This is a genomic window from Nocardia camponoti, from assembly GCF_014646135.1.
GTDB classification, from domain to species: Bacteria; Actinomycetota; Actinomycetes; order Mycobacteriales; family Mycobacteriaceae; genus Nocardia; species Nocardia camponoti.
Map to the genome: position 1 here is coordinate 171444 of NZ_BMMW01000003.1, position 57671 is coordinate 229114.

Genomic DNA, 57671 nt, shown 5'->3' on the forward strand with positions numbered 1-57671 from the left:
CCCGCCGAGCACGAGGACAGGAAGTTCGGCGAGCACGGGCAGCGCGGCGGACTCGTCATGCAGCCGGATCGCTTCAAGGAAGGCTTCGATGGTCTCGACGGGTGTGCGGTCGATCATCATCGTCGTGAAGCGCGAAAGGGTCGGGCTCACCGGGCCGTGGAACGAGCTCACGTGCAGGATCGGCGTCACGACGTGCTTGCTCGCGCGTCGCCCGAACCGAACGAGCGCGGGCGCGCTACGGACGGCGAGCCGGAACCCGTCAATCACCGGATGACTGAGTACCTGGGCGATCCCAGTCCCCGCTACCTCAGCGGCAGCAGTGCAGATCAATGCGACGCCGGCCACGCGCGAAGCGAAAAACTCCGGCGACTGCGCCGCTGCCGCGAGCAGTCCCATCCCGCCGAGCGAGTGCGCGACGAGGACAACCGGCCCGGTCGGCGCGGTCGCTTCGATCACCGAAACGAGGTCGCGTCCGAGCTGACCAACCGTGCACGATTCCGGCGTCGGCGCGCCCGAGCGACCGTGCCCACGCTGGTCGAAGAACACCATGCGCACACTGTCGCCCCAGCGATCGGCGAGGTCTCGGCGCTGAAAGTGGAAGGCCTCCATGGCATTACAGAAGCCGTGTACGAAGACGACTGTTACCTCGGCGTCGTCGGGACCGACCGTGCGCGTCGCCAGGGTGACCCCGTCGCTCGCGATCACGATGCCCGCAGGGTCATCGTCGAGCAGCGCGAAGTCCTCGTCGCGGTACTCGTCGCGTTCGGCGGGCCACAGCACCCGCGCGCCGATCCTGCGCAGCGCGTGAGCGGCGGCGAGCGCGCCGAGCACCCCGACCGTCGCGAGTCCGCCACGCATCGCGACCGAACGTCCGTTCATCGGTTTCCTCCGACGTGTCTGCGCTGGGTGCGGCCGCGTGGCGCGCACACGACCTCGTAGTCGATGGTGTCGAGCGTGCGTGCCCAGTCGAGCGCGTGTGGGTGACCCGCACCGCCGAAGAGCACCGCGGTGTCGCCAGCGCGCACGCCAGCCGGATTGTCACCAAGATCAACCATGAACTGGTCCATGCACACCCGCCCGACATTACGGTGCAGCGCGCCGCCGAGCGACACATCGAAACGCCCACTGAGCGAACGAAATACGCCATCGGCATAGCCAGCGGGCACGAGCGCGAGGGTGGTGTCGCGGTCGGCGATCCAGCGGTGACCGTAGGAAACCCCCTCGCCCGCGGCGACCTTCTTCACGAGCGCGACCTCGGCTTGGAATGTCATCGCCGGGCGTAGGCCGAAGTCGCCGAGGTCGGGAATCGGCGAAAGCCCGTAGACCGCGATACCGGGGCGGACCAGGTCGAAGTGCAGGTCAGGACGGGTAAGCGCGGCGGCCGAGTTGGCGAGGTGAACGAGTTCAGGTTCGAGGCCGTGTTCCTTCGCCTCGGCGATGGCGTCGACGAATCGAGCGCGCTGACGGTCGTTGAGCGGGTCGTCGGGCAGGTCCGACTGGGCCAGGTGGGAGAAGATCGCGCGAAGTCGGAGCGTGCCGTTGTCGACGCCTTCGCGTAGGGCGGCGAGCAACAATGGGTATTCGGTTGGGCTCGCGCCGTTGCGGTTAAGGCCGGTATCGACTTTGACCGAAACCGTCGCGCGTTTGCCCGCGTTTTCGGCGGCAGCACGGATCGCGTTGAGTTGCGCGACGGACGAAACGCCAAGCTCGACGTCAGCGTCAACGGCAGCGCGATAGTCGGCGTCGAGGGTGTTGAGCCACGCGAGGACGGGCGCGGTGATGCCCGCTCGCCGCAGAGTGAGCGCTTCGGCGATCGTGGTGACGCCAAGTTCACGTGCGCCCGCGTCGAGCGCGGCCCGAGCGACCTCGACCGCGCCGTGGTTGTAGCCGTCGGCTTTGACGACGGCCATGATCGCCGCACCCGGTGCGTGCGCCGCGAGCACACCGATGTTGTGGGCGATGGCGTCGAGGTCGATCACGGTCTCCACTTGCGAGCTCACGTGCTCATCTTCCCGTGTTGACCGTTTGGGCCCCTGGTTGGGGGCGTTATCGCCCAGCGATTCACTCACCGGCCAGTTCGCGCAGCACGCGGATCGCGGCGCGGAGGTGGTCGAGGAGGGCCATTGCCGAGATCGGCGCGGCTGCCGGTTGACCGTCGTACGCGGCAAGGTTCGCCGCTAGAGAATGGGCCCGCGCACCCGATGCGCATGCCCATGATGGGCTTTGACCTGCGGCGAGCAGCGCGCCGATGATGCCCGATAGGACGTCGCCGGAACCGGGCGTCGCGGCCCAGTCGCCGCCCGCTTCGTTCACCAATGTTGCTTCGCCAGGGGTCGCGATGATCGTCGCGCGGCCTTTCAACAACACCGTGACGCCCCATTCGTCGGCGAGCGCGCGAGTTGACGCGACACGATCCGTGCCAGGGGCGTGACCGGTCAGTCGCTCAAATTCGCCCGCGTGCGGGGTGAGCACGGTGGGTGCCTTGCGGTTGCGGACGAGCCCAGGTTCTGCCGCGACGACCGTGAGTCCGTCCGCGTCGACGAGCACCGGGAGGTCGGTGTCGAGCAGCTCGGCAAGGCGGTTGCGCGCGGCCTGTCCAGTGCCAGCGCCCGGCCCGAACACCCACGCCTGCACCCGACCGGTCCGCGCGATGGTCGCGCTCGCGACCGCTTCCGGGAACCGCGCGAGCACCTGGTCGTCGCTGCCCACGTACCTGACCATGCCCGACGTCGCGGTGACGGCGGCGCCCGTGCACAGCACGCCAGCGCCCGGATATTGCGCGCTGCCCGCACACACACCGACGACGCCTTGCGTGTACTTGTCATCGTGCGGTCCCGGCACGGGCCACTGCGCACCGATTGCCCACGGATCTAGTTGGGCGAGACCAGCTTCCGGTAGATCAAGACCGATGGGCACCAAAATCGTTCTGCCGCAATAGGGTGCGGCGAGCACGTGACACGGCTTGTATGCGCCGAAGGCCACGGTGACGTCGGCGCGAACGGCGGGCCCGTCAACCGCGCCGGTGTTGGGATCGACCCCGCTTGGCAAGTCCGCCGAGATAATCGGAACATCAATGGCCGCAACGATTTCCGCAGCAGCTGGCCTTAGTGGTCCACGCCCCGAAATGCCAACGATCCCGTCAACCACCAGATCAACATCATCGAACGCGTCAACAACCCGGCCGCCAGCGCGCCGAAACGCCGCGAGCGCAGCCGAATGCGCGCGCTCGGGATCAAGCAGAATCGCCTGCACCCCGACTCCACGCTTGCGCAGAAAAACCCCAGCCCAGAGTGCGTCGCCCCCGTTGTCGCCTGACCCGACGAGCAACCCAACGCGCGAACCCGTCACCGACCCGGTCACCGCGAGCAATTCGTCAATCACCACCGCGGCGAGCCCGTACGCGGCCCGTCGCATCGGCATACCGTCGGGCACCCGCGTGAACAGGTCCGCCTCGGCCGCACGTACTTCGTCGGCCGTGTAGTACTCACGCCGATCAGCCATCGTCGCCTCCAGCCGCGTCTTGATTCGGTGGCCTGGCAGGGCGAACCGCTGTCCCCGCGCGCCGTTCGCAGACTACGCTTCGGACCCATGTCGATGGTTCGTCACCGCGCCGCGTCCGTTCGAGTTGTCACCGCTGGACTCGTCGTTGTCGCCACCCTGTTCGCCGCTGGATGCTCTGGGGATTCCGGCAAACCTGCCGCCGAAACCACCCGCAAGCCGCGCCCGTTAGCAACAACCACATCGCAAACGCCGCATCCTGCCGCCGCGCTCACCGTCGACGTCACCGACAACAAGTTCTCCCCCGCCGACGCGACGATCAAAGTCGGCGAAACGGTGACCTGGAAGTTCAACGACAAGGTGCCCCACAACGTCCAGGGCATCGGCGACAAGGCGATGGGCATCAACAGCCCGATCATCGACAAGGGCGAGTGGTCCCACACCTTCACCCAGGCGGGGACCTACCGCTACCTCTGCACCTTGCACCCGAGCATGCGCGGCTCAATCACCGTGCAGTAGTGCACTATTCGACCGTGACCGACTTCGCCAGGTTGCGCGGCTTGTCAACGTCGTAGCCAAGTGTCTGCGCGATCTCGGCGGCGAAAATCTGCAACGGGACCGTGGAAAGCAACGGCTGGTACAGCGTCGGCACTGCCGGAATTTCGATCAGGTCGTCGGCGAACGGGCGAACGGTGTCGTCGCCTTCTTCGGCGATCACGATCGTGCGCGCGCCACGCGCCTGAATCTCGCGAATGTTGCTGAGCAGCTTGGAATGCAGCACCGCGCGACCCTTCGGCGACGGCATCACCACAATCACCGGCAGGCCATCTTCGATGAGCGCGATCGGGCCGTGCTTGAGCTCGCCCGCCGCGAAACCTTCCGCGTGCAGGTAGGCGAGTTCCTTGAGTTTGAGTGCGCCTTCGAGAGCGACCGGGTAGCCAACGTGGCGACCGAGGAAAAGGACCGTCGGCACGTGCGCGAGTTCGCGTGCGATGGCCCGAACCTTGGGCGCGGATTCGAGAACACGGCTGATCAGCGCGGGCATCGACTCAAGTTCGGCGAACTCGCGCGCGACCTCGTCGGGGTACTTCGTGCCGCGCGCCTGCGCAAGGGCGAGGCCAACCAGGTAATTCGCCGCGATTTGGGCGAGGAATGCCTTGGTTGACGCGACACCGATCTCAGGACCGGTACGCGTGTAGATCACCGCGTCGGCTTCGCGGGGAATCTGCGCGCCGTTGGTGTTGCAGATCGCGAGAACGCGCGCCTTCTGCTCCTTGGCGTGACGAACCGCTTCGAGCGTGTCGGCGGTTTCGCCCGACTGCGAGATCGCGACGACGAGGGTCGAGCGGTCAAGCACCGGGTCGCGGTAGCGGAATTCCGAAGCGAGTTCCACCTCGACCGGCACGCGCGTCCAATGCTCAATCGCGTACTTCGCAAGCAGCCCAGCGTGATACGAGCTGCCACACGCGACGACGAACACCTTGTCGAACTCGCGCAGTTCCTGATCGGTGAGGCGCTGCTCGTCGAGGACGATGCGGCCGCCCTGCTCATCGACAACGAAATGCCCAATCAGGGTGTCGGCGATGGCCGTTGGCTGCTCTTCGATTTCCTTGAGCATGAAGTAGTCGTGCCCGCCCTTTTCGGCGGCGGCCAAATCCCAGTCGATGGTGAACGGCCTGCTCACGACACCGGCGGTGTTGCCGAAGAAGTCGGTGACGGTGTAGCCATCGGCGGTGATCACGACGGCCTGATTCTGGCCAAGCTCAACGGCTTCGCGGGTGTATTCGATGAACGCGGTCACGTCCGAGGCGACGAACATCTCGCCGTCACCAACACCGACGACGAGCGGCGTCGACTGTCGTGCGGCGACGATCGTGCCCGGATGATCGGCATGGGTGAAGACCAGCGTGAACGCGCCTTCAAGCCGCTGCAGCACCGAGAGGACGCTGCCGGTGAAGTCGCCAGCGGTCGGGCCTTCGGCGTACGCGCGGGCGACGAGATGCACCGCGACCTCGGTATCGGTGTCGCTGAGCAGTTCAATGCCCGCGTCCTCAAGCTCGCGACGCAGCGGCGCGAAGTTCTCGATGATGCCGTTGTGGACAACGGCGAACTTGCCCGACGGGTCGCGGTGCGGGTGCGCGTTGCGGTCGGTCGGGGCACCGTGGGTCGCCCACCGGGTGTGACCCGTGCCAGCAGCGCCAGCGAAATGGCCTGTTTCGGCGAGTTCCGCTTCCAAATTGGCAAGGCGACCAGCCTTGCGCTCAACCGCGATCGACCCATTTCCGTCGAGGATCGCCACCCCAGCGGAGTCGTACCCGCGGTACTCCATCCGGCGCAACGCGTCGACAACAACGTCGAGCGCGTCGCGGTAACCGACGTATCCCACGATTCCGCACATGGTTCTTCACCCTACTAATCGGATAGTCTTCTCGCCGTGTCGGCGTCTGTGAAATCGCTCTTGAGCACCCTGTCCGTGCGCGGCCCGCATCGCGTACTTCGCGGCAATCTAGCCATCGCGGGGCTGCCTGGCGTGATCTTCACGCCCGAAACCGGACGTGACCTGCCCGCTGTCGCCTTCGCGCACAGCTGGTTGACCAGCGCCGACAACTACAAAGGGCTACTCGAACACCTCGCTTCCTGGGGTTTCGTCGTTGCCGCGCCCGACACCGAGCGCGGGCCGATTCCGTCACATCTTGAGCTGGCGACCGACTTGCTCACCACGCTCGACATCGTCACCAAGGTCCGCCTGGGCGACGGCACGATCAGCGTGCATCCCGATCGACTCGTGCTCGCAGGCCACGGCATGGGCGCTGGTTGCGCCGTTATCGCCGCAGCTCAGCGGTCGGTCGCCGCTGTGACCGCGCTGTTTCCCGCGCCGACGTCACCGAGTTCGGTGAAGCTCGCCGCCCAAATCGACACGCCCGGCCTCGTACTTGTTGGTGACGATCTCGACTCGGCGAATTCTGACGCGCGCGCTCTCGCCGCCGACTGGGCTGGCCCGGTGATCCTGCGTCAACTCGACGGCGCAGGTCACAACGGCATCATCGAAGGCCGCCGCCTTTTCGCCGCGCTTGGCGCTGGTCACTACGAGTACAAGGTCGACAAACTCACGCGCGGCCTGACCACCGGTTATCTGTTGAACACCGTGCTTGGCGACAAGCGCTACGCCGCTTTCGCCGACCCTGAGGCTGAAATCCCGAACACCAAGGTGATTGACGCGCACGATGAGCCGGAAACCGAAACCCCGAAGCTGACGATCGGCACCGTCGCAAAACTGTTGCGTAAGTAGCGCTTTCGACGCCGCGTGCCCTATTCCAGCCAAGCTGAGCGGCGGTAGTACTCGGTTTCGGCGTCGTAGTCGCCGTCGCTGGGAGTGGCGACGGAACGCGCTTCGCGTGCCGCTCTCGCTCGGGCGATCGCGGTGCGGATCTCAGCCTGCTGTTGCTGTTCTGGGGTGAGCGTCGGGTCGACTACGGGTGCTGGTTCGACCGCCGTCGCCGGGGCTGGCTGCCATCGGAACGGTTCGGCCGGGGTCACGAATTCTGCTGGAACATCTTGCTGGACAGGTGCTTCCGGAATCTCCGGCTCGGCATCGGCCTCGCGCAGTTCACGCAAGCGGTCGATGGCCCGTTGCGCGACGTCCTCTGCGGCCTGGGCGCTGCGTCGGTTGATCTGCTCGATGTCTTCGGAAAGCTGAGCAGACCGCCGCCGCGCTTCAGCCGCGATCTGCTCGATGTCGGCCGCGTAATCCACGATGGGTCATTCTTCCGGGCGCGGGATGATCGTGCGCGCGGTGGGGGTAAGTCGTGCGCTCACAGCGGTCCCGCCTCCGCTAGTTCCGCGCCGGTGTCGGGTACGGCGGCGACCGGGTGGTCCTGGACCGTTGGGCGATGTTCGCCGTCCTGGCCCTGGTTCGGTATCGCCGCGCCCGGCATTCCGGCACTCGGAGCGGGGCTTGGGCCGGTGGTCGCCCCACCCGCGCCCGTTTCAGGCTTGCCGGTACCCGTATCGCTCGTGACCGGCGTGTTCGACAGGTCAGGGGTCTTGGGATCGGTGGGTGTCGCGACGGACGCGTCGCGTGACCCGCCATCGCCGAGCCCAGCTTCACCCTTACCTGAGCCCAATGTTGGTGTGCCCGTACCATTTCCACCATTGGCATCGGCGCCTTCACTCTTTGACGCGTCGGTGTCAGTGACGATCACCGGCACGCCGTGCTCATCGAGAGTCAAGCGGTACTGCGCCGACTGCCCGTCGGTTCCGGTCGCGGTAAGCGAAAGCCCGTCTGGCCCTGGATCAATCGTGACGGTGGTGCTCCCCAGTTGGAACGAGGCTTCGCCACCGGCGAGTAGGTTCCCCGCTTGTTCGGAAATCTCGGCAATCGCGGAAGAGATTGCGGTACTTGCCGATTCGAGCGCGGAGGTGAGCGTGCTGCTGAGTTCACTGGTCAGCGTGTCGGAAATCGTGTCGCCCAGGGAGCTGAGGGTGGAAGTGAGCGTGTCCAAGACGCTGGTCGACGTGTCGTCGGTGGTCGTCGTCTTGTCGCCAGTTGTCGTTTTCGGAGTGCCGGTGGTGGTAGCTGGGGTTGTGGTGTCGCTGGGCGACGTGGTTGTCCCCTTGTTCCCGGTCGAAGTGTCTTTGCTGCCAGTGTCTTTGCCGCCGGTGTCGGTGTTGGCCGGAGCAGTGGGGTTCCCACCCCCGTTCCCGTTGCCGTTGAGCGTCGACTTGTCCGAGTCCGGTTTTCCGGCGGGAGCATCCGACCCGCTCACCGACGGGTAATGCCGCGAACCCTGCGGAATCGCGTCTGCTGCGGTGTTGATCCCAGCAAATGATCGCTCGATGGCATCTTTCGTCGTTGTGCACTGCTCGCGGAACGTGCGCTCTTTGGCTTCGAAGTCCTTTTTGAAGACCGTCGTAAGCCAGTCGTCACAGATTCCTTTGACCGCATCGAGGAATCCTTGTGTTCCATTCGCATTCTTAGTGAGGTCCTCGACGTCCAGCTGTCCAGTATCCGAGCGATGACCGGTGAGTTTGCTCTGCAGCATGATCGACGGCAGCGTCCCGCTTGACTTACCGGCGATCACTTGCTCAACTTCTGCAGCCGACAGCCCAGCTACGGTCGGGAACGGTCCGCTAACCAATCCTTTGACCGTGGTTGCTTTCGCGGCAATAAGTCCCGGGAACTCCGTCGCGGCCTTGTTCACGGACGTGGCCAGGGCATTGACCAAATCCCGATCGCCCGAGGCCAGAGACGCGATCTTGGTCAAGGTGCCCGCCGCCGCCTCAGCCGCGTTGCCCTTCCACCCATTCGAAAAACCCTTAGCGACGGTTTCCTGCGTCCCGATGTTGCTGGTGGCGGTGGAAACGACTTGTCCAAGTGCCGTCGACATCGCACTCAGCGACGCGAGATTCATCTCACGCTCCGTGTCATACAGCTGGCAGAGTGCGAGATAGTCGAATGCGCCGCCAAATGCCCGAGCGTAAAGCGGCCCGAACAATTCGAAATATCGCAGCCCGCTTGTGCCCTCGTTCAACAACTCATCAGCGGTCTTAGTCACGAGCCCACCTACTTCCCACCAGGTGCGATGCGGTCAAGGCTCGCAGCGGAAGCTGAATCGACATCGGTGTATTCGACCGTTGCCTTGCCGATCGCCGCCGAGAGGCCCTCGCTCGCGCTAGCCCACACCTTGACCCAATCAACTACGCGGTCCAGCGCTCGATCGAGCTTCTCACCGCTCGCGGCATAAGCCCGCCCGGCATCTTTGGCGGCCCAGGTGAGCACGGCTACCTGTTTGCCCGCCGTTCGTATACCGGTGACCGTGCCATCAAGGTCGCGCCTAGACGCATCGGCCGCAGCCTTGTTGAACGCGACCTCACCGGAAAACTTCTCGCCCATCCCGCCCCTCCACTCCAGCCCCGATATTGCCTTCTACTTACCTTCGACGCACCAACCCGGCATCCGGTTCCCAACTTAGGTAAATCACTTTCACGAACCCAATTTCCCCTGGTCAGTTCGATGCCACTCCGACGTCCCGTCGGGGTTGCGGCGGAATTCCCATGCCGCGTAGTCCCCGTCTTTCTCGACAACGGTCACGTGGTCGGCGAAGCCGTCGTGGTCGTAGTCCGACCACACTTCGGTGCCGTTCGGCGTCGAGTGGCTGTAGCTGTCGGCGATCCCGTCACCGCTGATGTCGACGGTGGGGTGCGCTAGTTCGACTGGTCCAAGATCATGCAGGTTCGATCCGGCCTCGATGTGGGGAAGCCCAATGCCGGAGAATTCGCCTGAGGTGACCATGACTCCTCCTTCGCGTTGGGGGCCCATCCTGTCATCCCGACACCGGGCGCGGGAACCCCAAGCCCGAACTTGTCACCCATGCCCGGCAGAATGTCGCAGGTGAGCACCACATTGCACGCAAGCGGCCTTTCTGCTGGCCACGCCGAACGCACCCTCTTCGCCGACCTCGATCTCACCCTCGCGCCGGGCGATGTGATCGGGCTGGTCGGGGTGAACGGCGCGGGCAAGTCCACTTTGCTGCGCATGCTCGCCGATGGCACGCCTGAGGAGGGCACCATCAGTTTGAGTCCGCCGGACGCCACCGTCGGGTATCTCGCGCAGGAACCTGAGCGTGTCGAAGGCGAGACGGTACTCGATTTCCTTTCGCGCAGAACAGGAGTCGCGCAGGCGCAACGCGAAATGGACGCGGCCGCCGAGCGGCTTGGCACCAGCGAAGTCGACGATTACACCCCTGCCCTTGAGCATTGGCTCGCCCTTGGTGGTGCCGACCTCGACCAACGCGCCGAGGAAGTCGCCGCCGAACTCGGCCTCACCGAAACGCTGGCTTCGGGCCTCGAAACCCCGATGACCGGCCTGTCCGGTGGTCAAGCCGCGCGCGCTGGTCTCGCGTCAGTGCTGTTGTCGCGCTTCGACATTCTGCTGCTCGACGAACCAACAAACGACCTCGACCTTGCCGGCCTTGAACGTCTGGAACGTTTCGTGAGCGGCGTCCGCGTTCCGCTCATGGTGATCAGTCACGATCGAGAGTTCTTGGCGCGCACCGTAAATGGTGTGCTTGAGCTCGACCTCGCCCAACAGCAGACCGCCTTTTACGACGGCGACTACGACGCCTATCTCGCTGAGCGCGATATCGCCCGTCGCCACGCCCGCGAGGCGTACGACGAATTCGCTGACACCAAAGCAGGTTTGGAAGCGCGCGCCCAAATGCAGCGCAACTGGCTTGAGCACGGCGTCCGCAACGCGCGCCGCAAAGGCAAGAACGATTCCGACAAGATGGGCCGCAAAACCCGCGCAGAGTCGACCGAGAAGCAGGCGGCGAAAGCGCGCCAAACGCAACGTCGCATCGAGCGCCTTGATGTGGTTGAAGAGCCGCGCAAGGAATGGGAACTGCGCATGGAAATCGCGTCGGCCCCGCGCAGCGGCAACGTGGTCGCCACGGCAACCAATGCCACGGTCACGCGCGGCGAGTTCACCCTTGGCCCCATCAGCACCCAGATCGATTGGGCCGACCGCATCGTCCTGACCGGCGGAAATGGGTCGGGGAAGTCCACGTTGCTCAGCTTGCTGCTCGGCAAACTCACCCCCGACACCGGCGCGGCCGCGCTCGGTTCGGGCGTCGAAATCGGCGAGGTCGACCAGGCACGCGGCCTGTTTCGAGGCGACGAAACCCTCGTCGACACCTTCAGCAAGGCCATGCCCGAGTGGCCCGATGCCGACGTGCGCACCCTGCTAGCCAAGTTCGGTCTACGCGGCCCGCACGTCACGCGCGCCTGCGACACGCTCTCGCCCGGTGAACGCACCCGCGCCGCCCTCGCGCTCTTGCAAGCGCGTGGCGTGAACCTGCTCGTGCTCGACGAACCGACCAACCACCTCGACCTCGCCGCGATCGAACAACTCGAAAGCGCGGTCGAATCCTTCACGGGGACACTCGTTTTGGTGACGCATGACCGTCGGATGCTGGATTCTGTGCGAGCGACCCGTCGCTGGCACATGTCCGACGGCCAGCTCACCGAAAGGAACGCCACCGCATGACGCTCGGCCTAGACACTCGCATCACCCTGCTCATCACGGGCGTCATCTTCCTTGCCGCACTGGCGCTCGGCGTGTGGAAATACTCCGGCATGCGCACCTCACTCAAAGGCGCGCCGCACCCGTACGTCGACATCGCCCATCGCGCCGCGCTGATGTACGCCTTCGCGGGCGTGCTGCTTGCGGTCTTCACCGAGCTGAGCGCTTGGCCGACGGCAGTGAACCTGGCCGCCGACGTGGTTGTGCTCGCGTTCTTCATCGGTGCCATCGCCAGCTACGCGTGGCACGGCTGGCGACGCGACACAACGAACCAGTTTTCCGGCATGATCAGCACCGAGTTGAAGCTGGCGATGTACGCGCTAATCGTTGGCGAAATCGGCGGCTTCGCCGTGCTTTTCAGCGGGTTTATCGTCGGCCAGTTCTAGAAAAGCGTGATCGAATTACCCAGCGCGAAGCCAAAAGACCCAGCGCAGAACGTGATGAGCAGAATCGCGACGACCGCGATGAACCCGCGCGAGCGCGGCATTCGCGGCAGCACGGGCAGATGGAAGCCGCGCTCTGGTTCGGGCTCTGCCGCCGAAAGTCGGTGGCCGTAGCCCTCGTCGTAAATGGGCGTTGTTGGCGAATACCCTTGCGGCACTTGGTCGCAACCCGGGCGACCACACGCGCCGCCACAGCGGTGCGGGGCTTGATCGGTGTATTCCCCATACTCCGAGTACTCGGAGTAGTCGTCCGGCTCGGGATAGCGGGCAGGCAACGACACAGCGATCGTCCCCCTTCAATCATGCTGCGCACCAAAGCGATTAAGCGGCGGTCACAGAGCAGGCTGTGGTCTCCCCGATACTAGCCCTCAGCAACACCGCGTGCCAGGGCTCAAACAGCGGCAACGCGCTTGGCGAGGTCTTCAGCCAACTGTCGCGCCTGCGTCAAATCGGTGCCTTCCACCATCACGCGCACGAGCTGCTCAGTTCCACTTGGCCGCAACAACACTCGCCCCGTTTCGCCAAGCACCCGCTCGGCTTCGCCAACCGCTTCGCGCACCTCGGGCGATGCGGCGACGGCCTTCTTGTCGCTGACCGGAACGTTGATCAGCACCTGCGGAACGGTCGTTACGACACTCGCGAGGTCAGCGAGCGCACGCCCCGTCGACGCCATTCGCGCCATCAACCGCAACCCGGTGAGCACCCCGTCGCCGGTTGTGCCGTGACGCGGGAAGACCACGTGCCCGGACTGTTCGCCGCCCAGGCTGTAGCCGCCGGCGCGCAGTTCCTCAAGCACATACCGGTCGCCAACAGCGGCGGTGATGACGGTGATGTCGGCCGCGCGCATCGCGATATGCAGGCCAAGGTTGCTCATGACAGTCGCGACGAGCGTGTTCGCGACAAGCTCGCCCGCGTCGCGCATCGCTAACGCGAGCACGGCCATAATCGCGTCACCGTCGACGATCGCGCCGGTGCCGTCGACGGCAAGGCAGCGGTCGGCGTCGCCGTCGAGGGCAATGCCAAGGTCAGCGCCATGCTCAAGCACCGCCGCGCGCACAGGCTCCAAATGCGTTGAGCCACAACCATCGTTGATGTTGAGGCCGTTTGGCTCGGCGTTGATCGCGATCACGTTCGCGCCAGCTTCGCGATATACCTGCGGCGCAACACCGGAAGCGGCACCGTGCGCGCAGTCGACAACGACGGTCAGCCCGGAAAGATCCTGGCCGGTCGATTCGAGCAGGTGCTCAACGTAGCGTTCGTGCGTGCCTTCGACGGTGTAGTCGGCGCGCACGCGTCCGATGCCAGCACCGGTGGGTCGCACCGAAATGCCCTCGGCGATCACCGCTTCGATGCGCGCTTCGATCGCGTCATCGAGCTTGTGGCCGCCTGCGGCGAAAATCTTGATCCCGTTGTCGGGCATGGGGTTGTGCGATGCGGAGATCATCACGCCAAAGCACGCGTCGTACAGACCGGTCAGGTACGCGACGGCGGGCGTCGGCAACACCCCAACCGACAACACGTCGACGCCGACCGAAGTCAGGCCAGCGGTAACGGCAGCTTCCAGCATCTCGCCGCTCGCGCGCGGATCACGCCCGACGACGGCGACCGAACGCACCTTGCCGCGAGAAAGTACCTGCGCTGCCGCGCCAGCGACGCGCATCGCCAATTCCGGGCTCAACGACTCGTTCGCGAGTCCTCGTACGCCGTCGGTGCCGAAAAGCTGTCCCATACCTGCCCCTTGTAGGTGGTCGACATAGCACGAGAGCAGGCACCCAGCACGAGCTGGACGCCTGCTCTCGCACACGTGCTCCGCCGACACCGTACCGCTTTGTCCCAAAAAAGGGCCAAAACCAGTTGTCGGCGAAACCTATATCAGCGCTTCGAGTACTGAGGCGCCTTACGGGCCTTCTTGAGGCCGTACTTCTTACGCTCGGTGGCACGCGGGTCACGCGTCAGGAAGCCGGCACGCTTGAGCGCGGGACGGTCGTCCGGGGTGACCTCGATGAGCGCGCGGGCGATGGCGAGACGCAGCGCGCCAGCCTGACCCGACGGGCCGCCACCGACGAGGCGGGCGAAGATGTCGAAGTTCTCGACACGCTCGACCAGAACCAGCGGCGACTTCACGAGCTGCTGGTGCACCTTGTTCGGGAAGTAATCCTCGATGGTGCGGCCGTTGAGCTCGAAGTTGCCCGAGCCGGGAACCAGACGCACGCGGACGACGGCTTCCTTACGACGACCAACGGTCTGCACCGGACGATCGATCACGATCGGGGCGTAGGCGGTCTCTTCGACGTATTCAGCTTCGTAACCTTCGCCGTCTTCAACGATCTCGACGACAACGTCGGTCTCGTAGGCGTCGACCTCGACGCCTTCAGCTGCGAATTCTTCAGGAGCGGTCACTGGGCCACCTGCTTGATCTCGAACGGAACCGGCTGCTGCGCGGCGTGGGGGTGGTTCGGGCCCGCGTAGACCTTCAGCTTGCCCGCGATCGCGTTGCCCAACTTGTTCTTGGGGATCATGCCCTTAACGGCCTTCTCCACGAGACGGTCAGGACGGGTCGCCAACACCTCGCCGACAGTGCGCGACTTGAGGCCGCCCGGGTGTCCGCTGTGGTGGTGGATGAGCTTGTCCTGCTTCTTGTTGCCCGAGATGGCAACCTTGTCCGCGTTGATGATGATGACGAAGTCGCCACCATCGACGTGCGGTGCGTAGGTCGGCTTGCCCTTGCCGCGCAGCAGGCCAGCGGCCTGCACGGCGAGACGGCCGAGGACTACGTCAGTGGCGTCGATGACGTACCACTTGCGGGTGACGTCACCTGCCTTGGGGCTGTACGTAGGCACAGTCGTTCCCTGTCTGTCGTCGGTGTTGCCGGCCAGAGGTCCTGCAGTGTGTGGCGCTCAATCTTCCCGGCGGCCGGTGGAGACCCGGTAAGCGATCTGGTCGCGAACGACCTGGCGTGCCACACGCCAGCTAGCAACGATACCAGCCGGGCATCACCGGACCACAATCGGCGTTAGATCACGACCGGCGGGCCAGGGTCGGTGCGACCGGGAATCAGGTAGCGCAGGGTGTCGACGCCGGGGTGCACGCAAACCGGGTCGTCGATGTTGACCGGCCCATGCGCGGACGCGATGCCCTCTGGCGGGACGGTGTGCGCGTACGGCGTGAACGAGCAGACGCCGTCGGCGGCGTTGGCCTCAGCGTCGGTTCCGCCGAAGCCGACCAAACCGAGGGTCAGCAGGCCAATGACCGCCGGAGTGCCGAAGAGTTTCTTGCGCAACTTGCTCGGTCGGGCGAGTTCGGGATCGCTGCCGTGGGCGGGCCCGCTGACGAATCCCGCTGGTCCGGGCGGCGGCGTTGCCTGCTGCTGCGGGGGCCCTGCCGGATTGGTTGGGTTACCCCATCCGACCTGGGCCGCGTAGGTCGGATTCGGTCGCGCGACCTCTTCCTCTTCCTCAAAACCCGGGTCGTTGACAAGCAGGTGCGATGCGCCGAGCACGAGCGCGTGCATCGGATGCTCAGCCACATGGAGGCGCTGACCAAGGTGATTTTGGAACGCGAGCCGCAGCGCGTCGTTGAAGCAGACGTTGCCCGCGAGCAGCACCGTTGACGTGTCAGCACCGATTTGTCGGGCGGCGGCCATCGCTTCGATGACCACGTTGTCGGCCGAGCGCGCGTCACGCAACGCATCGGGCGCGACGACAACCTCAACCGATTCGGTCGGCTGTTCGTCGTCGCCGTCGACGGAGACAACGAGCAGCGTGCGGCCATCAGAGTAGATGCCGGTTGCCCCGATGCCTTGGCGATGACGCTCGCTGGGCGGCTCAACAAGCCCTAGCGCGCGCACGTACCCCGAAAGCGCGACGCTTTCTGGCAGCGGTTCGACGGTGACGTCGAGTTGCTCGACGAGCGCCGCGTACACCTCGATCTTGTCTTCAGGCCACGAATCCGGATACGGCAACGCGACCAGCTGCGGTTTTCCACGCAGAAACTTGCCGATCGCGGCGAGCGGGTTGTAGAGCCGCGCCCGGAAAACGAGCCCGGCCGGCCACGTGGCCCCGGCGATCACGATCTGCGGATGGCCAAGAATGTCGCGCACATCGGCGATAGCCATGCCGAGGTCCGCACGCTGACGCTCAACGCCCGCGGTGTGCAGGCGACCCGCGGCGTCGGCAAGCAGGTACGCGGGCGGGGTGTAAGTGCCCTCGACCTCGACCGGACGGATCGGCGTACCGCCACCACCGGCGGCCACCGTCACCACATCCCAACCCAGATGTAGGGCACCAACTCGAACGGTCACGAGATCAAGTGTGCCCGGTCGCGCCGCGACACGCGCAGCTTGCCCACCGATAGACCGCTGACCTGGTCGATCATGCTTGCGACTTCTTCAGTCGCAGGCGACTCCACGTAATCACGGCCAAAATCGCGGTGATCACGACAAGCATCGCGATGTCGAGCGTCCAAATGCCAGGTTTGTGTTCCCACAGCCCGTCGGGTTGCGCGCTGAAGAACAGCTCGCGCAAGTTCACCGTCGATGCGGCGGCCGCATATCCCCACCGCGACGGGAACAGGTACGAAACCTGTTCAAGCCCAACGCGATCGGTGACCGGAATCAGGCCGCCCGCCATCACGAGCTGGACCATGATCATCACGACGAGCATCGGCATGACCTGCTCGTTCGACTTCGCGAGCGCCGACATCAGCAAGCCGAAAACCACACAGCACACGGCAGTGAGCGCGATGGTGAGATACAGCTCAACGCTGCCGTTCGAAATCACCGCACCCGCGCCCGGCGCTTTCTTGCCAAGCAGCGTGATGCCGACGAGGATCGCCGCCTGCGCGAACGCGACCACGCTGAACACCGCGATTTTCGCCAGCACATACGCCGATGGCAACAGTCCGACCGCACGTTCGCGATGGAAAATCGACCGCTCGCCGACCAGGTCACGCACCGAAAGTGTCGCGCCCATGAAGCACGCGCCGAGGATCAAAACAACGAGCAACTGTTGGGTTTCGCTGCCGCCCGATCGCGCGAACGACCCGTCGGCGAGCGCTTCGAGCGGCCCTTCGGCGAAGCCGTTTTTACCTGGCACGACCAGGGAAAGTCCGCCGAGGATGAACGGCAGCACAACGAGGAAGATCAGGTAGCCGCGATCGGCCAAGATCAACCGAACCTGCCTGCGCGCGAGCGTCGTGAACTGGCGGAACCCACTGGTCTGCGGTGGTGCGCCCGCGTTTCCAGTGCGCGGGGGCGCGGGTGGTGGCGGTGGAATATGGGCTTGTCGCGACCGATAGGCGGCGAACGCCTGGTCGGGGTTGGCGGCGACCTTGGCGAAAATCTCGGCCCAGTCGGTGGTCCCGAGCGCGGCACCAACGCCGCCCGGGTGCCCGGCGAAGGCGGTTTTGCCGCCCGGCGCGAGCAGCACGACCTGGTCGCACATGTCCAGGCACGCCACCGAGTGCGTCACCACGATCACCACGCGACCGGCGTCGGCGAGTTCGCGCAGCATCTGCATGACCTGCCGGTCGAGCGCGGGGTCGAGGCCCGACGTCGGCTCGTCGAGAATCAGCAGCGACGGGCCGGTCAGCAGTTCCATCGCGACCGAAGCACGCTTGCGCTGACCGCCCGAAAGTCGGTCGACGCGGGTGTCGGCGTGCTGGGTAAGCGAAAGTTCTTCTAGGACACCATCAATGACCTGTTTGCGGTCAGCCTTGGTGGTATCGGGCGGCAGTCGCAGTTCGGCGGCGAAGCCGAGCGCCTGGCGAACCGTCAGTTGACGGTGCAGCACGTCGTCCTGCGGAACCATGCCGATACGCGAACGCAGCGCCTCGTATTCGGCGTGCAGGTTGCGTCCTTCGAACGTGACAACGCCACCCGACGGTTGCGTGTTGCCAGCGATCAACTTCGACAACGTCGACTTACCGGCACCCGACGGGCCGATCAGCGCGGTGAGCGTGCCGCGTCCTGCCTGCATGTTCACGTCGACGAGCAGTTGCTTATTGCCTTCGACGGTGAAGCCAACGCCGTGGACCGTAAGACCAAGTTCAGCGACTGGCCGCTGACGGTGCGCGAGCGTGCCCTGGTCGACGACGAAGTCGATGTTGCCGATCGTGACGATGTCGCGTTCGCGCAGCACAACGCGCTGCTGTCGATGCCCGTTGACGAACGTGCCATTGGCCGAGCCAAGGTCCTCGATGACGAGGCCCTCGCTCGACGCGATCAGTCGCGCGTGCCGTCGCGAGGCGAGCGGGTCGTTGACGACGATCTGATTGTCTGACGTACGACCAAGATTCAGGCCGCCAGGCGGAATTCGATCGGCTCGCGCGAGCGCTTCGGTCGACGAAGCCTTGCGCACCGGCGGCAGCATCGACGAGTCAGCGCGACGCGTCATGTTGACGTTGTCGACCGGAGCTTGCGCCTGCGCCTGCTGGGGCATCTGCGAGGTCGGCACGTACTGCGGCTGTTGCGGCGGCCGCTGCTGGAAAGGCTGCGGCGGGCGCTGCTGCTGCGGTCGCGAAGGCGGCGCGAGCATCGTCGACGCGTGCCGCGCCGCGGTCGCCGACGGAACGAGATGCAGCAATGGCCCGCTGATCGCGTCGCCGAGGCGCACCTGCGTAGGTCGGTCGATCGAAACCGCCTGGCTGAGCCTGCGCGCGTCGACGAAAACCCCGTTGGTGCTGCCGTTGTCCGACAGCACCCAAACCCCGTTTTGAAACCGCAGTACAGCGTGCACGCGCGAAACCAACGGGCTGTCAACAAACAGGGTGACCTCGGGTGCGCGACCCATGGTGATCTGCTGACCAGCTTCGAAGACTCGTTCGGATCCATCATGGCGCACGGTGATGGTCTGCGCCCCCGGTGAAGACATGGAGCGGATACTATGCCATGTCGATGACGGCGGGGACGACGACGACCTGCTCCACAATCAGCCGATCAGGGGGGATGGCAGCGCTATGACATCCAAACACCAAGCGCTCGTTGCGATTATCACGGTGTTGTGCGCGCTGTTTGTGCCCGCGTGCACCCGCTTTGTCGACGGTCATCCGGTATCGATTTACGACGACCCGTTCCAGGTCGGCGGGCTCCCGACCACCGGCGGACCCAATGGTCCGAGGGCGGGCGCACCCAATGCCACGCTCGCGGCGACCAATGGCGACAACGGTGACGTCGATCAGCTTGCCCTGAACGCGATCGATGACATCCAAAGCTATTGGCGCGCCCAATTCGGCACCGAATTCGCAGGCGAAACCTTCACTCCCGTCGACAAACTCATCTCGTGGAACGCGCGCGCGAGCCGTTCGCAGGCGGTGGAATTCTGCAAGGAAACCACCTATCACCTGGTCAATGCCGCCTACTGCCGTCTCGACAATTCCATCGGCTGGGACCGCGCGATGCTGTTGCCGACGATGAGCGAGACGTTCGGCAAAATGTCGGTTGTCATGGTGCTGGCGCACGAATACGGCCATGCCGTGCAGACGATGGCGAAGTTGGTAACGAAGAAAACGCCGGTGCTTGTGAAGGAGCAGCAGGCCGACTGTTTCGCTGGCGCGTTCATGCGTCATGTCGCCGAAGGCAAGTCGCCGCATTTCACGATCAACACTTCCGACGGGCTCAATTCGGTTCTCGCCGCGACAGTTTCGATTCGCGACACCGACCCCGACGATCCCGAAAGCGTGCATGGCTCGGCCTTCGAACGTGTCACCGCGGTGCAAATCGGGTTCACCGATGGACCGCGCGGATGCAAGGGTATCGACGCGAAAGAGATTGAGTCACGGCGTGGTTCGCTTCCGCAAAGCTTTTCCGGCGACCAAAGTCGTGGCGAATACCCGATTTCCAAGGGCAATCTCGTTGAACTGAGTAAAGCGCTGGCGTCGATTCTGCCCGTCCCGAGCGCCCCGATTTACGACTACACCACCGCGAATATCACCTGCAAGGACGGCAAATCGACCGCGCCGGTTACGTATTGCCCGTCGGCGAACGCGATCGCGACCGATGTTGCCGGGCTGGCCGATCGCGGTGCGGTCGACGCCGCCAACGACGGCCCGCTCCCGGTGAAGGTCAGCGGCGATTACAACGGGTACGTCCTTTTCATCTCCCGCTACACGCTGGCCGTGCAGCGCGCGAAGAATCAGGCGTTGACCGGCGCGAAGACCGGTTTGCGCGCGGCGTGCCTGTCGGGCGTTGTCACCGGCAAACTCGCCGACCCCGACCGCCCGACGAGCCAGGGCGATATCCGGCTGTCCGCGGGCGATTTGGACGAGGCCGTTTCGGGGTTACTCACCGACGGACTTGCCGCGAGCGATACCGAGGGCAACACGGTGCCGAGCGGTTTCGCCCGGGTTGACGCGTTTCGCGCGGGGGTGCTCAACGGCGAGAAGACGTGTGGGTCGCGTTATAGCTAGTTGGGCTCGGCTGCGAGGTCAGGCGGGCTGAGCGGCGATCGAGTTGGGCGCGGTTTCCGGGCAGGCATGCTGAGCGAGGGGGCGCTGGGCCCAAGTTGGTGGTCAGCCGAAGGGTGGCGGGGCTGCCGGTTCGTAGCGCATCACCCGGTTGCCGATCATCGCCTCGGTGCCCGGGATCAAGATCATCGGCTGGTGCGGGGTGAGGCGCACCCAGTCGCGGTAGCCGGGCAGACGGGTGCGTGTCCCGTTGGTCGAGCCGCGATCGATCAGCTGCACATCCCAATTCACCAGGTGCACTTCGGCATGCGCGCGCGACATTCCGCCCGAGGTGTCGTCGATGCGCAGCGGGATCAGTCCGCGTTGAGCGGCTTCGGAATTCTCCGGATCGCGGCCCATGACGGCGTCGGCGGCGAGAAGAAACGTCATTCCATCGTCAAGCACGAGCATGCCGAGCGGCGGACGCACCACTTCGATCAACGCCTGCGTCTGGTCGACCGGCATGCCGCAGACGGTGCAGAACGCGGCACGCGGGTCGCTTGGGTGGGCGCGCGCGCATTTGAAGCCCATCAGGCGGGTCGTCAAAACTGTTGCGCGGGCGGTTGATTCGAGCCTGCGTTGCAGTTCGGGATCTGGTTCGGGCGCGGGATTGGTGCCCGAGAGTCGGGTTTCAGCTTCGTTGAGGTCGGGTGCTGGGTGGTCAATTGCGGGCTGAGCCGGCGTTGACCGATCAGGGCTGGTCCTGCCTGGCGCGGGCCGATCGGCGGCCTGCGGCACAGGTCGATCTGGCGCGGACGGCTTTGGCCGCTCTGTCGCACTGGTGACGGCGTCCATCAGCGACGTCGCTGGTGTCTCGCTAATCGGTCGCGAATGTGCTTGTCGTGGTTCATGATCCACCCGCGCGGTCGGCGGCGGCTTGATTACCCCTTCACGCACCTCATCCGACCACAGGACCGCTCCCCCGGCGTGCGCGAATCCCTCAGCAAGCCAACCAATTCCACGCTCGCCCGGGATATCGGGGATGCGCCCCTTCGCGTCGTCAACGAAGAGCGCGACCGCGGTGCGCGGCGTCGGCGCAACCCGGTCGACGGTGAAGGCCGCATCCGAACCCCGGTAGTAATCAACAACATCGCCCGCCGCCACCGCCGTAATCGCCCCGTGCAGGAAGATCGCGACCCCACCGTGGTCGGCGGCCGACAAAATGCCAAAGTCGATCGGCACCCCAGGCGAAATCTGCTCGGCCGTCTTCATCAACCACCGCGTTGCCTCGCGCGCGATCAAAGCGCCCGGCCCATGCGGATATTCGTCAACCGCGTCACACACCAACTGCGCCAACGACTCGATCGCGACCGCCGCTGGTTCACGCCCGGTAAGCCGCGACGTGCCGCGATGCGCGACAACAATCACCGCCCCCGCGACCCGCGCGACCGCGTGCGTGCCCGGCACAACCTCGACTTGGCGATCCTTCACTGAAATCGGCCTCCACCAATGCCGCGCAGCAGGGTCGTCACCATAGCCTCCAGACTAGGCAAAGCCGGTGACAACCGCTGCCTCGGCCGCCGTCATCGGGTAATTTCAATGGTGAGCCGCCGGGGAGGTTTCCATGTACATGTTCCGTTTCGCCGCCGCGATCATCGTTGTCGCGAGCGTCAGCAGCTGCGCGGTCGCGGGTAGCGCGGTGCCGGGCGAGCTCGACGTTCGCACGCTAGCCACCGGCAGCTTCGATGTCGACAAGCACCGGTACACCGATACGGCGGGCAGCGCGGGCGCGCTCGTCGAAGGGGTGCGCATGGCCGCGACGATCGCGCCAACCGTGCGCATCGACCCGTCGCTCACCTACGGCCGAGGCGACGCCGTGCTGTCGACGGTCACGTCCGCGCTGGACTACGTGGCGAACGTGTCGCGGCCGATCCTCGAAAACCGCAAGTACGTCACCGGTTACGCCACCGCGGGCGCCGACGAGGAAAACGCGCCGGGCGCGAAACGACCGGGCCCCACGGCAACCGTGGTCACCACTTCGGTGCTGCGCTTTCCCGATGCGACAACGGCCACCCTCGCCGCGCGCGAACTCGAAGACGCTGACCTTGGCGTTTCGCCGGACAACCGTAAGCTTCCCTCGACGAAATACCCTGCGGCGTACCTGCATTGGCGTCCTGGCATCCCCTCGATCGGCGTCTTCCACGCCTACAACGAGTTCGTGATTTCGGGCCTGATCCAGCGCCCACGCGCCGACGCGACCGACCTCACGCAATGGGCGGAAAAGTCACTAGCCGCCACCTTGGCCCAGTTGGCGAAGTTCACCCCGACACCGGCGAGCAACCTGTCGACGCTGCCGGTCGACCCCGGCAACCTCCTCGCCCGCGCGGTCGTCGACAAACGCACCGACCTGCGCCCCAACGAAGACACCTTCGCCGTCTACCCCGCTGAACACCTCACCAACATCTCCCAGGACCAGAAGTTGGCCGAGGAAACCATCGCCGCGACCGGCATGGACTTCATCGGCGAGGCAGGCAGCTCAACGGTCACCCGAGTACGCGACCAGCAGGGCGCCGAGAAACTGATGCAGAGCTTCCTAGACCGCTCATCGCACTACGACCCAATGTCGGCCCCTTCGGAAGTCCCTGGCGCAAAATGCCTGGTCCTCAACAGCAATGGCAACGCGGAAAAGGAATACCGCTACCGCTGCTACGTCCCGTACAAGCGCTATTTGGCGACGGTGCGCGGCGACAAGGAACCGGAGATCCGCCAGAAGGTGGCGGCCCAGTACGCATTGTTGGCCAATAGCTCCTAGGCACTGACCCCCGAACGTGCGCTAGTATCCCCCGCGAACCAGATCACCGGGGAGGGACGCGGTTCGACGTCGCTATCCCGCCCGATTGGCGACCGTCGCAAGTGGAGGGGGAAGCGTGAAGCTCTATCGGGGTGTGCGACTTGCCGCCGCTGTGCTCACGGCCACGATGCTCACCGCGTGTGGTGGCACGGCAATTCAGGGCGCGCCAACGCGCGATCAGCCCGACGCGAGCGCTTTCGATGTCGGCAACTACCAGGTCAAGCCGCGCGAAGTGGGCAACGCCAAGAGCATGAACCAGGCGCGCGCGTTTGAAGCTCAGCGTCTCGCCGACTACGTCGCGCTGCCCTTCGAAGTCGACCCCACCTACCAACTCGACAACCGCTACCGAGATACCCTCGTCCCGCCGACGCAGATCGTGCTCAATCGCAAAGGCCTCGGTCGACTCGTTATCAACGACACGTTCGACGAAGTCGCCGAAGACTTGGTCGCTGGCTGGCTCAACACGTGGTCAACGCAGCCGAACGAGCAGGACAAACACCGCAAACTACACCTCGCGGTGCTTGAGTTCCCCGACGCGGCCACCGCCGACAAGGTCGGTCCGACGCTCGAACACGACGACTTCACCTTCAACCGCGACAACGAACCCGTCGCCATCACGAAGTACCCCAAGACCTTCGCGCATTGGCGTCCAACCGTTTCGTCGATCGGTTCGTGGACCGTGCACGACCGCTATGTGGTTTTCATCAAGGTCGAAGACGAGACATCCGCACCCGACCTGCCCGCGCTCACGTCGCAGGTCGAGCGCGCGCTCGCCGTCCAATTACCGCTGCTGGACAAGTTCGTGCCAACGCCGAAGGACAAGCTCGAACACGTCGCGCTTGACCCAATGGGCATCCTCAGCCGCACCTTGCCATCGGATCCTGAGCACCCTGTTCGCACTATCCCAGATGGTTTTTCCACCGGCCGTGGCGCGCTTAGTCTCTTCAACGATCCTGATGCCGAGATGCTCGCCCAGTGGCAGAAAGACGGCGTTGAGTTGATCGGCTTCGGTGACGCTGTTGTGTTCCGTACCAGCACCGCCGAGCAGGCGAAAAAGGTGTGGGAACGCTGGCGTGAACCGAAAAAGGACCAACAAGCGACGAACGCTCCCGCGAAACTCACCGACCGAGTGAGCTGTGTGGCGCTGACGTACGAGTCCCAAGGCGTCACGAAAACGTCGGACAACATTTGCTACCTCTACGTCGACCGATACGCGGTGCAGTTGCGCAACCAGAACTTGCAAGACCTGCACCAGAAGGTCTCCGCGCAGTACGTGTTGCTAACGCGGCGGTAGGGGCGGCATGAAGAAAACTCTTTTCGTCGCCATTGCGATGTGCGCCGTATCCGGTTGCGCGTCAACGGTTTCCGGCGTGGCGGGGCCGGGGTCATCGCCCGTCGACCTCGCGACACTGCAAACCGGGTCAGTGCCGACCGAACCGTCAGCGTTCACGCTGAACTTCAACCGAGGCAGTGCGGACGAGACCATCCGGCTTGTCGAGGCAAGGGAGCTCCTCAACCTGCTGGTCCAGCCCACCGACATCGACGCCGACCTCACCTCGCTCGCGCGCACTCGCGCCTTCGCGACGGTGCTGTCGATGACTGGGACGAATGACAACAGCACGAGCCTGCCCGCGAAATATTCGCCCGCGCTAGAAAGCAACAACATGGTCGCGGGCGTCACCACCGCTCGCACCAACGGCAGCGCGCGCAACACGAAGAAAACCATGCTTGGCGTCATCGAATTCGCCACCGACGCCGATGCTACGAAGGCAGCCGAAGAACTGTTTCGCGTGACGATGGAGGTGCAGGAAGGCAGCCCGCCGCGTCACCCCATCGTCATCGCCGACCATCCCGACGCACACGCGTCGAGCGCCGACGACGTCACCGCGAATTCCTTCCAAGCACACGGCCCGTACGTGATCGTCACCAGCTTCATGAATGACAAACCGGGTGCCGATGATCTTGGCGCCTTCATCAAGAAGGTGATCGACCGCCAGATTCCCGCACTTGACCAGCACAAACGCGTACCGCTTGACGACATCCTCGACACCCCGGTCGACCCAGACGGCATCATGCGACGCGCTACCGGCAAGTCGCCTGGCGACCCACTCGGCATTTCGTACTCGGAAGAGGACTTCGGCACCTTCACCCCGTCGGGCATCCTGCACTTCACGCGTGACGCGGTCGCGATTCGCAAGGCGATGGCCGATGCTGGCGTCGACCTCATCGGCCGCCGATACAGCACGGTATACCGCACGCGCGACTCCGCCTCGGCGTTCGCCTTGCAAACCGCCCTTGCGAAACGCGGGAAGGACGACCTTGAACTGACGCCGCCGCCGGGCATTTCCGACGCACAATGCCTGCGCTTTGACGCGAGCGATCCCAACCGCGGCTATGACAGCGTGTGTGTCGTTGTTTATGGCCGATACGTCGCTGAGGTGATTTCGCAGTCGTCGATATCAAAGCGCACTGTCGCCGTCGATCAGGTTTTGCAAGAGCGCACTGCTGCCCAGTACGCGATTCTGAAAAAGAGCGAGTGACCGATGGTTCGTAGAACTCTTCTCGCGGTCGTAGCCGTTTCGCTGGTTAGCGCATGTGGAACATCGCCTGCCACAACGACTTCCACACCGGTCATTGATGTCGCGAAGCTGGACTCGGGCAATTACCCGACAACGCCGAATGATCTGTCGTTGCTTCGGGTACCCGATGCCGCGAATCTCCTTGAAGCCATTCGCATTGGCGCGGTGAGCCCGCTGACCATCGATTACGACCCGCGCTTCGCACATGCGAAAGGGCAAGCGGGCGGCGGGTTTAGCGCTGACCATGCCGTCGCGATTCCGGGCACCGACGTCAACGGTCGCGATTTCAACACCGTCTTTCCTGGTTTGATCGCAGGCTGGGCCAGTTATTCAAGTCGGCGCGAAGAACTTAACGCCGGTCGCCAATTCAACGCGCTGACCATGCGTTTCGATTCGCCTGAGCGCGCTCGCGCCACCTCCGACGAACTCACCAAACGCTCGCAGGGTGATCCGGTGCAGATCGCCGGATACCCTGACGCGGTCGCGCGGCAATACCTCAAGTCCCAGCCCTACCGCTATCAAGCGCTGCGCACCTGGCTGGTCAAAGACGACATGATTGTTTTCGCCGAGGTGTTCGACCCCATCAGCATGCCCTTTGACCTGGCCGCGAACGGTTCGATCGCGAAGGCGCATTTCGACGCGCAATTAGCGGGCTTACAGAAATACACCCCGACACCGGTCGCGGAACTGAGCAAGCTCCCGCTCGACACCGAAGACCTGCTCAGCCACACCCTCCCCTACGCCGACCAGGCCGAATACAAGCTCAAAACGGCACATGGCGAAGGCGTTTACCCTGCTCAGGCGGCTTTGCATACGATCTCGAAGCGCGGCAAGTTGAAGGCGGCGTTCGCCGATTCGGGCGTCGACTACGTTTCGGTTTTCCAGTCCGAGGTGTATCGCGCCCGCGACAACGCGGCTGCGATTCGCCTCCAGGCGGCCCTTGAATCGTCGATTCCCGATACGACCGAGGTCATGCGCACCGACGGGCCGCCGAATTTCGAAGGGGCACACTGCTACATCGTGAAGCCGGAAGTGAAGTCACCAAGCTACAGCACCCGGCCGACCTGCTACGGCTCCGTTGGGCGCTACACGTTCATCACGAACACGGCCAACATCGGTGATGCGCGCCAGCAGTTGGCGGCGCAATACAAGTTGTTAGCTGGGAAGGGGTAGGGGTTGTGAAGCGGTTAATAGTGCTGGTCGCGGTTTTGGTCGCGTGTGTTGGATGTGCGAATTCGGTTGAGGGGAAAGGTGTTCCGGGTACGACGCCGGTCGACGTTTCGAAGTTGGTCACGGGGGCCCGAAAGACTGCACCCGAAGGCTTCATCTTGAAGCCAGACGGCCAGCGTGGCATCCGCAGTATCGAGGCACGCAGGTTGCTTGAGCGCCTTGTGCATCCGATCGATATCGATCCCGAAATCCGCGAGAGTTTCGCTACTTCACTGATTGTCGGTGCGAGCGACGTCGAATCCGATGTGGACAGAGCTGGATCGTTGCGCATGTACAAACCGGTGCTCGAACAGCACCGATTGATCGCGGGCGCTCGGACAACTCGGATTAACGGCAGCTCACGCGACCCCAAAACGGCGTATCTCGCTTTGCTCCGTTTTCCGGACGCAGAGGCAAGTCGTGCGGCAGCCGCTCAAATGAATCAGATTAGACTCGAACGTAACGCCGTGCTGGCCCCAGCGCTTCCTGTTGCGATTCCTGACTACCCCGACGCGAATGCCGCGACGATCACCGACGCCGATCTCAGCATGTTCCAGGCATATGGAAACCTCGTCATCAGGATCGGCCTCCAATATCCAAACCCCGACCTGGCGACGGTCACAAGCAGAGCCAAAGCTGCGCTAGACCTGCAAATACGCGCGCTTAGCGACTACAAACCTATCGCGATCGACGATTTGCTTGACCTACCGTTGGATCAGGACGGCATGATGCGACGGGCGGCCGCCTACGGCGAAGACGAGCCGCTTGGGAGAAACGCGAACGACCTCGACATCGGACTCTTCCATACGTCCGGCATGCTGCATTTCGAGCGCGATCCTGTCGCGACCCGGGCAGCCTACGAGAGGGCAGGCGTTGACCTGATCGCGCGTCGATTCAGCACGATCTACCGCACTCGGGATCCCCAGGGTGCCTTTGAACTTCAGGCGGTACTCGCCAAACGCGGGGCCGATGACCAGCCACTCGCGGCGCCTCCCGGCATCGCCGACGCGGTGTGCACCCGCTTCGAGCACATCTTGGGCGAGAAAACTAAAGGCATCGCCAAGTGCGTCCTTGTCTACCAGCGATACGTGGCTGTCGTCTTTTCTGAGAATTACGACTCCGCTGTGGTGAGCACCGGCGTGAATAAGCAACTGCAAGAACGAACGGCCGCCCAGTACGCGATCTTGGCGAAGAGCGAGTGACTATGCGTATTAACCGAATCGGTGCCCTCCTCATTGTCATTGCGGGCGTCGTCCCCTTGACCGGCTGCGGTGAACCTGCCGCATCTAGTGCGGTCGCCGTTGATGTCGCCGCCCTCGACGCCGGGAACTACTCCTTCTCGCCCACCGAGGTAGATGGAACAGGTCGCGCTGCAAATCGGGAGGCGATTCGAATTGGTGCCATCACCCCACTCGGCTCCGATATCGACCCGCGGTTCCCGAACACGTTGACCACCTACCGGTCCCATCAGATCACCCCGGCGCAACCACCGGAGTACAGCTGGCTGAAGGCAGACGAATTCGACTTTGTCGCACCCGGATTGGTTGCCGGGTGGGAGTCGAAAAGTACTCGGCGCACTGACATCGAATCTGGACGCGAGTTCGTCACCCAGACGATGCGCTTCCGCAGCCCCGACGATGCCCGGTCGGCGGCGGCCGCGCTGTCAGCCCGACGGCCCGGCGACGGGTACCCGATCCCGGGTTATCCCGACGCCATTAGTAAGAAGGTCGACAACACCGCGTACACGCCGAACCAAAACGTCTCTGGTTGGTTGGTTCGCGAGTCGATGCTGCTGTACATCGAGGTCACCGACTGGGTGAACGTGCCTTACGAGACCGCCGACAGCGCGGGCATCGTAGCGAGATTCTTTGACAAACAGGGTGCGGCACTGCGCGACTACACTCCGACGCCGCTCAATGAGTTAGACAAACTGCCAGCGGACGTGGATGACTTACTCAAGCACACTCTTTCTGTGCAGGGGGAGAAGCCCGACGCAACCAGGGGGCTTTACCCTATGACGGCCGCGCTCCATTTCCGACGCCAACCTTCGGCAGCACAACGCACCTATACCGATGCCGGCGTTGACTACATGGCCGTACGGTCCACGATGGTCTTCCGCACCAAAGACGAAGCCGCTGCTGAGCGGTTCGTGATGTCGCTGTACAGCGGGGCCGCATCGGACCCGACATATCGGCCAGCTGACCCGGTTCGTGGGATACCTACCTCGCGGTGTTACACAGCGCCATCAACCGCGTCCATTTCACAGTGCTACGTGGCCGTCGGCCGCTACGTGACCAACGTCAGTGGACCGAATATCCAGGCCACTCATCAGCGAACGGCCGCCCAGTACAAACTGCTTGCGGGATTGAAGTGACTCCAGCAGGGACTGTCCCGACCAACAGTGCCTGCTAGATTGCCTTGGATGGTTCGTGCACTCCGGGGCGCGCAGAGAATGAGGAGACGCGAATGGCCTTGCGGCCCGGCGCAATTGTTGGTGGTTACCGAGTACTGAACGTACTGGGTGCTGGCGGCATGGGCACCGTCTACCTCGCCCAGAACCCGATCCTGCCGCGTCGCGACGCGTTGAAGGTGCTCAGCGCCGATTTATCGACCGACGCCGAGTTCCGCGCACGCTTCGAGCGTGAAGCCAACCTCGCGGCTGGTCTCGACCATCCCAATATCGTCGCCGTGTACAACCGCGGTGAGGAAGAGGGTCAACTCTGGATCGCGATGCAGTACATCCAGGGCACCGACGCTTCCGCTGAAGCGGCAAAGGGCCCGAAGGTGATGCCGCCGCAGCGTGCGTTGCGCATCATCGCCGAGGTCGGCAAGGGCCTGGACTACGCGCATCGGCGCGGACTTTTGCACCGCGACATCAAGCCCGCGAACTTCCTGTTGTCGGCGGCCGAAGACGACGATGAGGAGCGCGTCCTCCTCACCGACTTCGGCGTCGCGAAGTCGTCGGACGATGGGCAAGACCTCACTGCCACCGGCAATTTTATGGCGACCGTTGCCTACGCCCCGCCGGAACAGTTGATGGGTACGTCGCTTGACCACCGCGCCGACATTTACAGCCTCGGCTGCTCACTCTTCAAGTTGCTGACGGGCCAAAACCCTTATCCCGCAACGATGCCCGCGATGGTCATGATGGGCCACCTACACGAGCCCCCACCGAGCGTCACCGCGATCCGCCCCGACCTCCCGCCCGCGATCGACCGGGTAATCGCGAAGGTCATGGCAAAAGACCCAGCTCACCGCTACAACACGTGCCGAGAATTCTTGGCCGACGCATACGCGGCTTTGTACGGCACCCCAATGCAGGCGCCGATGTCGGCGGGTTACAGCACGGCCCCCGGTATCCCCTTGGCGAGCCCAGTGACCGCAGCGACAATGCCGGTGGCACCTTCGTGGTCAACGGACCCGTCGCGTCAGGTAGTTGGCTACGCGCAGCCCCCGGTCGGCGGAGTCCCTGAAGACGACATCTTGACGGCCCGAAACCCCACCCCCACCCGCACCTCGCGCCGAAAGTTTTTGATCCCGGCTTTGCTCGCGGTGGTCGTGGCTTTGGTGGCAGGCACCGGAGTCTTCTTCTTCACCAGCTCGGGTGGAGCAGCCCCCACCTCACCTGATCCGGTGGCACAGGCGCGAAGTGTGCACCCGGAATTCGGCGGAAAAACTGTCACCGCCTTCAACTTTGGAAATTCCACGCTTTCAGTGGTGATTAATCCGAGCCAACAGGCCAAGTTTCTCCGTGACTTAGACTTCACCTACGATCCCAAGTACAAGGCAGTTGGCGACGAAAAGTCACCGCGATCACTCTCGACCAGCGAATACAACCTCAATAAGGATTCCGACCTTGTCATCGTATTCCGCACGGACAGTCAGGCAGGTAACGGCGGATTTCGCGGACTTCCGTATTCGCTCACGAGCGGCGGCGCCAAAGTAGTCGTGGTCGACGACCCATCCACTGTGCAAGCGTTCCAAGTGTGGAGCGATCAGTCTCCGGGCATTCTTGTCGACAAGCTCGTTCCTCTCATTGCGAAGAATTTGCAGTAGCAGGCAGAAGCTAGCGAAACCTATGGAATTTGGGGAGGGAAAATGACGAAGCTTCGAATGGCTTTACTTTCGGGTCTGGTATTGACTGCAAGCTGCGGCACAAGCATCGCAGGGACACCGAATCCCACAGAGTTTCCGGTCGACATCACGAAGCTCAATATGGGCACTTATTCTTCGGAGCCGCTGCGGTACGAATTGGATACGGTCGCTAAGCCAGCAGATGTGCGCACGATTGAGGCGAAGCGCTATCTCGACTATATGATTAATTCCACGGATGTGGATCCGATCGTGAACACCCCGATCAAAGTCGAGACATACTTCAATGCCGACGGACCGTTCAGCACTCCCGTCTTCCCTGACCAACTTCGTGGTCCTATGGCTGACAACAAGCTTATGGCTGGCGCCTATGTTGCCCGCACCGACGGAAGTAGCCGAAGCCCACGCCGCCTAATTCTTTCAGTTCTGCGATTCCCTTCTGATGCAGCTGCACAAACCGCATCGGAGGCAATCGCGACTGGCCTCCGGAGCCCGGAATCTCAAGACATCGCGTTAACGAATCATCCAGAGGTTCACGCCTTCACCAAGGACTGGAGTACGGCTACCGCAACCACCAGCCAGGGTAACTACGCGGTGCTGATCAGCTACGGCAGAGCGCAGCCTGATCAGTCCGTCGTAATGACGAACCTTGCTAAGGCGGTCGACCTCCAACTGACAAAGCTGAAGGGACTCAGCACACCTGAGTGGGAAGATGTCCTGGATAAGCCACTGGACCCCGACGGCATAATGCGGCGGGCATTTCCGCAGCCAGCTGGAATAACTCGACAGTTCGTCGTGGATCCCGACTATGGCGCGCACACGCCAGATGGCGCGATCCACTACGAAAGAAACCCAGATCTCGTAAAGAAAGCACTCGCGGAAAGCGGCACTGACCTTGTCGGGCGACGTGGCGGCATCGTCTACCGCACACGGGATTTGAACGGCGCATTTCAGCTTCAGCTGGCGTTGACTTCACTCGGCCGACGGGACGAGACGATACCGGGACCGCCCCAACTGCCTGATACTCGTTGCATCCGACTGTACGAACCAGAGGCGATTCGTAGTTATGGCCTGATCTGCGCCATCGTCAAGGGACGATACGTTGCTGTGGTAGGAGCGCCAGCAGGTCCTTCAGGGACGATTGATCGTTCGCTGTATGAGCGTGCAGCCGCTCAGTACGCCTTATTGGCGAAATCCGAGTAGGGGGAGACATGAAGACTATTGCCAAGTTAGTGCCAGCAGTGTTAGCGCTCGCAACTCTCGCCGCTTGCTCGACCCAACACAGCGCCACGACTGAAACGGTGAAGTTCTCTGATCTTGAGCCAGGGAACTTCATTACATCCCCGAGGGACCCCAACGAAGCCAAGGTCGACGACACTGGACTCGCCATCGAGGCGGTACGCCTTGGCGAATTCGTCCCGCTGCCAATGGATGTCGATCCGAGTTACGAATTTCAAGAACAGACAACCCCACGAACACGAGTCACTAAGGGTATTCCCGGATCGCTCTCGTTCGTCAAAGAGGAAGAGTTTGCCGAAACGCTCAATGGAATGACGGTTGGTTGGATGACCAGCGGCCACCGAAGAATTTCTAGCACTGCTGGTCGCCAAGGCTTTATCTACGTTTTCCGTTTCGAGTCCGAATCTGACGCTAATGCCGCGAAGCTACGAGTGCTTGAGAAGCAGCGGCGACCAAACGATCAGGACGTGACTGTCCCGGGAGTCGTTGGGGTGTCGAGCAAATGGAACGGTGTGGACCTTGACGCATGGCAGACGAGCAAGAATTTCCTCATCGGAGTCCGGGTCGTCGACTACTTGAGCGACGGTCCCGACGGAGCACTGGCGTTCACGGCGAGCGCCTATAAGAAGACCAGCGAAATGCTTGCCGCCTACGTGCCGACGCCCCCGGACAAAATTAGCAAGCTTCCGATTGACACCGACGAGATGCTGAGCAGGGTACTTCCGAGTCCTCGCGAAGAGTTCCGGCTGAATATCCCGGATGCGGCCGTCGAGTCGGCTCACGCCTCGTTGGGACACGATTACCGGCCGAGGGCGACAGCTAAAGCACTGTCCGATGCGGGTGTAGATATTGTCGCGAATGACGGCAAGACACGGGTGTACCGTGCGGCGAACGCGACCGTCACGAGCAAACTAATTGATGATCTGCTGGAACCTGCCACGGATTATCGGAAGCCGATCGATTCCCCTCGGAATCTCCCCAACGCCCGTTGTTTTCAGGGCAAAGACGATGGCGTACCGAGCTGGGCGGAACGGCCGGTTTGCTATGTCGCGTTCGACCGATACGTGGCGCGCGTAATGAGTTATTCGACTGCGGAGCTCATGCAGCGGACGGCTGCGCAATATATCCTGCTGAGCTCTGGAAGATAATTTGCACTTCGGACTATGATCGGCCTTCGGCACGATACCGCCAAAAAACGGCAGCCTCAGCAATTTGCGGAGGCTGCCGTTGGAAAGATATGAGCGACGCTTTAGAACTGTGCCGACAGGCTACGGTCTGTAGCCTGGAAGTCTTCGTGGCATTGCTTTGCCAGTACGCCCGCCCGCTCGGCGAGCATAGTCAGTTCGTTCTGCGTAGTCTGCCATTGTGCCTGGCGGGCGGCTGCGGCTTCCTTCGTATTACCGTCTTGAGAATTGAAGAAGGAGTCGAAGTCTTGCTTGAAGTCTTCCAGGTCCGCTTTGATAGCCTTAGCCTTATCAGCGATCAGCTGGGCGGAGGCGGGCGCCGCAGCGCTAACCTTTTTTACGTCCACTGCGTTATCTCCTCGTAGGTGGGGTTAGTTGTTCAGAGGGGGGGAAGGTTGAGACCGCCAAGCGCCGATGAACTCGCCTCATCTTGCCCCCGGATCTGCTGCGAGGTCTGGCCGAGAAGACCAGACGCCTCCATGAGCAGGTTCTGTTGCTTCTGCGCACGTTCCTGAAAGTCAAGCATGACTTTCTGGAAGGCGCGCGCGGCGTCGCCCTCCCACAGGCCTGGCACAAGACTGTTGGTCTCATCATCGATGAAGGAGATCGCAGCCTGCAACGTGCCGTGCATCTGCTCGAAGCTCTGCGACTGTTTGTCGATGCCTACCGCATCAAGGTTGAAATCGGTCACCGTTTGTCTCCTTACGGTCGGTTTGGGGAGACTCTTGCTCCCTACTTAATTGGACGCCGCCCGAAGCGGATCGGTTCCATGGAACCTCACACAAATTTCAGGCGACTGAAGATCTTCTTGTCGCGCCGCGGTGCGAACGTGGCGCGCCCACCCCATCCCCCTTCCCCCTGAGCTCTGCACATCGGACTGATGAGCTGCAGGTGCAGCTTACCGACCACCTCGCGGCGGCGCCAGATGCGGTCTTCGGCGATCATGAGTCGACATGAAGTCGACCGATTACGGTCTCGCATGCGGACCTAATCGCCTCCCAGTCGCCGCGATACTGGCAGCCGGTGCTGACTTGCAGCCCCTTCTCCAGGACAACAGACCAGCGAACTGTCGAGCCATCGGCTGGGTGTTCGTCGTACGACAAACCCGGCTGGCCGGACAGCACGGTGCCGCGCCGGATCGGCGACAGTGACCCCGCCGGTCGACCGCGTGCTTGATTCTCTAAATCGGCACGCACCGCGTCGATGGTGACGTCTGCGCCAATCGCTTTCTGCGTGAGGGTAATTCGCTGAGGAGTGGCACTGTCCGGGCGCAGCTCAATGCGCGTCGACGTGACGTCTCGGTGCCACCCAGCAGGGATGTCGAACGTGATCCTGCCAACGGATTCGACGGTGGTTGTCGGCGCTGAACTTGGCGGCGTCACGGTGAGCGGCTGATGCCCGAAAGTCGCTGGGACGGGCGTTCGCGCCGACGTGTCTAAAGCGGCAGAGTCTGAAGGTTCCGGACCACGAATATGCAGAAAGAGACCCGCTGCAGCCGCGATGGCGACAGTCGCAACTGCCGCGACGACGGCAAAAGCACGGGTCCGTGATGGCCGGTCCTGTGCGGCACGGGCACGAAGTCCACCAACCCACTCAGCTTGTGACGGCGCGATCGTGGGCGTGTACACCGGGACCGGGACGACCGGGCAGGAAATTTCCAGCGCGAGACGTTGACGTATTTCGACCGGGTGCTCGTAGACCGACTCGGCGACTTCCCTCACAACAGTGAGGATTTCGGGTGGGACGCGGCCGAACACGTGCAGCAGTCGTACGCGGTGGAGTTCACCGTGCTCGGTCAGCATCGTCTCAAGTGCGCGACGGCCAGCAGGACTCGCCAACTCGACGGGTGCAAGCACCGGGTCGTACTCGCAGATGCCTACGTGGGCCCCACGACCGTCGTACTCGACGAGCGTAGCGGTTGTCGATAGCGAGTCGAACTCAAAGCAAACAGACCGAGTCAGCCGACGCGTCGCCTCGTCGGTATTCGATACGCGCTCGGCGATGGGCACGAACTCAACGTCGTTCGTGAGAGACCGTGCGGCATCGTCAAACCGCTCGCGCGTACGACGGCTCCAACTCGTCGGATGAACGACAACTAGTCGATCACACGGCAATTCAATGCGAAGTCCGCCGAGCAGCTCAGTTAGCACCACCCGCATCGCCGCGGCCGTGCTAAAGGACAATCCGTCGAACGCAAGCCACTCGTCAACCACGTGCCGGACGGCTGATGCCGTCCGACCATCCAGGTTAAGCGGTTGCCCAGCGATCAGTCCGTTGTGATCGCTGTTCAACATGACCGACGGGACTATGTCCCAGTGTGTTTCGGTCGCGCGAGCCCAGATCCTTCCTTCGGAAACAATCAGCTCGACGACGTTCATTCTGCCTGCGGCATCCATGCGGTTTGGATAAGGCCTTCGCCACCTCGGGTGACGTACATGCCACGGCCTGCGGGCTTGGGCCCAGGGCGCGTTGCCCCCATCAGCACACCTTCATCGCGACTGGCGCTCAAGATAAGTCCCGCGGCACCAACGTCTTTCATGCGCGCGACGGTGGCTTCGTACATCGCTCGTCCAGCACCACCAGAACGTCGAGCGATGATCAGGTGGAAGCCCATGTCGCGCGCGTGCGGAAGCGCATCAACAAGCGCGGCAACGGGATTGCCACTCGGCGACGCGACCAGGTCGTAGTCGTCAACGATGACATACAACTCAGGAAGCCCGTTGAGCCACGCGCGCTCACGCAACTGCTGCGGGGTGACATCTTGACCGGGAGCGCGGTTGGCTACGTACCTGGCCAGTTCGCGCATCTGGTCATTGAACTTTGGTGCTGTCGAGCCGTAGCCAGCCTCGTATTCAGCGGGCACGGATCCCAGCAACGTTCGGCGGTAGTCACCGACGATAAAGCGCGCCTCGTTGGGCGAGTTCGACGCCGCGATACTTTCCATGATCGACCGCAGCAGCGTGGTCTTACCGGACTCCGAGTCGCCGATGACGATGAGGTGGGGACTCTCGTTGAAGTCGAGGTAGACGGGCGCGAGTTCGGCCTCGTTGATACCGATCGGGATGCGGAGGCACTTGCCCGAACGGTCGACGTTGCTCGCCCAATTGCCAGCAAGGTGCAGCAACTGTTCGCGCGGCAGTCGGTCCGGCAGCATCCGGACCTCCTGTGCGAATCGACCCGGGGTTGCCGCGCGGATCTGTTCGACCGCGGCAGCGACCGCTTGGCCGAGTGCGGCTGGGTCGACAGAGCCATCGATTCGCGGCAACGCCGTGAGCATGTGCAGCGCGTCTGGTGTCATACCGCGACCAGGCCGCCCCTGCGGAACCAACGCGGCATGCTTGCGGCCCAGGTCGGAGTCCATCGGGTCGCCGAGGCGAAGCTCGATGCGAGTACCGATCTGATCCTTGAGCGCAGGGCGCGCTTCCGCCCACCGGTTGAGCGCGATAACGACGTGGACGCCGTACGAAAGACCCTGTACCGCAAGGTTATTGATCGACTGCTCAAGCGCGTCGAAGTCTTGCCGGATCGAGCCGAAGCCGTCAATGACCATGAACACGTCGCCGAACGGATCTTCGTGCGCACCGGCGGCCGCTGGGCTCGACGAGGGCGGCATCGAGCGCAGGCGACGGAATTCCGCCATCGATTCGATGCCGAGCTGCCGGAACTTCGCCTCGCGCATGCGGACGATGGTCGTCATCTCGGCGATAGTGCGGCGCACCTGATCCTCGTCAAGACGGCTTGCGACTGAGCCGACGTGCGGCAGCCCAAGCAGCGACGACAACGTGCCGCCACCGAAATCGAGGCAGTAGAACTGGACCTGCTCGGCGGTGTGGGTCAGCGACATGGCCATGATCAGCGCGCGCAGCGCGTTCGACTTGCCCGACTGGGGACCGCCGACGATGGCGACGTTGCCGCGAGAACCGGACAGGTCGATGACGTACGGGTCGCGACGCTGGTCGTATGGCCGGTCCACAATGCCGATAGGCGCACGCAACGTGGCGATGGGCGACCATTCGCCGGTGAGCAGTGAGCGCGGAACGAGTTGATCGAGAGTTGGTGCGTCGCCGAGCGGCGGCAACCAGATCTCGTGCGCTGGCCGACCGTGGCCTGCGATCCGCGACACCAGCATGTCGAGGTTCGAAATGCCTTCGCCCTCGTCGTCGGCTTCAGCAACGAAGCTAGTTTCGACAGGCAGCGGTAGGCGATCCGAGGCACGGAAGCTTACCTGGTGCGCGTCGAACGGGCGTGCGGCGACGTCGATTTCACCAGCGACGGTGCCGGCGACGGTGACCTCGCGCTGCGGGCCCGCACCAACGTAAGTGCCCGAGACGTAGGACGCCTGGAAGCGCTGAATCTCCCCCGACCCACCCTTGAGGTATCCCCCACCCGGCGAGTTCGGCAAGTTGTACGCGTCCGGCACGCCCAAAACCTGGCGAGATTCGTTCGCCGAGAACGTCTTTAGGCCGATTCGGTACGACAAGTGCGACTCAAGGCCCTTGAGTTTGCCCTCTTCCAAACGCTGTGACGCGAGCAAAAGGTGTACGTGCAGCGAGCGGCCAAGGCGGCCGATCATCACGAAAAGTTCCGCGAAATCCGGGTGCTGGGTCAACAGTTCGGAGAACTCGTCGAGGACCACGAACAGTGCGGGGAGTGGGTCGAGGTCAGCGCCTGCCGCGCGTGCCTTCTCGTATTCGAGCACGTTCGCGAAGTTGCCTGCCTGGCGCAGCACTTCCTGGCGGCGGTTCATTTCGCCTGCCAGGGCGTCTTTCATGCGGTCGACGAGGTCGGCTTCCTCTTCCAAGTTGGTGATGATCGCCGCGACGTGCGGGACACCCTCAAGGCCGAGGAAGGTCGCGCCGCCCTTGAAGTCGACGAGGACCAAGTTCAGTTGGTCGGGCGAGTGCGTCGCCAGCATGCTCAGTACCAGCGTGCGCAGGAATTCCGACTTGCCCGAACCGGTCGCGCCGATGCACAGGCCGTGCGGGCCCATGCCGTTTTCGGCGGCTTCCTTGATGTCGAGTTCGACTGGCAGGCCGTCGGCGCCAACGCCGAACGGCACACGCAACCGCTCGCGGCCGTAGCGCGGACGCCACGCCTGCTGCGGATTGAAGTTGCCAATGTCGCCCAGGCTCATCAGTTGGGTCCAGGTGTTGATGGCTTCGGCGTCGTCGGTGTCGGTATCGGCACCGATGCGCTGCACCGCCGCACGGAACGGGGCCAGTCGACGCGCGGCCTGCTGCGCCTGCTCAGCGCTAATCCGGTCGATGCCAGCGAAGCGTTCCTGGTTGCCCGACGCGCCTCGACCGAAGCATTCGCCGTTGTCGACAACGAGCTTGATGCCACGCGAAGCGGCGAGGCGCGGTGCGTAATTGCACAGGTCAAGGATGGTGACGCCCTCGTAGCCCGACTCGCGCAACTGCTCGTCTTCGGCTTCGAGCAGACCGCCGTCGACAAGTAGCACGATGTGCACGAGGTTGGGATTGTTCGGCTGGTTGCGCGAGTAGCGAACACGGTTGGCAAGCAGCGGGTGCAGGCTCGCGAGAGCTTCGCGAATCGAGCCGTAGAACATGCGCTGCGACCCGATGCCGTCTTGCGATTCGGGGTGCTGGGTGTGCGGGAGCCACTTGGTCCACTCCCACTCGCGCGCGGTGTCGGGACCACAAACTACGGCGACGAGCACCTGATCGGGAGCCTGAAACATGCACAGCTGCAACAACATTGCGCGCGTCATGTCGCGGGCTTGGACGCGGTCGCCGTCGAGCGCGATGGTGCCGAAGCCCTTGACCGCGATCGCGGTAGGCAGATCGGGCACGGTGGAATGGGTGCGAACGAACCTGCGCAGCGACACCGCGGCGATGGGTTCGAGTTCTTCAACCGGACCGGTCTCCGGCGCGACAAGCCGGGTTGCCAACCGCTGGCCACCTAGGCCGATGCGCGCGTGGCAGAAATCCTTGTCGCCCGATCGACGTTCCCACATGCGACTCGTGCCAGCGAGCATCCAGATGAGCCCTGGCTCTGGGTGACTCCACTCGACAGCGGCGCGCTGCTGCTTGGCGGTCTCATCGACATCGCGACGCACCTGGTCGAGGTAGCGCAGGTAGTCCTTGCGGTCCTCATTCGCCTCGGCGGCCTTGGCCCCTTTGCCGCCGCCCTGACCGAACATCGTGACCATCGACATGATCATCATCAGCGGGAACATCATCGACATTGGGTTGGACAGCATGCCGCTGCCCTGGGTGAACATCAGCGCCATCATGCCGACCATGCCGACGACCATCACGACAGGCATGAGCTTCATCAACAGGTTGCCCGGCGTGATGCGCGGGATCTCTGGTGGCGGCTGCAAGGTGACCTCGCCACCCGGCGTACGCGGCAGCTCGCGGCGGGCACGGCGTTGGAACCGGACTGTGCTCATGGTCGAAGAAACCCCCCTGGTGTCACTGCGGCAAGTCTGTCAGTTCACGACGCAGTGTAGAGGTCGTGGCTGACATGTCGTATGGTTCGTCAGGCATTCTGCTGTCCGAACAGTGGGTTCCGCAAACTCAGCGATCGTGGTGCGATCGTGCGGAAACACGAGGTAGAGACGGAGTTGGGGGAGATTTTGACGCACGCGCGACTCGATCATGGCAACCATCTAGACGAAGATTCCGGTCGCGGAATCGTTCGTGCACCCGATCTAACGCGGGTCACCATTCTGGCTAAACACACCCAGGTAGACATGGCGATTCCGGTTGATGTTCCGGTCGCGCTCGTGATTCCGAGCGTGGTCGACATGGTCGCCCAACACAGTCGGTCGAACGATTTCGACAACGACGGGGAACGCTACGAACCGGCCGAGTGGGTGCTCGCGCGCATCGGTCATCCCCCCTTCTCAAATTCGCTGAGTCTCGGTGAGCACGGTGTCCGCGACGGCGAATTGTTGATGCTCGAAAGCGCGACGCACACCGCGCCAACGCCGCTGTTCGACGACATCATGTACAACGTCGCGATCGCCGACGCCGAGCATTACCAGCATTGGACGCCCAAGTCCGCGCGGATCACCGGTTCGATCATGGCCGCGATCACGATGCTCGTTGGCTGCTTCGGCCTGCTCGCTTCGCCCGCCGCACTCCCGTTCTGGGTTAGTGGCTCGCTCGCCCTGCTCGTCGCGGTGTTGTGCGTTGTCTCGGGCACGATCTTGAGCCGCATGTACGGCGACACGTCCGCCGCGCTTGTCCTCGGCGGCTGCGCGCTGCCGACCGCGTTCACCGCGGGCATGCTTTTGGTGCCCGACCACTACGGCTGGGCCAATCTGTTGCTTGGCGCCGCGCTACTTGGCGCGACGGCGATTCTGGCGTGGCGCGTGACCGGGGTCGGGCTCGCACTGTTTATCGGGACCGCGACGGTGTCGATTTTCGCGGTCGGCGCTGGGCTTGTTGGTCTGCTCACCGAGCAACCGACCAAGGCGATCGGCGCGGTTGTCGCCGCCCTCGGGCTCGCCGGGCTCTCGCTCGCCCCGCGCGTCTCGATGCTGCTCGCGAAGCTCCCGCTTCCTCCTGTTCCCGCCCCGGGCACGCCAATCGACCCGACCGAGGACGATCCCGACGACCACCGCGCGCTGCCCACCCTCGACGCCCTGCGTGTGCGTTCGGAACGCGCGCGCATGTACCTGGCTGGCCTTGTCGCGGCGACCACGCTCGTCACCGTCACCGGCGCGCTGCTTGCCGTCGATCCGGGCGCGAACACCGCCCAGTGGCCCGGCATCGCGCTCGCGCTGGTGTGCGCGGTGGTGCTGATGTTCCGCAGTCGCACCTACGCCGGTGCCGAGCAGGCGATCGTGCTGATCGCTGGCGGTGCCGCGATCGTTTTGCTGATGCTGATCGGCGTCGCTGTTGTCCTGAGCCAACCGCTTGTTGTGTTCGGCGCATCGATTGTGATCTTGGTTGCCGCGCTGATCGCGGGTCTGATCATCCCGAACCAGCAGGCGACACCGCCGATGCGCCGGGCCGTCGAGCTTGTCGAATACGGCTTCGTCGCCGCGGTGCTGCCGCTGACGTTCTGGGTCGCCGACCTGTACGCGCTGGTGCGCGGGCTGTAAAGCTCTACTTCCGCTGGGCGAAAGCCCGGCGGATGGGGAACGACGCGAGCACGCCAAGCAGGGTGAGGAACGCGATTACGCCAGTCCCGATCAACGCCACATTGCGTGCGGTGTTATCGGGACTTGGCGGCGTCGCTGGCACGGCCAACTGCACCGACTTGCCCTTCGCGCTCGACGGGCGCTTGACCATCGTCTTCGACAGGTCAACGTCGTGGGTGAGCGCGGCGAACGGGTCGACCGTGCCGAACCCGCCGTAGGGATTCCAGCCTTCGGGCGTGTTGTGCGTTGTCGCTTGGATGCGCGAAATAACTTGTGCCGCACTGAGTTCCGGGAACCGAGCGCGCACTAGCGCGGCCACGCCCGAAACATAAGGTGCCGCGAAACTCGTGCCAGCGATGTCCTGCACCTCGCCGTTGGTGCCGACGGTGCCGGTCGCGAGGCCCGTGCTGTTCGGGTCGAGCGACACGATGCCCTCGCCCGGCGCGGCGACGCCCACCCACGGGCCAGGAACGGTGAAGGCCGAAGGCGCGCCGTTCGCGTCGACCGAGCCGACCGAAAGCACGTACTGGTCGTACCAGGCGGGCGTGACCGCCGTCGCGAGCGAACTCCACGGATCAGCGCCTGGATCAAGCGGATTGATACCCGGGTTGCCAGTGCACGCCTTGTTGTCGGAGTTACCCGCCGACGCGACGATGACCGCGTCTTTCACGGTGGCGGCATACTGCACCGCCGCGCCGAGCGTTCGGTCGTTCATCGTCGGCGAGCCGCACGCGACCTCACTGATGTTGATAACGGTCGCGCCCATGTCGGCGGCATGCCGAACCGCTTGCGCGAGGCTCGTCGTATTGCCAACGCCGCCACCGTTTTTCGGGTCGTTCGGGTCGACTTGGGTGCCCTTTGGTCGATAGTTGCCCGATGACTGCCGAATCGCGATGATCTGCGCGTCCGGTGCGACACCGGAGAACCCATCACCCGAACTAGGTTGCGCGCCAATGATTCCCGCGACAACGGTGCCGTGCGCGTCGCAGTCCTCGGTGCCGTCGCTGGACGCGACGTAGTCGCCGCCGCCGGCGAGGTTAGGGAGTCGAGGATGCCGCGCGACGCCGGTATCGATCACCGCGACCGTCTGACCAGCACCGCGACTGAACTGCCACGCGTGATCGAGCCCGAGGAAAACCTGCGCGGGCGGCGTGGCGGCCGACGTGGTCGTTCGCGTACTCGTGCACGCGTTCGCGGGCTCAACCTCGGTGTAGGGCTTGGGCGGGGCGTCGCCGGGCGTGAGCGCCCCGTCGATCGTCGGCGGACCAGCCGCCACCGCACTCGGCGCGCCAACACCCGCCGAACAGCCAACAATCGCCGTGGTGAGCAAGAAACGCGTCACCAACCGAGTCGAATTACGGTGCACCCCAACCCCTCCCAACGTCATTACTTAGCTGCGGCGACCGGCTGTTTCGCGGGTGACGCGTCGGGCGATATGCCGTCGTGGGCAACCATCGCCTCGTCGCGTCCCAGCGCTGGACCGCTCGCGAGCAGCCCGATGATCGGCCACGGCGCAGGCTCGGCCTTCGCGCTTTCGAGCCCAAGCGCCTTCACCGCATCAGCGTTTTTGATGCCGAAGCGCACGCCGGTGTCGGCGATGTAGAACAGGCTGTCCTTGCGACGGCTGTCGGGTTCGATGCCGGTGGCTTGCGCGTACGCGCCGGTAGCGGGCGGGATGTAGACCGAGTCCGCGTTCGGGCCAGCGCCGTCGGCCTGGGCGAGGTCGACCAGCTTGGCCTTGTCCGGGATCGGCAGGTTAATACCGGTAAGCACGGCAACTTCGGCGCGCGCGGTGCCGTCGGCATTGTCGCTCGCGCCCGAAATGGGCTTCCAGCTGATGCAGCTGACCGGCGCGTCCTTCGACGAGATCAACTTCGCCTCGGTCTGCGGGTAGCTCTGCACCTTCAACGCCGACGAGACGGGCGCGTTCGTGTGCTCGGTGGCCTGAATGGTCGTGCCAGGCATTTGGGTGTCGTACTTGGCGCGAATGATGCGCGCGGTCACCGACGACACCGGCTGCAAGCCGTCGTGCAGCACGACGTAATCCTTGTTCGACTGGTTGAACACCTGCACGATGTCGCCGATGCGGTGTCCGCTCGCGCTGTAGGACGGCACGCCACCCGGGTTGACGATCAGCGGCGGAATGATCGGCAAGACTTCGGGGATCGCGTTGAGCAGGCCCTCGCTGATCGGGCGCGGGGTCGCGCCGGTGATCGACAGGGCGTCCGTGACCGCGCGTTCTTTCATGTCGACTCGGGCGCGCTTGTTGTCGTAAATCAGGTACGCCGAGTCTTTGCCTTGGACGAGCAGTACCTCGCTGTTGGACATCTTCGATGCCTTCGAGCCCAGGTCAGGGTCGCCAGCGAGGACCGAGGTTGTCATGTTCGACGTGCCGTCGGCCTTGAGTTGGTCGCACACCGACCACGCGCGACCCTTACCTGCGGAGTCATAGCGCAGCGACGATGGCGCGCCGGGGATGCCGATGAGCTGACCGCGCGGCTTCTTGCCGAGTTCGGACTCTTTGACGATCACGGCTTTGGACGCGTCGCCCGCGGCTAGTCGCGCGGAGGCGAGATTCAGCGCGGGGTGGACCACGTTGTCGATGACGACGTAAACCCCACCTGACTCTTTTCCGATGAGGATTTTGTTATCGCCGATTTTGTCCTGCGGGCGCAACAGCGCGAGCACACCACAGCCCGCGAGCACGACAAGGCCGAGCACAAGACCCACCGCGTAAGCCCGCGTTTGGGCGCGCATTGGGTCGTGCAGCATTCGGACATCGCGGCGAACTAGGGCGTGCTCCATGCGACGCACCAAAAAGCGATAGCCGCTGACCTGCCACCGAGTAGTGGGCTTTGAAGGCATGCGTTCCTCCCCCGAACAGTGCTCTCGTCAGTCCGACACAGTACAGTTCGGAGGCAAAACTGGTTCGTCTGGGGGAGGAACGCATGACGGTTTCCGATCGGCCGCGCCCGCTGTTCGGCCGCATTTCGCAGCGTCAGCTGGTACTAGCTCAATTTGTTGCCGCCGTTGTCGGCGTGATTTTGCTCGTGTGCAAGGTGGATCCGCTGATCGCGCTCGGCGTCGCTGTCGCGGTGCTGCTGCTGCCGCTGATTCCGGTGCGTAAACGCACGCTGATGGCGTGGATCGGCACAATTCGGCGCTACGTCGGCAAGCGTGGATACGCCCTCGGCGACACCGTCGATTTTCACGACACCGACGGTCGCTCGGTCGGGCTGTATTGGGAGGGTTCGCGAGCGACGACCGTCGTTGAGGTGCTGCCACCCAAGGGCGGGCTCACTCGCATCGCGCGCACCACGGTTCATGCTTCGCATCTGTTGCCGGTCGCCGAGCTTGCCGGCTGCCTCGACCAGCACGACATTCTGCTCAGCGGCATCGACATCATCAGCCACGGTCATCGCAGTCGCGCTGGCACGCCCGCTGGCGCGATCTACGAATCGCTGCTCGGGCCGCTGCCCGCGACCGCGCACCGCACGGTGTGGCTCGCGATCAGCTTCGACGCGGTCGCCTGTCCGGACGCTGCCGATCGACGTGGCGGTGGTGCCGACGGTGCCGCCCGCGCGGTCACGGTCGCTACCCAGCGCATCATGCGCACGCTTGAAGACGCGGGCTGCAACGCTCGTGTGCTCACGTCGCCGGAGATTCGCAAGGCCGTCGCGCAGATCGTGCCCGGTGTCGATCCGCGCACGCTCACCCAAGGGTGGCGCTTCGCCGAGATCGGCAACGCGGTCAACATCGGCAGCGCGGTCGACCCGACTCGGCTCGATTCCGACCTGCTCGCGCAACTGTGGGTCGCGCCGTCGCGGGGCACCACCGTCGCGGTTCGACTACGCCCCGGTACTAGCGCTGAATCGGTTCGTATCGGCGCGGCATGGCGCCTAACCGCGCGCGAGCTACCGGAAAAGTCCACGGCCCCCCTTTCTAAAGGCATGATTTCGATGGCGGGGAAGCATCGCGACGCGCTGCTCGCGCATCTGCCCATCGCCGTCGGCGGGGTCGACGACACCGTGCCAACGCTTGAATACCCAATCGACGCCATCGACCGACTACACCTGCCGTCGTCGGGCTGTGGGCAGTTGCTCGGTTCCGACGACGCGGGCAACGGCGTCGCGACCCGCATCATCGGGTCGGGCATCGCGACCGTCTACGTCGCTGGCGAACTGTATTTGGCGCAGCAGTTGGTGTTCCGCGCGCTAGCTGTCGGCGAACGCATTCTCGTGCGCACCGACCGCCCGCAGGCGTGGGATCAGCTAGTTCAAACGATCGGCAACCCCGAACGTCTCACCATCGCGATCGAATCGCATCAGTCCGATGCTGGCTTCACCGCCACCGTCGTCGACGGGGTACTCGCGCCCGCACCGCACGCGGGTGTCACCACGATCTACCTCACCGCCGATCCCAACGGCTGGCCCAACGCGCGGCCCGATCTTGAGCTGTACCAACCCAATGCGATCGGCAACCGAGTTGTGTTGCGCACCGGCACAACTCGCGTCGACCTCACCCTCGTCTCCATCCCGCGCGAAGCCACCTACATCGGGCAGCCGCGTGGTCAACGTGCGATGGCTGGTCAGCCCGGATAAGGCTCAACGCTGCGGGCGGCGCGCAATGCCGTTGCCCACCAAGACAATTGGCCGAGCATGCGCCATGCCGCGTCGATCGCGGCATCGTCATTGGTCGCGCCGGTTGCCTTGTCGAAGCGACGTTTAGCCTGGGCGAAGCTCACCGATTCGCGCATCGAAACCATGTGCAGTTCGGCGACAACCTGGCGTAACTGTTCAACGGCACGCAAGCCGCCAGAAAGTCCGCCATAGGACACGAAACCGATTGGCTTAGCGCGCCATTCGTGTTTCACGCTATCGAGGGCGGCCTTCAGCGAGGCCGGGTAGCCGTGGTTGTACTCCGACGTCACGACAACGATCGCGTCCGCGTCGGCGATGCGCTGCCGAAACGCCGCGGTGTCGTCGGTTTCGGCGAGCGTGGTTGGCAGGTCGAAGTCGGCGAGGTCGATTACACCAACGTCGAATTCGTCGCGTTCGCTTGCCGCACCAACGAACCATTTCGCGACCGTCGGCGCGAACCGTTCCGGGCGCGTACTGGCGACGATGACCTCCAACCGCAGCGGCGTTTCCATCCCGCGAGCTTAGCTATCGACAGGGAAGTGACATGATTCCTGTGCTCGACTAACGGCAAGATCGAAAGGGGGCAGCTAGTGATCATCGCGCGGTGGCAGTTGGTGGAAACCCTTGGCGCACCCGACACTTGGTCGATTCTGGCTTCTGGAACTGAGCCGCGCGACTGGACGTCGTACCAGCGTGCGGTCCCGGCGCGTCTGCAGCGCATCGTCGCCGCCGCCTACGAATCGGGTCAGCCGGTGGAAGTGATTTTGCCGAAGTCGCGCCATCCGTGGTCGGAGTTGCGCATGCGCGCGGTGCCGGTCGGGTGGCCAGGCGAGCCGACGCTCGCGGTGCGTGTTGGGGTCGGCGACGTTGCCGATGACCTCCCCGCGGCACCGTTCCTCGTGAACTCACGCACGCGCATCGTGCAGACGCTGCCCGAGGGTCTTGGTCCGCATTTCAGCACCGGGCTCGTTGAGTTTCGCGGTGCCGAACCGTTCGAACGGGTTGAACGGTTCGACGGCGACCTGGATTTCCTTGCGACACTTGGGCGTTCGACGCCCAATAGCCGCTGGTCGGGAATCGCGACGGTGTACTCCGCGATCGGCCCGCGCTCATTGCTGATCGCGACACGCAACGGGCCCGATCGCTACTCGTGGCGTGGGCTCGTCATTGATGTCACCGATAGTGTTGCGCCGCAACAGAAATCGTTCGAAGCAGCGACACTCGACCTACTGCGCGCGACACAACCCGATCTCTACCTGCTCATCCTCGACACCGCCCAATTGCGTCAGGTGCGCTGGGTGAGCGAGCCGGTACCCAATCTGCGGTGGCGCGGGGTCGATGAGCGCGAGATGGTGCACCCCGACGACCGCGCGCGCGTCGCCGAGATTCGCACGCGAATCCTCAACGGGGACAAGCGCGCTGGCGTGCGTGACCTGCGGCTATCGACGGAATCGGGTGGTTGGCTCACCGCCGATGTCGAGGTGTCGCCGCTGCCGGGCGGTGGCCGCGACGACATCCCCGCGTTCGTTTTGGCGCAGGTGCAAGTTACGGGCTAGCGCTGCTGATTTGCTCGACAGGCCAGTTACGGCAGTTCGAACGGCAGCGTCACGCCCGTGTGCACCGTGCAGCGGGGGCACGTTTCCTCGCTGTCGACCCCCGCGACCGCGCGTCGCATCAGTTCCTTGAACGGCCCGAGGTTCTTTTTGAACTCGGCGAACACATCGACCGCGTGCACGCCTTCGCCCTCTTCGAGACCGGCGTCGAGGTCGGTGATCAGCGCGACAGCCGAGTAGCACATCTCGAGCTCACGGGCCAGAACGGCTTCGGGGTGGCCGGTCATGTTGACCAGGTCCCAGCCTTGCGCGGCGAACCAGCGGCTTTCGGCGCGGGTCGAAAAACGCGGGCCTTCGACGACGACCATCGTGCCCGAGTCTTCGACGCGCAGCGTGTCGTCGGCAGCCTTGATCGCGGCGGAACGCAGGTCGTCGCAGTAGGGGTCAGCGAACGAGACGTGGATGCCGCCGCCGTCGAAGAAGGTCTGCGGGCGGCCCGACGTGCGGTCGACCAGTTGCTCGGGCACCGCGACCGTGCCCGGACCCCAGTCAGCGCGCAGGCTCCCGACCGCGCACGGCGCGAAAATCCGCCGCACACCGAGCGAACGCAGCGCCCACATGTTGGCGCGGTAGGGCAGGGTGTGCGGGGCGTATTCGTGCGACTTGCCGTGACGCGGCACGAACGCGACGGCGCGTCCCTCGACCTCACCGATGGCGATCGGGGCGCTCGGCGCACCGTAGGGCGTCTCGACGTCGACGTGCTCAACGCCCGCGTCGAAGAAGTCGTAGAAACCGCTGCCGCCGATGACAGCGAGCGCGGGACGGGGAAGCGAACTCATGCGTGCGACCTTATCTGACAATTCCCGCACAACCCTGTACCCTAGGGGGGTATTAGCTCGGCACCGCGAGCTGCCTGGCCCCGCGAGGAGACCACCGTGACCGAATCCGAGAACCCAACCACTTCGCCCGACCAGTGCCACTCGACCCATCAGGCGCACGGCTACATCACCGCGAAAGACGACTACCTCAAGCGGTTACGTCGCATCGAGGGCCAGTCACGCGGGTTGCAGCGCATGGTCGAAGAGGAAAAGTACTGCATCGACATCCTCACCCAGGTTTCGGCGATGACCAAGGCGCTGCAAGCTGTCGCGATGGGCTTGCTTGAAGACCACATCAGCCATTGCGTTGTCGACGCGGCCGTGGCTGGTGGGCCGGAAGCCGAAGCCAAGATCAAGGAAGCAACCGACGCGATCGCGCGTTTGGTCCGGTCCTAACCGGCCGCCCAGTCCATCCAGGGATCGGCGGATTCCGCGACGACAACATCGGCGACGAGCAAGCCGGACTCGCCCGACTTGAGCGGCGGCACCAGGTCGTTCCCCTCCGACGACAGGATGCGCGCCACGTCACCGCCGCCGCGCAGTCGCACGAAACCGGGGGAACGCCGGTCGCGCACCGACCAACCGCCGAGTGGCGCGACGGCAGCGGACGCGATCACCGCGACGCCGGCGTCGCGCGCGTACTGCGCGCTCACCGACGCGTTCACCGCGACAACGATGTCGTCGCTGACCTCGTGATATTCGGTGAAACCAGAGAACGCGGCAACGTGGACCTGCTCCCGCCACAGGTCCGCGCGCCGGTCTGGGCACAGGTGGTCGGCGCCGCCGAGCACGCCGATCCTGCCCAGTTCGGTATCGACAACAGGCGGCAAACCCACTCCGTCGTCGAAAACTTCCCGCTCCAAATGCGTCGGGGACGGTTTGCGTGATACCCGAACGATGCCTGCAGGGCTGATCACCGCATGCGCAAGATAAAGTGCCTGACCTGCGCGTTCAGCGAAGCCAAGCACGACCCACGTGTGCGCCCAGCGCGCGGCGTCGGCGATCGCGCGCAATTCGGGACCGTCGGCGCTCATGGCGTTGGCCAGGTAGCGTGCGCGAAAATCGCCGTCCCAGTCGACGGCGGAATGCCACAGCCACCACGGATAGCCGGGCACAAACGCGTCGGGAAAGGCGATCAGGTTCGCGCCGACGGCTGCCGCATCCTCGATGTAGCTGAGGGTTTGGGCGACACCGGCCGCCAGATCAAGCCAGGCGGGCTCGGCTTGCACCGCCGCCGCACGGAACTGGATCGTCATAGCAACTCCTCGTTCCCCCTCGAAAACCAGTGTGCTGCAAACACTTCTGTTCGCTAAGTCATTCGCCGCCAGCTCACTGACAATTAGTGCCAGCCGCGCCGGAATTCACCTGGCGTCATGCCGGTGACCTGACGAAAGACCCGATAGAAGTGGCGTTCTGACGTGAACCCCGCGGCGAAGGCGATCGCGGACGGCGATGCCGTTGATTGCCGCAGCATCCGTTGGGAGTGGCGAATGCGTAAGTCGCGCAAGGTAATTCCCACGCTCTCGCCGGGTCGGTCGAAAAGCCGGAAGAGGGTGCGTGTTGAGATGTGACAGGCGGCGGCGATTTCGGCGGTGGTGAGGTCGGGGTTGTGGAAGTTGTTGCGGAGAAAGGCGAGCACCTGTTCGCGACGGAACGCATCGGCGGGAGCCTCGACGGGTTTGGCGCCGGAGGCGAAAAGGATGAGCGAGCTGATCATGTCGAGTGCGGTTCTCGCGAGCACATTCGCCTGCTCGGGTGCGGTTTCGCGGAGGCTGGCCAGACCGAGGAAGTAGTTGGCGATGAGCGTGATCGCCGGGTCGTTCGGCAAGATCGTCGCGGATTGGATCGACGCGTTCGCCAGGCCGGGCTGGGCGCGTAGTAGGCGCGTCGGAACTTGGATAATGATCATTTCGAACGGGTCGGTGCCATCCCAGATCGAAGGCAACGCCGAGTCGAGAATGGTGAGCTGACCCGGCCCAGTAGGCGCGGTGCGACCCTCCTGGGTGAGGACCGGCCGCCCACCGATGCCAACGCTGACGAAGAGGTATTCCTCACCCGCCGCGCTCACATGTCTGCGCGATCGCCGAAAGATCTGATTCGACCCCGCGTGCCTGACCAACTCGAACCCGGCCCCGCCAGGCAACCCGCTTGCCACAAACCCGCCGGTGACCGGTTGTTCATCGACGGCCGTGTCCAAGGCGAACGGGATGTGATACCCATCGGTCATCAGCGCGACCCACTCGTCAAACCGAGGGTCGCGCGAGTTCGGCACGTAAAACTGTGCGGGCGAACTACTTTGGGGTTCCGACCGGAACATGGCGCCACCATAGCGCCGATAACGTCACCGAGCCAGCCGTTCCCAATTCCGAAAACCCCAGTGTGCGACCTGTTTTCGTGAGGGATTCACCCGGCAGTGTCCCGATTACGCACCGCTATGCCGGGGTCAGTGCGGCGCCCCGGCGCGTTCCGGCGATGGAGCTCAGCAGCGTCAGGTCCGCGACGACTAGGCCCTCTTCGCCCTCGGGCAGCGGCGTCGCCAATTCCTGGCCGCTCGGGCCGAACACGCGTGACACTCCCCCACCACCGTGCAACAAGCGACGGTCGGGGCCCGATGAGTCGGCGACTTCCCAACCGCTGACGGGAACAACCGCGACCGGGGCGATGACGAACGTCGCATGGTCAAGGGCGTAGCGAACACTCGTCGCGCACGCGACATCGCGGGTGGGATCAGGCTCGTCGCCCTGGGCAACCGTGAATCCCGACCACGCGGCGACATGAATTTGTTCGCGTGCGGCGCGCAGGTGCGCGACCCTCTCCGCGTCGGCGTGGTCGCTGCCACCGAGCACCCCAATGCGGCCGTGTTCGGTCGCTTTAATCAACGGCGTGGAAGTGCATTTCGCGAAAACAGACTGCTCTAACCCGACCGGCGACGCTTTACGCGCGATTGTGATCGTGCCTGTGCTTTCCACCAATGCCTGCGACATAAACACCTGCCGCCCAACACGTTCGGCGAAACCCAAACTCACCGCGATACCGCGCCTGCGCGCCGCGTAACTGACCGCCCGTAACTCAGGACCTTCCGCCGAAAGCGAATTAGCTAGGTACCGCGCCTGGAACTCGTCGCCCCATTCCACCGATCGCAACCACATCCACCAGGGAAAACCCGGCAGAAACGTTTCCGGAAACGCGACAAGCTGGCAGTCCGCGTCGGCGGCGGCGTAGACAAATTCGGTCACCTGTTCGATGCCCGCTGCTTTGTTCAACCACTTCGGCTCCGCCTGCACCGCGGCAACGCGCACTTGCTTCATCGCGACTCCTTGTCTTCCTTGTCAAAGCGCCAATTTCACTCTGGCTGACTCGGTCGCGATTTAAACCGTCAGCGCGTGCCAGGCTCATGACAATTCGTGCCAGCAAGTGCCGCACGATATTGCCCCGGCGTCACCCCAACAAGCTCGCCAAAGGTGCGGTAAAACTGGCGTTCCGACGCGAATCCCGACCCACGCGCCGCGGCGGCCACCGAATTGCCTTGAGCGAGAATCTGTTTCGCCCGTTCGACGCGAAGTGTTCGCAAGTACCCGCCGAGACCGCCGTCAATCCCGTCGACCATCCGGTAAAGCGTGCGGCGCGACACCTGGCAGCCCGCGGCGACACGGTCGGCGGTGAGGTCGGGGTCGGTGAAGTGCGCCCGGACGTAGTCGAGCACTTGCTGCCGCAGCAACGCCGACATATCGGTCTTCCCCGGCTCCGACCCTGCCGCGATCGACGCCGCGCTGCCAAGCAGATTGATCCCCGATCCCGCGAGCATCGCGGCAGCACGCGGGTTGGCATCGCGCATCGCGGCGACGCGGCGGAAGTACGACGCGATCATCGGCCCGACCCGGTCCGCGATCACCAACCCAGCGGGCCAGTCGTCAGGACGTATGCCGAGGACGTCGCGCACCCGGTCTCGTTCGACGCGAATCGTCACGTCCTCGATATCGCCTTCGCTTCGCCACGCGATCGTTTGGGTTGTGTCGTAGAAAATCATCGAACCTGGCTTAAGTACCGAGCGTCGACCACCGTGCTCGACGCGCGCGGTACCAGCGACAACGATGCTGCCGATCACGTGGACAGCGTCGGCACGGGCGATGTGCCGACGCGTCCGCCTTAGTTCGTGCCCGCCCGCGGTCACGGTCCCGACCGAGACTTCGCCGAAGGACGTCGCGGCCATCCGACCATGAAACGGACCGGGCACGGTCGGCGAAATCGACACCTCAGTCAGCGAGCCCGCGACGACCGCGGCCCACTCATCGAATGCCTCTTTGCCCGCAAACCCAATCTGCACTGACGGAATTATCCCATCTGGCAGAGAACCGCGTCACGCCCACTCGATATCGGCGGTTGAACCGCGGTCGTCTGGGGTAATCAAGGGGGCTGCCGTGCGCCGGACAACGCGGGTGAGGTTGAGGTTGAGGTCGGCGTAGATGATGCCCTCCTCGCCCTCGGGCAGCGGCTGCGCGAGTTCTTGCCCGCTCGGCCCGATAATCCGCGCGACCCCGCCGCCGCCACGCAGGAGTCGCCGGTCAGGTTGATTCGCGTCCATCACTTCCCAGCCACGCACGGGCACCACAGCGACCGGCGCGATCACGAACACGCGATGGTCGATGGCATAGCGCACGCTCGTCGCGCAGACGATGTCGGTGGACGTGTCGATGTCGCCGTGGCAGATCGTGAAACCCGACCATGACGCGACATGCACCTGTTCGCCAGCGGAACGCATGCCCGCGCGGGCGTCGGCGCGATTGTGGTCAGCGCCCCCGAGCACGCCAACGCGCGCGAATCCGGTGTCGCGCACGAGCGCGGGCGCCGACGCCGCACCGCTGGCGAACACGGTCTGCTCAAGCCCGGTCGGGCGAGCTTTGCGCGCGACAGCGAGGTCGCCGCTTGCACTAATGAGCGCCTGCGCTAGGTAGACCGAGTCACGCGACCGCTCCGCGAAACCCAAGCTCACGCAAACTTTTCGCGCTTTAACGACCGACGAAATCGCAGCCAATTCCCGACCGTCGATCGTGAGCGAATTCGCCTGATAACGTGCGCGGAACTCGTCGCCCCATTCCACCGAATTCAGCCACATCCACCAGGGAAATCCCGGCAGCATGGTTTCGGGAAACGCGATGAGCTCGGCGCCCGCATCGGCAGCGGTCTCAATCAGTTCGATAACGTGGTCTACGCCCGCCGCTTTGTTGAGCCATTTCGGCTCAGCCTGCACTGCGGCTACCCGCGTCTGATTCATCGCAGTCCCCTTCGCTACCCACTCAATGTGTACTCCAAACACATTGGTAGACAACCCTGTTCGACGTACTGCCACGGCGTGCCACGCGACTGACACAGCGTGCCATTTGTGACAAACCAGCCACGGACTAAGGCAGCGCCGCCCGCGCTAATCCGGTCCGAAACTGCCCCGGCGTCATTCCCGTTGTCGCACGAAAAACTCGATAGAACTGACGCTCGGAAGCGAATCCCGCGAGCACTGCCGTCGCCGCCGCTGACCTGCCAGGATGGGTCTTCAGCATCGCCTTCGCTCGGTCAACGCGCATCGCCCATAACCGGCCCATCACCCCAAATTCGCCGCCTTCAAAAAGGCGATACAGCGTGCGGCGCGACATCAAACAGCCGCGCGCGATCTCGTCAATTGTCAGGTTGGCGTCACCGCACTGTTTACGCATGAAATCGAGAACTTGCGCCACCCCCATCGCCCGCGCGCCCTCCTCATTTGGCAATTCGCCTGCCGCGAGCGAGATCGCCGACACGATAAGGCCTGGCAGGTGCACCGCCAACTCGGCCGCCCGATCCGTGTCAGAGAGATTGAGCCGCGCCAGATTTCGCACGAAATCGATGACAACGCCCGCAGCGGAATCGGGGCCCATCCGCAGCCCGGTCGGCAACACGCGACCCGACCAACCGTGCTGGAGAAGCGTTTCGAATTCAACGCCGACGACCAGCCGTTCAAGCGGATCGGCACCGCCAAACGTGACCGGGCTACGACTATCGAGCAGCACCATCTCACCCGCGCCGAATTCGACGTCACGCCCAGACTGTGTGACGTGGCTTCGCCCCGCGAGCCCGATCGAAAGGAACAACTTCTCGGTGCTCGATCGCGCAACCATCCGTGAATTGCGCCGAGCCTGGTATCCGTCACTACGAAGATGCGCGAATTCGGTCGCGCCTAAATGAGCGCGTGCGATCGCGCCACTAAAAGTGGTCCCAGGTGGTCTCGCATCTAATGCCACCGGTACGAAACTGCTGGCTAGCACTGATTCCCACTCGTCAACTGACGAAGCGAGGATTTTCCCACCAATCGTCTGCATGGTCGGGGAATTTAGCAGCGTATACCCGGGCTACACGGTACTGACGTGAGCGACCACACGCCCCCGCTAGTGCGCCTATCGCAGGCGAATTAGTCGCCGCAGCATCCCTCGTCAGCGACAGGAACCGTTCGAACCTCGCGCGTCTGAATATTGCGCGCCGCCAATTCCTCGTCGGCAGGATAATCGACGGCGATCAAACTCAGCCCGTGCGCGGGCGCGACGGTCACGGCACTCGCACGCTCGGTTTCGGCGAGCAGTGAACCAACCCATTCGGGAGTCCGGCGGCCCTCGCCAACAGCGAGAATCGCGCCAACCAAGCTGCGCACCATCGACCAGCAGAACGCGTCGGCGCTCACGTACGCGGTCAACGCATCGCCTTCCCGCACCCAATCGAAGCGCTGCAATTCGCGCACGGTCGTCGCGCCTTCACGGCGCTTGCAGAAGGCCGCGAAATTGTGCAGGCCAAGGAGTTTTTCCGACGCTTCGCGCATCGCGTCGATATCGAGCCCCGGCTTCGCCGCGACAACGCCACGGGCGCGCAGCGGTTCAGCACCGTAGCGCGCGGTGGTCAGCCGGTAGGCGTAATGGCGACGCAGCGCCGAAAAGCGCGCGTCGAATTCCTCGGGCACGAATCGCACGTCGGTAATGCGCACGTCGGCGGGGAGAAATCGGGCCATCCGATAAAGCAACTTATCGGGATCGACTTCGGCGGTGGTATCGAAATGCGCGACCTGGCCCTCAGCATGCACGCCCGCGTCCGTACGCCCAGCAACGGTCAAAATGATCGGCTCCCGAAACACCTTCGACAGCGAATCCTCAAGTGTCCCTTGAACAGTCCGCAACCCGGGCTGACGTGCCCAACCGGTGAAATCAGTCCCGTCGTAGCTGATCCCAAGCCGCACCCGGCTCATTCGATTACCCCTTCTCGGTGAAAGAGAACGAGCCCGCCACCCAAGCAGGGTGACGGGCTCGCAAGGTGCCTGAAATTAGGCGTCCTTCTTGTCCTCGGTGGCCTCGTCGGCAGCCGGAGCCTCGACCACGGCTTCCTCGACGACGGTCTCCTCGGCTGCCGGAGCAGCCTGCGAAGCGGCAACGCGACGAGCGCGATCGGCCTCGTTGGTGACGGTCTTCTCGCGAACGAGCTCGATGATGGCCATCGGCGCGTTGTCACCCTTGCGCGGCAGCGCCTTGGTGATGCGGGTGTAGCCGCCATCGCGACCCTCGAACGAGGGGCCGATCTCCGCGAACAGCGCGTGAACGATGTCCTTGCTGCGGATGACCTTCATGACCTCACGACGGTCGGCAAGGGTGCCGGCCTTCGCCTTGGTGATGAGCTTCTCGGCGTAGGGGCGAACCGCCTTGGCCTTGGACTCAGTGGTCGTGATCCGACCGTGTTCGAAAAGCGCCGTGGCCAGGTTGGCGAAGATCGCCTTCTGGTGCGACGCCGACCCGCCGAAGCGAGCACCCTTCTTGGGCTTAGGCATTGGATTCTCCTGGAAGTATTAAAGCTGTTCGGTCTCGGCGTAGTCCTGCTCGCCGCCGTCGGTATCACTGAAGGTGCCGCTGTCGCTCCACGTGCCAGTGGTCGCGTCGTAACCAACCACCGAAGAGGGGTCGAACGACGCGGGGCTGTCCTTGAGCGAGAGGCCGAGCGTGTGCAGCTTGACCTTGACCTCGTCGATGGACTTCTGACCGAAGTTGCGAATGTCGAGCAGATCCGACTCGGTGCGGCCAACCAGCTCGCCGACCGTGTGCACGCCTTCACGCTTCAGGCAGTTGTAGGAACGGACCGTGAGGTCCAGATCCTCGATCGGCAGCCCGAACGAAGCGATGTGATCGGCTTCGGCAGGGCTGGGGCCGATCTCGATGCCCTCAGCTTCGACGTTGAGCTCACGGGCAAGCCCGAAGAGCTCGACGAGGGTCTTACCCGCCGAAGCGAGCGCGTCCCGGGCGGTGATGGAGTTCTTGGTCTCCACGTCGAGGATGAGACGGTCGAAGTCGGTGCGCTGCTCAACGCGGGTGGCCTCAACCTTGTAGGTCACCTTGAGCACCGGGGAGTAGATCGAATCGACGGGGATTCGGCCGATTTCCGCGCCAGTCGCCTTGTTCTGCACGGCAGGCACGTAGCCGCGACCACGCTCAACAACAAGCTCGATCTCAAGCTTGCCCTTGTCGTTCAGGGTCGCGATGTGCATGTCCGGGTTGTGCACGACAACACCGGCGGGCGGGACGATGTCACCAGCGGTGACGGTGCCCGGGCCCTGCTTGCGCACGTACATGGTGACCGGCTCGTCCTCTTCGGACGACACAACAAGGCCCTTGAGGTTCAGGATGATGTCGGTGACATCTTCCTTCACGCCGGGGACAGTGGTGAACTCGTGCAGCACGCCGTCGATACGGATGCTGGTAACCGCCGCGCCCGGAATGGACGACAGCAGGGTACGACGCAGCGAGTTGCCGAGGGTGTAACCGAAGCCCGGCTCGAGGGGTTCAATGGTGAACTTCGAACGGTTCTCCGCCACAACCTCTTCGGTCAGGGTGGGACGCTGGGAAATCAGCATGGAAATCTACTTCCTGTCAGGG

The 57671-nt window shown here is 63.9% G+C and carries 51 protein-coding genes (1 of these 51 only partly in view); 18 read left to right on the plus strand and 33 right to left on the minus strand.

Features of this window, described 5'->3' with window-relative positions:
• The 3 genes from IEX78_RS15695 to IEX78_RS15705 form a co-directional block, all read right to left on the minus strand.
• On the minus strand, nucleotides 1-879 hold the 5' portion of the coding sequence (locus tag IEX78_RS15695) for an alpha/beta fold hydrolase (RefSeq protein ID WP_188829756.1). It extends 198 nt beyond the left edge of the window; 879 of the gene's 1077 nt are visible here — the first part of the coding sequence; it begins with the start codon at nucleotides 877-879; its stop codon lies off the left edge, out of view.
• Complete coding sequence (alr, locus tag IEX78_RS15700) at nucleotides 876-2000, minus strand: alanine racemase (RefSeq protein WP_229684031.1); 1125 nt, start codon at nucleotides 1998-2000, stop codon at nucleotides 876-878. Before alr ends, IEX78_RS15695 begins: the two co-directional genes overlap by 4 nt.
• Before the next feature lie 61 nt (nucleotides 2001-2061).
• Complete coding sequence (locus IEX78_RS15705) at nucleotides 2062-3501, minus strand: bifunctional ADP-dependent NAD(P)H-hydrate dehydratase/NAD(P)H-hydrate epimerase (RefSeq protein ID WP_188829758.1); 1440 nt, start codon at nucleotides 3499-3501, stop codon at nucleotides 2062-2064.
• Nucleotides 3502-3588: 87 nt separating this feature from the next.
• On the opposite strand from IEX78_RS15705, the gene IEX78_RS15710 reads away from it, so the two are divergent.
• On the plus strand, nucleotides 3589-4017 hold the full coding sequence (locus IEX78_RS15710) for a cupredoxin domain-containing protein (protein WP_188829759.1): 429 nt from the start codon (nucleotides 3589-3591) through the stop codon (nucleotides 4015-4017).
• Between the two features lie 4 nt (nucleotides 4018-4021).
• Here IEX78_RS15710 and glmS read toward each other — a convergent pair whose 3' ends face one another.
• Nucleotides 4022-5896: a glutamine--fructose-6-phosphate transaminase (isomerizing) gene (glmS, locus tag IEX78_RS15715; protein ID WP_188829760.1), complete on the minus strand. Its 1875-nt coding sequence runs from the start codon at nucleotides 5894-5896 to the stop codon at nucleotides 4022-4024.
• 36 nt (nucleotides 5897-5932) lie between these two features.
• On the opposite strand from glmS, the gene IEX78_RS15720 reads away from it, so the two are divergent.
• Entirely contained in the window at nucleotides 5933-6787 is an 855-nt protein-coding gene (locus tag IEX78_RS15720) for a dienelactone hydrolase family protein (RefSeq protein WP_188829761.1), read from the plus strand.
• Between the two features lie 20 nt (nucleotides 6788-6807).
• On the opposite strand, the gene IEX78_RS15725 is transcribed toward IEX78_RS15720, so the two are convergent.
• From IEX78_RS15725 to IEX78_RS15740, 4 genes are all read right to left on the minus strand, one after another.
• Complete coding sequence (locus tag IEX78_RS15725; protein WP_188829762.1) at nucleotides 6808-7251, minus strand: hypothetical protein; 444 nt, start codon at nucleotides 7249-7251, stop codon at nucleotides 6808-6810.
• 59 nt (nucleotides 7252-7310) lie between these two features.
• The gene (locus tag IEX78_RS15730) at nucleotides 7311-9053 is read right to left on the minus strand and encodes a hypothetical protein (RefSeq protein ID WP_188829763.1); all 1743 of its coding nucleotides are present in this window, start codon (nucleotides 9051-9053) and stop codon (nucleotides 7311-7313) included.
• Nucleotides 9054-9061: 8 nt separating this feature from the next.
• Nucleotides 9062-9391 (minus strand): hypothetical protein, encoded by a 330-nt coding sequence (locus IEX78_RS15735; RefSeq protein WP_188829764.1) that lies wholly within the window; start codon nucleotides 9389-9391, stop codon nucleotides 9062-9064.
• A 90-nt stretch (nucleotides 9392-9481) separates the two neighbouring features.
• Nucleotides 9482-9790 carry a DUF6802 family protein gene (locus IEX78_RS15740; protein WP_188829765.1) on the minus strand — a complete coding sequence of 103 codons (309 nt, stop codon included), beginning with the start codon at nucleotides 9788-9790 and terminating at the stop codon, nucleotides 9482-9484.
• A 90-nt stretch (nucleotides 9791-9880) separates the two neighbouring features.
• Between IEX78_RS15740 and IEX78_RS15745 the strand changes: the two genes are divergently transcribed.
• Both IEX78_RS15745 and IEX78_RS15750 read left to right on the plus strand, forming a co-directional pair.
• Nucleotides 9881-11542, plus strand: coding sequence for an ABC-F family ATP-binding cassette domain-containing protein (locus tag IEX78_RS15745; protein ID WP_373291613.1), 1662 nt, complete (start codon nucleotides 9881-9883; stop codon nucleotides 11540-11542).
• Nucleotides 11539-11964, plus strand: coding sequence for a hypothetical protein (locus tag IEX78_RS15750; protein WP_188829767.1), 426 nt, complete (start codon nucleotides 11539-11541; stop codon nucleotides 11962-11964). The genes IEX78_RS15745 and IEX78_RS15750 overlap by 4 nt, the downstream gene beginning before the upstream one ends.
• On the opposite strand, the gene IEX78_RS15755 is transcribed toward IEX78_RS15750, so the two are convergent.
• The 6 genes from IEX78_RS15755 to IEX78_RS15780 all read right to left on the minus strand — a co-directional run bounded on the left by IEX78_RS15755 (nucleotide 11961) and on the right by IEX78_RS15780 (nucleotide 18890).
• Complete coding sequence (locus IEX78_RS15755) at nucleotides 11961-12302, minus strand: hypothetical protein (protein WP_188829768.1); 342 nt, start codon at nucleotides 12300-12302, stop codon at nucleotides 11961-11963. The two genes, IEX78_RS15750 and IEX78_RS15755, sit on opposite strands and share 4 nt — an antisense overlap.
• A 110-nt stretch (nucleotides 12303-12412) precedes the next feature.
• Nucleotides 12413-13750: a phosphoglucosamine mutase gene (glmM, locus tag IEX78_RS15760; RefSeq protein ID WP_188829769.1), complete on the minus strand. Its 1338-nt coding sequence runs from the start codon at nucleotides 13748-13750 to the stop codon at nucleotides 12413-12415.
• Between the two features lie 143 nt (nucleotides 13751-13893).
• Nucleotides 13894-14421 carry a 30S ribosomal protein S9 gene (gene rpsI / locus IEX78_RS15765; RefSeq protein ID WP_373291601.1) on the minus strand — a complete coding sequence of 176 codons (528 nt, stop codon included), beginning with the start codon at nucleotides 14419-14421 and terminating at the stop codon, nucleotides 13894-13896.
• Nucleotides 14418-14861 carry a 50S ribosomal protein L13 gene (rplM, locus tag IEX78_RS15770; RefSeq protein ID WP_022567307.1) on the minus strand — a complete coding sequence of 148 codons (444 nt, stop codon included), beginning with the start codon at nucleotides 14859-14861 and terminating at the stop codon, nucleotides 14418-14420. Before rplM ends, rpsI begins: the two co-directional genes overlap by 4 nt.
• Before the next feature lie 173 nt (nucleotides 14862-15034).
• Nucleotides 15035-16321: a hypothetical protein gene (locus tag IEX78_RS15775; protein WP_229684032.1), complete on the minus strand. Its 1287-nt coding sequence runs from the start codon at nucleotides 16319-16321 to the stop codon at nucleotides 15035-15037.
• Nucleotides 16322-16391: 70 nt separating this feature from the next.
• A complete protein-coding gene (locus IEX78_RS15780; protein WP_188829770.1) occupies nucleotides 16392-18890 on the minus strand; it encodes an FHA domain-containing protein in 2499 nt (832 codons plus the stop codon).
• A gap of 85 nt (nucleotides 18891-18975) precedes the next feature.
• On the opposite strand from IEX78_RS15780, the gene IEX78_RS15785 reads away from it, so the two are divergent.
• On the plus strand, nucleotides 18976-20424 hold the full coding sequence (locus tag IEX78_RS15785) for a neutral zinc metallopeptidase (RefSeq protein WP_188829771.1): 1449 nt from the start codon (nucleotides 18976-18978) through the stop codon (nucleotides 20422-20424).
• Nucleotides 20425-20526: 102 nt separating this feature from the next.
• Here the strand turns inward: IEX78_RS15785 and IEX78_RS15790 are convergent, their stop codons facing one another.
• On the minus strand, nucleotides 20527-21891 hold the full coding sequence (locus tag IEX78_RS15790) for an FHA domain-containing protein (RefSeq protein ID WP_188829772.1): 1365 nt from the start codon (nucleotides 21889-21891) through the stop codon (nucleotides 20527-20529).
• A gap of 133 nt (nucleotides 21892-22024) precedes the next feature.
• Here IEX78_RS15790 and IEX78_RS15795 point away from each other — a divergent pair, with 133 nt between their 5' ends.
• The 9 genes from IEX78_RS15795 to IEX78_RS15835 all read left to right on the plus strand — a co-directional run bounded on the left by IEX78_RS15795 (nucleotide 22025) and on the right by IEX78_RS15835 (nucleotide 33518).
• Complete coding sequence (locus IEX78_RS15795; protein ID WP_188829773.1) at nucleotides 22025-23212, plus strand: DUF7373 family lipoprotein; 1188 nt, start codon at nucleotides 22025-22027, stop codon at nucleotides 23210-23212.
• Between the two features lie 115 nt (nucleotides 23213-23327).
• Complete coding sequence (locus IEX78_RS15800; RefSeq protein ID WP_229684033.1) at nucleotides 23328-24545, plus strand: DUF7373 family lipoprotein; 1218 nt, start codon at nucleotides 23328-23330, stop codon at nucleotides 24543-24545.
• 7 nt (nucleotides 24546-24552) lie between these two features.
• Nucleotides 24553-25791 carry a DUF7373 family lipoprotein gene (locus IEX78_RS15805; RefSeq protein ID WP_188829774.1) on the plus strand — a complete coding sequence of 413 codons (1239 nt, stop codon included), beginning with the start codon at nucleotides 24553-24555 and terminating at the stop codon, nucleotides 25789-25791.
• 3 nt (nucleotides 25792-25794) lie between these two features.
• Nucleotides 25795-27003, plus strand: coding sequence for a DUF7373 family lipoprotein (locus IEX78_RS15810; protein WP_188829775.1), 1209 nt, complete (start codon nucleotides 25795-25797; stop codon nucleotides 27001-27003).
• 5 nt (nucleotides 27004-27008) lie between these two features.
• A complete protein-coding gene (locus IEX78_RS15815; protein WP_188829776.1) occupies nucleotides 27009-28241 on the plus strand; it encodes a DUF7373 family lipoprotein in 1233 nt (410 codons plus the stop codon).
• A 2-nt stretch (nucleotides 28242-28243) separates the two neighbouring features.
• Nucleotides 28244-29413 (plus strand): DUF7373 family lipoprotein, encoded by a 1170-nt coding sequence (locus IEX78_RS15820; protein WP_188829777.1) that lies wholly within the window; start codon nucleotides 28244-28246, stop codon nucleotides 29411-29413.
• Between the two features lie 92 nt (nucleotides 29414-29505).
• Nucleotides 29506-31095, plus strand: coding sequence for a serine/threonine-protein kinase (locus IEX78_RS15825; protein WP_188829778.1), 1590 nt, complete (start codon nucleotides 29506-29508; stop codon nucleotides 31093-31095).
• Between the two features lie 42 nt (nucleotides 31096-31137).
• Complete coding sequence (locus IEX78_RS15830; protein WP_188829779.1) at nucleotides 31138-32334, plus strand: DUF7373 family lipoprotein; 1197 nt, start codon at nucleotides 31138-31140, stop codon at nucleotides 32332-32334.
• A gap of 8 nt (nucleotides 32335-32342) precedes the next feature.
• Nucleotides 32343-33518 (plus strand): DUF7373 family lipoprotein, encoded by a 1176-nt coding sequence (locus IEX78_RS15835; protein ID WP_188829780.1) that lies wholly within the window; start codon nucleotides 32343-32345, stop codon nucleotides 33516-33518.
• A 101-nt stretch (nucleotides 33519-33619) separates the two neighbouring features.
• On the opposite strand, the gene IEX78_RS15840 is transcribed toward IEX78_RS15835, so the two are convergent.
• The 5 genes from IEX78_RS15840 to eccCa form a co-directional block, all read right to left on the minus strand.
• Nucleotides 33620-33901 carry a WXG100 family type VII secretion target gene (locus IEX78_RS15840; RefSeq protein ID WP_188829781.1) on the minus strand — a complete coding sequence of 94 codons (282 nt, stop codon included), beginning with the start codon at nucleotides 33899-33901 and terminating at the stop codon, nucleotides 33620-33622.
• 32 nt (nucleotides 33902-33933) lie between these two features.
• The gene (locus IEX78_RS15845; protein ID WP_188829782.1) at nucleotides 33934-34245 is read right to left on the minus strand and encodes a WXG100 family type VII secretion target; all 312 of its coding nucleotides are present in this window, start codon (nucleotides 34243-34245) and stop codon (nucleotides 33934-33936) included.
• A gap of 86 nt (nucleotides 34246-34331) precedes the next feature.
• Complete coding sequence (locus tag IEX78_RS15850) at nucleotides 34332-34499, minus strand: hypothetical protein (RefSeq protein WP_188829783.1); 168 nt, start codon at nucleotides 34497-34499, stop codon at nucleotides 34332-34334.
• Nucleotides 34496-35848, minus strand: a complete 1353-nt coding sequence (locus tag IEX78_RS15855; RefSeq protein WP_188829784.1) for a type VII secretion-associated protein — start codon at nucleotides 35846-35848, stop codon at nucleotides 34496-34498. The genes IEX78_RS15850 and IEX78_RS15855 overlap by 4 nt, the downstream gene beginning before the upstream one ends.
• A gap of 80 nt (nucleotides 35849-35928) precedes the next feature.
• Nucleotides 35929-39969, minus strand: coding sequence for a type VII secretion protein EccCa (gene eccCa / locus IEX78_RS15860; RefSeq protein WP_188829785.1), 4041 nt, complete (start codon nucleotides 39967-39969; stop codon nucleotides 35929-35931).
• A gap of 186 nt (nucleotides 39970-40155) precedes the next feature.
• Here eccCa and eccD point away from each other — a divergent pair, with 186 nt between their 5' ends.
• Nucleotides 40156-41631 (plus strand): type VII secretion integral membrane protein EccD, encoded by a 1476-nt coding sequence (gene eccD / locus IEX78_RS15865; protein WP_188830233.1) that lies wholly within the window; start codon nucleotides 40156-40158, stop codon nucleotides 41629-41631.
• A gap of 4 nt (nucleotides 41632-41635) precedes the next feature.
• On the opposite strand, the gene mycP is transcribed toward eccD, so the two are convergent.
• Both mycP and eccB read right to left on the minus strand, forming a co-directional pair.
• Entirely contained in the window at nucleotides 41636-43012 is a 1377-nt protein-coding gene (gene mycP / locus IEX78_RS15870; RefSeq protein ID WP_229684035.1) for a type VII secretion-associated serine protease mycosin, read from the minus strand.
• A gap of 44 nt (nucleotides 43013-43056) precedes the next feature.
• Nucleotides 43057-44535 carry a type VII secretion protein EccB gene (eccB, locus tag IEX78_RS15875; protein WP_188829787.1) on the minus strand — a complete coding sequence of 493 codons (1479 nt, stop codon included), beginning with the start codon at nucleotides 44533-44535 and terminating at the stop codon, nucleotides 43057-43059.
• 83 nt (nucleotides 44536-44618) lie between these two features.
• Between eccB and eccE the strand changes: the two genes are divergently transcribed.
• Nucleotides 44619-46271, plus strand: a complete 1653-nt coding sequence (eccE, locus tag IEX78_RS15880; RefSeq protein ID WP_188829788.1) for a type VII secretion protein EccE — start codon at nucleotides 44619-44621, stop codon at nucleotides 46269-46271.
• Here eccE and IEX78_RS15885 read toward each other — a convergent pair.
• On the minus strand, nucleotides 46259-46822 hold the full coding sequence (locus IEX78_RS15885; RefSeq protein WP_188829789.1) for an NADPH-dependent FMN reductase: 564 nt from the start codon (nucleotides 46820-46822) through the stop codon (nucleotides 46259-46261). The genes eccE and IEX78_RS15885 overlap by 13 nt on opposite strands.
• Nucleotides 46823-46900: 78 nt before the next feature.
• Between IEX78_RS15885 and IEX78_RS15890 the strand changes: the two genes are divergently transcribed.
• Nucleotides 46901-47866: a GAF domain-containing protein gene (locus tag IEX78_RS15890; RefSeq protein WP_188829790.1), complete on the plus strand. Its 966-nt coding sequence runs from the start codon at nucleotides 46901-46903 to the stop codon at nucleotides 47864-47866.
• Nucleotides 47867-47892: 26 nt separating this feature from the next.
• Here the strand turns inward: IEX78_RS15890 and IEX78_RS15895 are convergent, their stop codons facing one another.
• Nucleotides 47893-48702, minus strand: a complete 810-nt coding sequence (locus IEX78_RS15895; protein WP_188829791.1) for an S-methyl-5'-thioadenosine phosphorylase — start codon at nucleotides 48700-48702, stop codon at nucleotides 47893-47895.
• 96 nt (nucleotides 48703-48798) lie between these two features.
• Here IEX78_RS15895 and IEX78_RS15900 point away from each other — a divergent pair, with 96 nt between their 5' ends.
• The gene (locus tag IEX78_RS15900; protein ID WP_188829792.1) at nucleotides 48799-49137 is read left to right on the plus strand and encodes a metal-sensitive transcriptional regulator; all 339 of its coding nucleotides are present in this window, start codon (nucleotides 48799-48801) and stop codon (nucleotides 49135-49137) included.
• Here IEX78_RS15900 and IEX78_RS15905 read toward each other — a convergent pair.
• The 9 genes from IEX78_RS15905 to IEX78_RS15945 form a co-directional block, all read right to left on the minus strand.
• Nucleotides 49134-49997, minus strand: coding sequence for a nitrilase-related carbon-nitrogen hydrolase (locus IEX78_RS15905; RefSeq protein WP_188829793.1), 864 nt, complete (start codon nucleotides 49995-49997; stop codon nucleotides 49134-49136). The two genes, IEX78_RS15900 and IEX78_RS15905, sit on opposite strands and share 4 nt — an antisense overlap.
• A gap of 83 nt (nucleotides 49998-50080) precedes the next feature.
• Nucleotides 50081-51058, minus strand: coding sequence for an AraC family transcriptional regulator (locus IEX78_RS15910; RefSeq protein ID WP_188829794.1), 978 nt, complete (start codon nucleotides 51056-51058; stop codon nucleotides 50081-50083).
• Between the two features lie 115 nt (nucleotides 51059-51173).
• Entirely contained in the window at nucleotides 51174-52049 is an 876-nt protein-coding gene (locus IEX78_RS15915; protein ID WP_188829795.1) for a nitrilase-related carbon-nitrogen hydrolase, read from the minus strand.
• Nucleotides 52050-52117: 68 nt separating this feature from the next.
• Complete coding sequence (locus IEX78_RS15920) at nucleotides 52118-53065, minus strand: AraC-like ligand-binding domain-containing protein (RefSeq protein ID WP_188829796.1); 948 nt, start codon at nucleotides 53063-53065, stop codon at nucleotides 52118-52120.
• Between the two features lie 33 nt (nucleotides 53066-53098).
• Nucleotides 53099-54013 carry a nitrilase-related carbon-nitrogen hydrolase gene (locus IEX78_RS15925; RefSeq protein ID WP_188829797.1) on the minus strand — a complete coding sequence of 305 codons (915 nt, stop codon included), beginning with the start codon at nucleotides 54011-54013 and terminating at the stop codon, nucleotides 53099-53101.
• A gap of 127 nt (nucleotides 54014-54140) precedes the next feature.
• Nucleotides 54141-55088, minus strand: a complete 948-nt coding sequence (locus IEX78_RS15930) for an AraC-like ligand-binding domain-containing protein (protein ID WP_188829798.1) — start codon at nucleotides 55086-55088, stop codon at nucleotides 54141-54143.
• Between the two features lie 89 nt (nucleotides 55089-55177).
• Complete coding sequence (gene truA / locus IEX78_RS15935) at nucleotides 55178-55999, minus strand: tRNA pseudouridine(38-40) synthase TruA (protein ID WP_188829799.1); 822 nt, start codon at nucleotides 55997-55999, stop codon at nucleotides 55178-55180.
• A 75-nt stretch (nucleotides 56000-56074) separates the two neighbouring features.
• Nucleotides 56075-56572 (minus strand): 50S ribosomal protein L17, encoded by a 498-nt coding sequence (rplQ, locus tag IEX78_RS15940; RefSeq protein ID WP_188829800.1) that lies wholly within the window; start codon nucleotides 56570-56572, stop codon nucleotides 56075-56077.
• A gap of 18 nt (nucleotides 56573-56590) precedes the next feature.
• Nucleotides 56591-57649, minus strand: a complete 1059-nt coding sequence (locus IEX78_RS15945; RefSeq protein WP_188829801.1) for a DNA-directed RNA polymerase subunit alpha — start codon at nucleotides 57647-57649, stop codon at nucleotides 56591-56593.
• Between the last annotated feature and the right edge of the window lie 22 nt (nucleotides 57650-57671).

What these genes read in the sequence shown, in the direction of transcription:
- IEX78_RS15705 (WP_188829758.1), bottom strand. Translation starts at nt 3,501, where the DNA reads ATGGCTGATCGGCGTGAGTACTACACGGCCGACGAAGTACGTGCGGCC.
- IEX78_RS15710 (WP_188829759.1), top strand. Translation starts at nt 3,589, where the DNA reads ATGTCGATGGTTCGTCACCGCGCCGCGTCCGTTCGAGTTGTCACCGCT.
- glmS (WP_188829760.1), bottom strand. Translation starts at nt 5,896, where the DNA reads ATGTGCGGAATCGTGGGATACGTCGGTTACCGCGACGCGCTCGACGTT.
- IEX78_RS15735 (WP_188829764.1), bottom strand. Translation starts at nt 9,391, where the DNA reads ATGGGCGAGAAGTTTTCCGGTGAGGTCGCGTTCAACAAGGCTGCGGCC.
- IEX78_RS15740 (WP_188829765.1), bottom strand. Translation starts at nt 9,790, where the DNA reads ATGGTCACCTCAGGCGAATTCTCCGGCATTGGGCTTCCCCACATCGAG.
- IEX78_RS15745 (WP_373291613.1), top strand. Translation starts at nt 9,881, where the DNA reads ATGTCGCAGGTGAGCACCACATTGCACGCAAGCGGCCTTTCTGCTGGC.
- IEX78_RS15750 (WP_188829767.1), top strand. Translation starts at nt 11,539, where the DNA reads ATGACGCTCGGCCTAGACACTCGCATCACCCTGCTCATCACGGGCGTC.
- glmM (WP_188829769.1), bottom strand. Translation starts at nt 13,750, where the DNA reads ATGGGACAGCTTTTCGGCACCGACGGCGTACGAGGACTCGCGAACGAG.
- IEX78_RS15780 (WP_188829770.1), bottom strand. Translation starts at nt 18,890, where the DNA reads ATGTCTTCACCGGGGGCGCAGACCATCACCGTGCGCCATGATGGATCC.
- IEX78_RS15785 (WP_188829771.1), top strand. Translation starts at nt 18,976, where the DNA reads ATGACATCCAAACACCAAGCGCTCGTTGCGATTATCACGGTGTTGTGC.
- IEX78_RS15795 (WP_188829773.1), top strand. Translation starts at nt 22,025, where the DNA reads ATGTACATGTTCCGTTTCGCCGCCGCGATCATCGTTGTCGCGAGCGTC.
- IEX78_RS15805 (WP_188829774.1), top strand. Translation starts at nt 24,553, where the DNA reads ATGAAGAAAACTCTTTTCGTCGCCATTGCGATGTGCGCCGTATCCGGT.
- IEX78_RS15810 (WP_188829775.1), top strand. Translation starts at nt 25,795, where the DNA reads ATGGTTCGTAGAACTCTTCTCGCGGTCGTAGCCGTTTCGCTGGTTAGC.
- IEX78_RS15820 (WP_188829777.1), top strand. Translation starts at nt 28,244, where the DNA reads ATGCGTATTAACCGAATCGGTGCCCTCCTCATTGTCATTGCGGGCGTC.
- IEX78_RS15825 (WP_188829778.1), top strand. Translation starts at nt 29,506, where the DNA reads ATGGCCTTGCGGCCCGGCGCAATTGTTGGTGGTTACCGAGTACTGAAC.
- IEX78_RS15830 (WP_188829779.1), top strand. Translation starts at nt 31,138, where the DNA reads ATGACGAAGCTTCGAATGGCTTTACTTTCGGGTCTGGTATTGACTGCA.
- IEX78_RS15835 (WP_188829780.1), top strand. Translation starts at nt 32,343, where the DNA reads ATGAAGACTATTGCCAAGTTAGTGCCAGCAGTGTTAGCGCTCGCAACT.
- IEX78_RS15850 (WP_188829783.1), bottom strand. Translation starts at nt 34,499, where the DNA reads ATGATCGCCGAAGACCGCATCTGGCGCCGCCGCGAGGTGGTCGGTAAG.
- IEX78_RS15855 (WP_188829784.1), bottom strand. Translation starts at nt 35,848, where the DNA reads ATGTTGAACAGCGATCACAACGGACTGATCGCTGGGCAACCGCTTAAC.
- eccCa (WP_188829785.1), bottom strand. Translation starts at nt 39,969, where the DNA reads ATGAGCACAGTCCGGTTCCAACGCCGTGCCCGCCGCGAGCTGCCGCGT.
- eccB (WP_188829787.1), bottom strand. Translation starts at nt 44,535, where the DNA reads ATGCCTTCAAAGCCCACTACTCGGTGGCAGGTCAGCGGCTATCGCTTT.
- eccE (WP_188829788.1), top strand. Translation starts at nt 44,619, where the DNA reads ATGACGGTTTCCGATCGGCCGCGCCCGCTGTTCGGCCGCATTTCGCAG.
- IEX78_RS15885 (WP_188829789.1), bottom strand. Translation starts at nt 46,822, where the DNA reads ATGGAAACGCCGCTGCGGTTGGAGGTCATCGTCGCCAGTACGCGCCCG.
- IEX78_RS15895 (WP_188829791.1), bottom strand. Translation starts at nt 48,702, where the DNA reads ATGAGTTCGCTTCCCCGTCCCGCGCTCGCTGTCATCGGCGGCAGCGGT.
- IEX78_RS15905 (WP_188829793.1), bottom strand. Translation starts at nt 49,997, where the DNA reads ATGACGATCCAGTTCCGTGCGGCGGCGGTGCAAGCCGAGCCCGCCTGG.
- IEX78_RS15910 (WP_188829794.1), bottom strand. Translation starts at nt 51,058, where the DNA reads ATGTTCCGGTCGGAACCCCAAAGTAGTTCGCCCGCACAGTTTTACGTG.
- IEX78_RS15915 (WP_188829795.1), bottom strand. Translation starts at nt 52,049, where the DNA reads ATGAAGCAAGTGCGCGTTGCCGCGGTGCAGGCGGAGCCGAAGTGGTTG.
- IEX78_RS15925 (WP_188829797.1), bottom strand. Translation starts at nt 54,013, where the DNA reads ATGAATCAGACGCGGGTAGCCGCAGTGCAGGCTGAGCCGAAATGGCTC.
- IEX78_RS15930 (WP_188829798.1), bottom strand. Translation starts at nt 55,088, where the DNA reads ATGCAGACGATTGGTGGGAAAATCCTCGCTTCGTCAGTTGACGAGTGG.
- truA (WP_188829799.1), bottom strand. Translation starts at nt 55,999, where the DNA reads ATGAGCCGGGTGCGGCTTGGGATCAGCTACGACGGGACTGATTTCACC.
- rplQ (WP_188829800.1), bottom strand. Translation starts at nt 56,572, where the DNA reads ATGCCTAAGCCCAAGAAGGGTGCTCGCTTCGGCGGGTCGGCGTCGCAC.
- IEX78_RS15945 (WP_188829801.1), bottom strand. Translation starts at nt 57,649, where the DNA reads ATGCTGATTTCCCAGCGTCCCACCCTGACCGAAGAGGTTGTGGCGGAG.